We start from the raw sequence: 57,044 nt of genomic DNA, 5'->3' as shown, positions 1-57,044 counted from the left end.
AGGCCGCTGCTGCTGCCCTCGGCAAGGACTGACCGGCAGCGGCATGAACTATCCCGGAACCCTCATCCTGATCATGGCCGTCGCCGTGCTCGCACCGCTCCTCGCGCACGGCGCGGGCCGCTGGGTACGCATCCCCCTGGTCATCTTCGAGATCGTGCTCGGCATCCTCATCGGCCCCGACGTACTCGGCTGGGCGCATCAGGACGAGATCGTCGAGGTGCTCTCGGAGCTCGGCCTCTCCATGCTCATCTTCCTTGCCGGGTACGAGATCGAGTTCGCGGCGATCCGCGGCGACACCCTGCGCCGCTCCGTCTGGGCCTGGGGGTTCTCGCTCGCCCTCGGCCTCGGCATCGCCCTGGCCCTCTCCGGCCTGGACCTCTCCAAGAGCGTGGTCATCGGCACCGCGCTCACCAGCACGGCCCTCGGCACCGTCCTGCCGATCCTGCGCGACAGCGGCGATCTGCGCGGCCGCTTCGGCACCGTGATGATGGCCTTCGGCGCGGTCGGCGAGTTCGGGCCGATCATCGCCATGGCGGTGCTGCTCAGCGGCCGCGACCCGGGAGTGTCCACCGTGGTCCTCGCCGCCTTCGCGCTCATCACGGCGGCGGCGATCTACTGGGCCCTTCGCCCCCACCCGCCGTGGTTCGCCCAGATCATCCGTACGACGCTGCACACCAGCGGCCAGTTCGCCGTCCGCTTCGTGATGCTGCTGCTCGTCGCGATGCTCGCTCTGTCGCACGCGTTCGGCCTCGACGTGCTGCTCGGCGCGTTCGCCGCGGGTCTGCTGACCCGGCTCGTCTTCCAGGGGGCCGCCCCCGAGAGCGGCGATGAGGTACTCGGCAAGGTGGAGGCGATGGGATTCGGCTTCCTGGTCCCGCTGTTCTTCATCGTCACCGGCATCAACTTCGACCTCGCCTCATTGCTCGACGGCGGCCGCGCCCTCCTGCTGCTCCCGGTCTTCCTGCTCCTGTTCCTCGTCGTACGAGGCCTTCCGGCGTACGCACTTGCACCGCGCGACCTGAATCCGGCCGACCGCAGGGCGCTGGCCCTGTACTCCTCGACCTGTCTGCCGCTCGTCGTGGCCATCACCACGATCGGCCTGGACGAGAAGGTCCTGGAGAAGGGCGAGGCGGCCGCCCTGGTGGGCGCCGCCATGGTCTCCGTCCTGGTCTTCCCGCTGCTCGCCCTGCGGGTACGCGCCAAGGAGCGCAAGGCGCCGATGCCGGAGGGGCCTGCTTCGGAGTCGGAGGCGTGGTGAGGCTGTCAGGTCAGGCGAGCAGTTTCTGCTTGGCCGCCTGGAACTCGTCCTCGCTGAGGGCGCCCTTCTCCTTCAGATCGGCGAGCTTGGCCAGCTCGTCGACATGGCTCGCCTTGCCGTCGCCCTCGGCACTGCCGGCCGCCTTGCGGACGTAGTCCTTGAAGGCCGCTTCCGATGCCTTGGCCTGCTCGACGTCTCTGCGGCCCATGCCCTTGCCGCGGGCAATGATGTAGACCAGCACGCCCAGATACGGCAGCACGATGCAGAAGACCAGCCAGAGCGCCTTCCACCAGCCGTTCAGTTCCTGGTCCCGGAAGATGTCGGCGACGACCTTGAACAGCAGGAAGAGCCACATGATCCAGAGGAAGAACCAGAGCATGGTCAGGAACACGTCGAGGAGCGGGTAATCATCCATGTCTAAATTTTCCCGCTGATCACCTGTTTCGTCCTGTTGGTGATACATGTGCGGGCTGGTCTGTGCTTATCCGTGTTTATCAGTGCTTGTACGGGCTTATGCGGGCCGCACGAATGGCGCGCCACCTCACCGTGGCCTTATCTGGATCTGTTGCTTCCGGATCACGGTGAGTGAGGACAGGTGCAGGTGCCATGACCGATGCCGACGCAGATGCCGATGCCGCCGACGACGGCCCGCTGTCCGCCGCCGAACGGGCCGAGCTCGCCGAACTGCGCACCAGGCTCAGCGCGGTGGAGGCCCGTGCCGCACAGCCCAGGAAGCACCACACCCGGTCGTTCTTCGCCGTCGTACTCATCACCGTGGCGGCCGTGCTCGCACCGCTCGGCGTCGTCGCCGTATGGGCGAACGACATCGTCGGGGACACGGACCGCTACGTGGCGACCGTCGCCCCTTTGGCCTCGGACCCCGACGTACAAGCCGGTGTGACCAAACGGGTGACGGACGCGGTGATGGAGCGGGTGGACGTGGAGCTGCTCCTCCAGCAGGTCGCCCCGGCCGACCGCCCCCGCCTCGAAGCCGCGCTCGGCAGGCTCGAAGGTCCCCTCACCAGCGGCCTTCGCGGCCTCGTCGAGTCGGTGACCGCCCGCTTCGTCAGCAGCGACGCCTTCGACACCCTGTGGACGGAACTCAACCGCCGGGTCCACCAGACGGTGGACGAAGCCCTCACCGGCAGCGGCGACGGCGCGGTGCAGCTGAAGGGCGACGAGGTCACCGTCGATCTGGCGCCCGTCGTGGAGCGGGTCAAGGACCGCCTGGTCGACAGCGGACTGACGGTCGCGTCGAAAATCCCCGAGGTGCACACCGACTTCACGGTCATGACCTCCGACCAGATCGGCAGGGCGAAGACCGGCTTCCGCCTCCTGCAGCTCATGGGCGCCTGGCTCCCGGTCATTGCGGTCGTCCTGGCGGCCGGCGGCGTCCTGCTCGCCGTACGCCGCCGCAGAGCACTGATCACCGCGGCCCTGGCCGTCGCCGTCGCGGTCGGCATCCTCGGCATCGGCCTCGCCGTCTTCCGCGCGTTCTACCTGGACGCCGTGCCCGCCTCGATCAGCCGCCCGGCCGCGGGCTCGGTCTACGACGCCCTCACCCGCTTCCTGCGCTACACCGTCCGCGCCGTCGTCACCCTGGGCGCGCTCGTCGCCCTCGGGAGCTGGCTGAGCGGCCCCGGCAAGTGGGCGGTCAAGGCGCGCACCATGTGGCGCTCGGGAATCGGCGCCGTACGCGGGGCGTCCGGCGTATGGACAGGTCCCGTCGGACCGTGGGTCCACGCCCACAAGACCTGGCTGAACTGGGCGGTGGTCCTCCTCACGGCCCTCGCCTTCGCCCTGTGGGACCACCCGACGGGCATGGTCACCTTCTGGCTGGCCCTGGGTCTGCTGGCACTGCTCGCCGTCATCGAGTTCCTCGACCCGGAGGCCGAGGCCCCACTCGCCGCGCCCCCGCACCAGGACAACAAGGAAGCCCCACCCCAACCTGATTCGACCTGATGCGATCTGACTCGATCTGACCACCTACGACCGCCCGCTCCCCCTGCGTCAGGAGCGTGCTGGAGCGGCTGACGAGAATCGAACTCAAACCGTGGTGGGGGCAGCCAGCGTCGGGTCCTGACCGGAGTGGCGCAGCGCCTCGGCGACGAATCCGGACGCCACCAGCTCGGTCACGAGTTCACTGAGGAACTGCGCGGTCTTCGGACGCCGCCCCTTCGTGGTACCCATGGCCTGCCGGATCGTCATGAACGCGGGTTCCAGCAGGCGCAGTTCGGCCCGCCGGGAAACGTGCGCGGTCAGCGGTTGGCGGATGCCGGCCGCCACGTCCAGGCCCTCGGCGTGAAAGACGTCGACCCCCTCGTCGCCGCGCACCACGGTGGCGTGACGCAGGGTGCGGCTCAGGTAGAGGTCGTACGCGGACCCTTTCTTGACGCCGACGCGCACCCCGTCCCGGTCCACGTCATCGGCAGATACAAACGCCGAGTTCACCGGAGCCGCGTACACCCCCTCAATGTGCACGTACGGCGTGGTGAACGCGACGTCCTTCTCACGCTCCGGATCCACGGCGAGGAAACACAGGTCGGCGCGGCCCTCGGCCATCGCGGCGTACGACTTGCGGGCCGCATCGAAGCAGATGAACCGCACCGGCAGAGCCAGCCGCGCGGCAACCTCACGGGCAAGCGCGACCGTGACTCCGGACGGCTCGTCGGGGGTGCCCTGGGCAAGGACCGGGTTGCCGAGATTGATGGAGGCGCGCAGCACTCCGGTGGGCGCCAGGTCGTGCACAAGCTCCGCGTCTATGGGCGTCATGGCCCGAGCCTAGGACAGCAAAGAACCCCCGGGTCCACGACCTGGGGGTTCAAACAAGAGCGGGTGACGAGAATCGAACTCGCACTCTCAGCTTGGGAAGCTGATGTTCTACCACTAAACTACACCCGCGTAGGACGCCGTCCGAGACGGTGTCGTAATGCCGCACACTCTACCTCATGCCGGGCCCCGGGTGTTTTCTCCCCGGGGCTTCCTGGTGTCCGGGGGGCGTTCGGGGCGTGGATGGCGCTGCGGGGCGCGGGAGTTGGGGCGTACCGTGAGGGGTCGGAGTGCCGCCTGGAGGGGCGCCCCTTTCGTCCCGTAATGTGGCCCTTCGTCGTCAGCTCGCGTACGCGCACCGTGCGTGCACTGTGCGAGGAGCTGCGAGCTCAACTACGGCTTTGGGGAAGGGACTCGAGGACTTGATGGAGCGCACCGTCGTCCGTTGTGCCGAAGGGCACGTGTTCAGCACCGCTTCGTTCCCGATGCAGAAGGCCGACCGGCTCGGGCCCGGCCGTCTCATCCGCTGTCCACGATGTGCCCGGCTGCGGCATGCCGTGCCGGTCACGGCGCAGAAGCGGTAGCGGGGCGCGACCGGAGACGGTCGCAGGCGACAGCAGGGCGACAGCAGTGAGGCGCGCGGGAACCGTCCGATTGGGGCGGGCCCGCGCGCTCTGCGTATCCTCGGTGCGTGCTTCTCTCAGACAAGGACATCCGGGCCGAGATCGACGCCGGACGGGTACGGATCGATCCGTACGACGAATCCATGGTGCAGCCCTCGAGCATCGATGTGCGGCTCGACCGCTACTTCCGGGTGTTCGAGAACCACCGCTACCCCCACATCGACCCTTCCGTCGAGCAGGCCGACCTGACGCGGCTCGTGGAGCCCGAGGGTGACGAGCCGTTCATCCTCCACCCCGGGGAGTTCGTGCTCGCCTCGACGTATGAGGTCATCAGCCTGCCCGACGACCTCGCGAGCCGGTTGGAGGGCAAGTCCAGCCTGGGACGCCTCGGGCTCGTCACGCACTCCACCGCCGGGTTCATCGACCCGGGGTTCAGCGGGCACGTGACCCTGGAGCTGTCGAACCTCGCCACGCTGCCGATCAAGCTCTGGCCGGGGATGAAGATCGGGCAGCTGTGCATGTTCCGGCTGACCTCACCCGCCGAGTCGCCCTACGGGTCGGAGCGGTACGGGTCGCGTTATCAGGGGCAGCGCGGGCCGACCGCCTCCCGCTCCTTCCTCAATTTCCATCGGACACAGGTGTGACATCCAGCATGAGTGACGTGCGCGAGAATCTTTCGTACGAGAAGTTCGGCCGTGCTGTGCGGGAGCTCGCGCAGACCATTGCCGACGACGGGTACCAGCCGGATGTCGTGCTCTCCATCGCCCGCGGTGGTGTCTTCGTCGCGGGCGGGCTCGCCTACGCGCTCGACTGCAAGAACATCCACCTGGTGAATGTGGAGTTCTACACAGGGGTCGGAACCACCCTGGAAATGCCCGTCATGCTCGCGCCCGTGCCGAACGCGATCGACTTCACCGACAAGAAGGTCTTGATCGCTGATGATGTCGCCGATACCGGGAAGACGCTGAAGCTCGTCCATGACTTCTGCCTCGATCATGTGGCTGAAGTGCGGTCCGCCGTTGTCTATGAGAAGTCGCACTCGCTCGTGAAGTGCGAGTACGTGTGGAAGCGGACCGATGAGTGGATCAACTTCCCGTGGAGTGTCGAGCCGCCCGTCGTGAAGCGTGCGGGGCAGGTTCTCGACGCCTGAACATGTGAACAGGCGTGAACGGAAGGGCCCCGGTGGACTCTCGTCCACCGGGGCCCTTCCGCGTGCTCGTCCTCGTACTAGAACGTGCCCAGCTTGATGATCGCCAGGATCGCCAGGAGCTGGATCGACGCCGCGCCCAGCGCCTTCGGCCACGGCAGGTCGTGCGACTTGCTCACCATCGTGGTGAGCAGCGCGCCCGCCGCGATCCAGGTCACCCAGCCGAGCAGCTGTACGAAGGGCTGGCCGCCGCCGAGGAACATCGCGACCACCACGCGGGGCGCGTCCGTGATCGACATGATCAGCATGGAGAGGCCGACCGTCGGCTGCCAGGCGCCGTCGCCGCCGAGCTGGCGGGCGAGGGTGTGCGTGACCACGCCCAGGATGAAGGTGCTGATCGTGATCGCGACGCCGGTCGTCAGGACGAACGGGACGGCCGACGAGAGCGTGGCGTTGATCGCGTCCTCGCGGGCCGCGTCGAAGCCGAAGATCGCAAGCAGGCCGTACAGGAACGTCACGATGACGGCCGGGGCCCACATCGCGTAGTCCCGCATCTGCAGGAAGGTCGGGCCCGGGCGCAGCACGATGCCGCGCAGCAGGTCCTTCCAGTGCAGCCGCGGGCCCATCGGCGGGGCGCTCGCCTGGCCCGCGCGGTAGGTGTCGCCCTGGGTGTACGGGTCCTCGCCGATGGAGAAGGCCTGGGTGTGACCCGGGTTGTTCGCGGCGTACGGGTCGTAGCCGCCCTGTCCCCCTGGTCCGCCGTGAGCGGGGTCATCCGGTCCGCCGAAGTACTCCGGCTCCCCGTGATTGCCGCCCGCCTGCGGCCACTGCTGCCCGCCGGGGCCGCCGGGGCCGCCATGCCCGCCCGGCCCCTGGCCGTAGGGCTGACGCCCGTACTGCTGAGGGCCCGGAGGCGCCTGCGGATAGCCGTACGGCGGCTGCTGGCCCTGGGGGGCCTGCTGCCCGTACGGCTCCTGCCGCGGTCGTTGTTGCGGTCGCGCTTGCGGGGCGCGGTTGTCCCGGCCGCGTCCGATCCTGAATCCAGCCACGAATCGAACGTACCTGGTCTGAAGGGGTCGAGTCGTCCCTCCCCAGGAGGAGAGGGGCTTTGCCGCCGACCTGTGACAACCCCTAGGGGGATCCCCGAGGGGTCAGTGGCCGAGCACCGCTCCGTAGGCCGGCGGGTCCGACGAGGCGGGCAGGGAAAGGGACTTCGGGGTGATGACCGGGCCGGGTGAGAAGGAGGGCAGGTGCCAGACGCCGCCCGCCGCGGCGTTCTCGCCGGGCGCGGCGGCGTTCAGGTCCGCGTGGCCGTCGCCGTTGTGGTCGTTGATGGTGAGCGCCGCGCCGAAGGCGTCACCCGTTTCGGCGACGCCCGGTACACCCTCGGAGTTCTGCTGGTAGCCGACCCCCGTCGCCGACCCGGACGCGTCGAGGAGGCCGATCGCGCCGCCCTTGAGGACGGTGAAACTGCCCGCACGGGCCGCGCTGCCGACCGCCTCGCCGGGGGCGCCCGCGATCAGGTCGTCGTGGCCGTCGGCGTCGATGTCCGCCACGGCGAGCGCGTCGCCGAAGCCGTCACCGGTCTCGGCGACGCCGGGCACGCCCGTGGTGTCCTGGTTGAACGTCTGCTGCTCCCAGCCGAAGCTGCCGTTGGCGCCGCCGAACCGGATGTGGATGCCGCCGCCCTTGGTGAGCTGCTCCGGACCGCACGGGTCGTCGATGTTCTCGTCGGCGATCTCGCGGCAGTTGCCGACGGCGAGGTCGTCGTAGCCGTCGCCGTTGAAGTCGCCGGAGGCGAGGGCGTTCGCGGCGCCGTTGGAGTTGTTCCAGAAGTTGCCCATGGAGCTCTCGTCCTTGTTCCAGCCGTAGAGGCGGAGGTGGGACTGGGTGTAGGGCTGGTTCTGCGTGTAGTAGCCGAGGGCGAGGTCGGGAAGTCCGTCGGTGTTGAAGTCGCCGGTCGTCATGACGGGGGCGCGGCCGCCCATCCGGTCGCCCATGACGGTGCTGGTGTTGGCGGTGAGCGGGTTGAAGTTGGCGACGACCTTGTCCTTGCCGCCGATCGCCAGGTCGACGTCCGTGTCGCCGGTGAAGTCGGCGGCGACGACGGCGTTTCCGTACGTGTCGCCCGACGCGGCCCCGCGGGCGGCGGTGCCGGCCTCGGAGAAGCCGTCGCCCGCGCCGTACAGGACGGTGACCGAGCCGGCGTCGGTCTTGGCGTCGATGTCCTCGCCGGGGGCGCCGATGACGAGGTCGGCGTACGGGTCGTCGTCGATGTACGCGGAGGTGACGGCGGCCCCGAAGCGGTCACCGCCCTCCGGGGTGCCGGGCACCTCGACGGTGGCCTGCGTGATCCGCCGTGCGCCGTGCCGGCCGGGACCGTTCTCACCGCCGAAGACGACGCTGACGTAACCGGCCCTGGCCTTCCCGTCGACGCTGCCGCTGGGCACGCCGACGGCGAGGTCGGCGTAGCCGTCGCCGTTGAAGTCGCTCTCCACGGGGGTGGGTTCGGCGGCGACGGAGGTGCCCGCGAAGGGCAGGGCGAGGCCGGTGGCGGCCAGGGCGGTGGCCGTGGCGGCGATGGTGGTGACGCGTGCGCGCAGGGACACAAGGACTCCAACTCGTGTGTGGATACGGGAACTTCGGTACGGGTGATGCACAAGTCCGGGCGAGGGTGCCGTCTCAGTCATTGACCGCCTCACCCAGATGCGAGCCGGCAGCCAGGCCGTAGTCCGCCGGCCTGAGGAGGTCGTGGCCAGGGTGGCGACGGCGGCGATGATGCGTCTGCGCATGAGTCGTGTCCCTCGGTCAGCCCGCGAGGTCCGACCCGAAGGCCGAGTACGCCGTGGAGAGGCCGAGCCCGCTCGGGCCGAAGCTGGTGGATGCCGTCGTGGAGTAGAGGGAGCCCGACGTGCCGGGGAGATGCCATACGGCGCCCGCGTCGTCGTTCTCCTGGGAGGCCGTCGCGGTGAGGTCCTGGCGGCCGTCGGCGCCGATGTCCGAGGAGAGCAGGGTCGCGCCGAAGCCGTCGATGGACTCCGCGCTGCCGGGGACGCCGGGGCTGTCCTGGGTGAGGTTGAGCGCGCCGGTGGTGGTGAGGCCCGATGCGGAGCCGCGCAGGACGGTGACCGCGCCCGCGCCCACGATGAGGTCCGGTTCGGCGCCGAGGCTCTCGCCGGGGGCGCCTGCCGTCAGCTCCGCGTGGCCGTCGCCGTCGAGGTCGCCCACGGCCACCGACGCGCCGAAGTTGTCCCCGTACTCGGAGGCGCCGGGCACGCCCGCGCTGCTCTGCGTCAGGGTCGTACGGCGGGTGGCGCTCGGGCCCGACGAGGTGCCGTAGACGACGCTGACCTCGCCGCCCTTGGAGCCGGACGGCTCGTCGCCGGGCTCGTCGGGGTTGCCGACGGCGATGTCTCCGTAGCCGTCGCCGTCCAGGTCGCCGATGGCCGCCGTGGTGCCCGCGCGCAGGCTCGCGCCCTTGGTCAGGCCCGCCGATGTGCCCTTGTAGTAGACGGCCGCCCCGAGGTGGTCGCTGTCGGTCTTCCTGCCGGTGACCACCAGGTCGGCCTTGGCGTCGCCGTTCACCCGGCCCGCCGTGAGGGCCGGGCCTTCGAGCGGTGCGGCGTACGACGTGATGGTGCCGGTCGATCCTGACTTGGTGAACGGGCCGCGGATCAGGCGGATTTTGAAGGGATTGGTGCCGGTATCGCCCTGTGCGGACACGGCGATGTCCGGCTTCCCGTCTCCGGTGAAGTCGCCTGTGGCCAGGCCGAGCCCGAAGTAACTGCCGTGCAGCGGCTGGGGGTTGTCGACGGTCGTGCCGCCGGACAGGCCGCCCGCCGAGCCCCAGACGATCACCACCGTGCCCGCGTCCGGGTGGCTGCCGACCTTCTCGCGCGAGGACGTGACGACGAGGTCGCTGTATCCGTCGCGGTTCAGGTCGGCCGCCGCGATCCGGTGGCCGAACTCGTCGTCCGTCTCGGCCTCGCCCGGTACTCCGGGCGAGTTCTGGCTGATGACCGTGCGGCGGGCCGGGTCCGGGCTGCCGGAAGCCGATCCGTACGCCACGGCGACATGCCCCGCCCAGGACTTGCCGCCGACCGTGGCGGCCGGGGCGGAGATCGCCAGATCGCGGTGGCCGTCGCCGTTGAAATCTCCGGAGAGTCCGGACGGCGCGGCCGTGGCCGTGCCGGGCAGGGCGGAGAGCAGGGCGGTGACCAGGCCGGTGGTCGTGAGGGACGCGGCCAGGGGGATGGCGCGGAGGCGCACGGGAGCTCCCGGGTGAGAGATCGGGGAAGCCGGGCCCGCACGGGGGGAGCGTGCGGGCCCGGCGGCCTTGGGGAGGGCCTTGGGGGAATGGGGAGGAGTGAAGTAGCTGGTCAGTCCGCGAAGTTGGAGCCCAGGCGCGGGGTGCCCGTGGCGGAGATGCCGACCGTGGACGTGTAGATGCCGGCGCCGGAGGTGAGCGTGCCGTCGGCGTTGGAGTCCAGGACGTAGAAGGCGCCGTTGGCACCGTTCTCGCCCAGTGCGCCGATGGCGACCTCGCCGCGGCCGTCCGCGTTCAGGTCGTCGATGTGGACGTCCGAGCCGAAGTAGTCGTTCGTCTCATGGGAGTTGGGGACGCCCGGGGTGTCCTGGCTGAGCAGGACCGCGCCCTGCGTGGAGAGACCCGAGCCGTCCGCGGCGCCGTAGACGAGGGTCGCCGAGCCCGCGTCCGAGACGCCGTCCAGGTCCTCGCCGGGGGAGCTGACGACGAGGTCGAGGTGGCCGTCGCCGTTGATGTCGCCGAGGTCCAGCTCGGCGCCGAAGTTGTCGCCGTTCTCGCTGCCGCCGGGGATGCCCGGCGAGTCCTGGGTGATGGTCTCGCTGCCGCCGTAGGGGCCGTTGGCGTTGCCCTTCACGACGTACACCGTGCCGCCCTTGTTGGCGCCGTCGATGCCTTCGTCCCAGGTCAGGCCGATGATGACGTCGCCGTAGCCATCGCTGTCCGTGTCGCCCACGTCGGTGATGTAGCCGGCGGGCAGCCGCTGGACGCCGGTCGTGGTGATGCCGTTCGCGCTGCCGGGCAGCCAGAGGTTGGCGTTGTAGCCGTCCGCCGTGGAGTAGCCGTCGACGATCAGGTCGTCGCGGCCGTCGCCGTTGACGTCGCCGGAGTGCAGGTTGAAGGGGCCCGCGCCTTCGCCGCTGTGGATGGGCGGCAGGACCGTGTAGTGGTCGCCGGGGGTGCCGGTGCGGGCGATGCCGCCGTCGAAGAGGTCGATCGTGGCGGCGCCCGAGCTCGCGCCCACGGCGAGGTCGTCCGTGCCGTCGCCGTCGAAGTCGCCCGCCTGGATGGGGCCGCCGAACTTGTCGTGCTTGGTGGGGCGCGGGTCCGCGAGCGTGCTGCCGCCGGACAGGCCGGCCGCCGAGCCCCACAGGATCTGTACGGTGCCGCCGTCCACGTCCGTGCCGACGTCCTCGCCGATCGCGGCCACCGCGAGGTCGTCGTAGCCGTCGCGGTCGAAGTCGCCGTACGCGGTGTCCGCGCCGAAGGCGTCGCCCGCCTCGGCGGTTCCGGGGACGCCCGCGCTGTTCTGGCTGTAGGTGGTGTGCCGCCGCTCGGCGCCGCCGTACGTGACGACGACCTGGCCCGCCTTGTCCTTGCCGCCGACGTTCGCGTGCGTGGCGGAGGTGGCGAGGTCGGCCGCGCCGTCGCCGTTGAAGTCCGCGTCGTCCGGCTGGGTCGCCGCGGGGGCGGCGGTCGCGGTCGTCGTGGTGAGGGTGAGGAGGCCGCCTGTGAGGGCCGCGGCGGCGGCGGTGGCCGCGGCGAGGCGGCCGGGTCTGTGGGTACGGGGGGTGGGGCGCTTGTGCTTGGGCATGTTCTTGGGCTCCTGTTGTTTCGTGGGTTCGCAGGGCTGCGGGGTAATCGGGTGGGTGGGCGGGAAAGATCCGCCGCGAAGCGGCGGGCCTACCGTGCCAGTACGGTGCCGTACTCGCTCGCCCCGGTGAGCCCCAGCTTCCCCGGAGTCACCGAGACCACCGCCGGGTTCGGCCCCTCCTTCGGGGTCGCGGAGTACCAGACGCCGCCGGACCGGCCGTCCTCGCCCGGCGCGCCGACGGCAACGTCGGGGTACGCATCCCCGTTGAAGTCACCGGCGGCGACCCCGGCACCCAGGCGGTCGCCCGCCTCGGCCGTGCCCGCGACGCCCGCGGAGTTCTGACTGAAGGCGGGCCCCACCAGGGGCTGCCCCGTGCCGGCCGATGCGAGGACCCAGTACGTGCCCGCGTTCGCCGCGGTGCCCACCGCCTCCGCGTCGCCGCCTACGACCAACTCGTCGATCCCGTCCCGGTCGAGGTTGGCCACCGCCAGCGATGCGCCGAAGTTGTCCCCGGACTCCGGGCTGCCGCCGACCTCGGGCGTGCTCTGCGTGGTGCACGCGGAGCCGCCGCCGAGCGCGGCGCCCTGCTTGCCGTACACGGTGAGGACCGCGCCGCCGAGCCGGTCCTCGCAATGGGTGCCGTCCGCCTCCGGGTTCGGCGTGACGCCGCCGAGCGCGAGGTCGGCCGTGCCGTCCCCGTCGAAGTCGCCCGCGGCGACCGACGTGCCGTAGTCGCCGGTGCTCCAGAAGTTCCGCCACTCGCCGGACGCCTTGCGGACGACGAAGGTGCCTGAGCTCTCCATGCCCTTGTACGTCACCGCGAGGTCGTCCTTGCCGTCCCCGTCGAAGTCGGCGGAGGCGTAGGCGCGCGGGCCGCCGAACTGGTGGTTCTCGACGAGGGCGGGCCTGGTGTTCGTCGCCGACGTGATGGGCCCGGGGCGCATCATCGTCGCCGTGCCCTCCTCACCGGCGATGGGGAAGACGAGGTCCTGCGTGCCGTCGCCGTCGTAGTCGCCGGTACTGAGCGCCCCGCCGATCCTGGAGTCCTCGGAACCGCCCTTGGCGGCCGTGATGCCACCCTTGGCGAAGCCGCCCGCAGAGCCCCACAGCACGGAGATGGTGCCCACGTCGGGGGTGGTGTCGATGGCCTCGCCGGGCGCCGACGCGATCAGGTCGCTGTAGCCGTCGCCGTTCAGATCGGCGGAGTGGACGGCCGTGCCGAAGCGGTCGTCGGCCTCCACCGTGCCGGGGACGCCGGCCGTGCCCTGGCCGACGTTCGTCGAGCCGTGCTTCCCGAGCCCGGAGGCGCCGCCCCACACCACATTCACGTACCCGGCCTTGGCCTTGCCGCCGACCGTCGCGCCCGGCACGCCGACCGCGAGGTCCACGTACCCGTCGCCGTTGTAGTCCGCCCTGAGCTTCGACGGCTCGGCGGCGGACGCGCCGCCCGCCGTCAGGCCCGCCACACCGAGCGCGGTGGCGGCGCAGAGCGCGCCAGCCGCCAGGATCTTGTTCCGCGCGGGTCGCCGCGGATGGTCAGCCGTAGAGGCCACTGAGAAGTCTCCAACTCACGTATGAACAAAGGGATGTTGAGGCAGAAAGTGCTATCGGATCGTCCGGCCGAAGCCCGCGCCCGCCGTGCCGACCCCGAAGTCCGAGCCGTTGAAGGACGCCGCGTACGACGAGGTCAGGCCCGTCGCCGTGCCGCGCAGCACCCACACCGCGCCGACGTCCCGCGTCGTGCCGATGTCCTCGCCGGTCGCGCCGGTGGCCAGGTCCGCCTTGCCGTTCTTGTTGATGTCCTTGAGGCGTACGGAGGTGCCGAAGTCGTCGCCCGGCTCGCCCGCGCCGGGCACGCCGGCGGTCTCCTGGTGCCAGGACTGCCCCGAAGTGAAGCTGCCCGCAGAGGACTTGAGGAGGGTGACGCTGCCGGTCCCGGCCACCGTGCCGACCGTCTCGCCAGGCGCGCCCACCGCGAGGTCGGGCAGGCCGTCGCCGGTGACGTCGCCCGCCGAGACGGAGGCGCCGAAGCCGTCGCCCGCCTCGTCGGAGCCGGGAACGCCCGCGCTGTCCTGGTCGTACGTCACCGGGGCACCGAACGCACGGTCACCACCGAGCCGGACAGTGACCGAACCACCCTCCCCCGCACGGGAGTTGCCAGTGACGAGATCGTCGTAACCATCGCCGTTGACATCACCGGCGGTGGCCGCGTCGCGCGTCGCCGTCGGGTCGTCACCCTCGCCGAGGACCTCGGCCTGGTAGCCGTAGTCGCCGAAGCCGCCGTTCATGTGTGCGGTGTAGGCACCGCCGTCCGCGCGCTCGCCGTACAGGACGAGGCCGTTGCCGTCCTTGACCTTGAACTTGCCCGCGATCAGGCCGTCGAGGCGGGCGCCGTCGGGGATGAAGTCGACCTCCAGGCCGTGTACGCGGCCGTCCTCGCCCGCGCCGGAGTAGTACCACCAGTTGTCGCCGCTGATCACGCTCAGCTGGGGCGAGCCGTCGCCGTCGAAGTCGGTCCAGACGGTGGCCTCGCCGTAGCGGCCCGTGGTGTCGGCGGGGGAGTTCAGGACGCGGCCGCCGGAGGTGAAGCCGCCCTGGCCGCCCCACAGGATGGTGACGGAGCCGGACGGCTTGCCTTCCACCTTCTCGCCGGGGGCGCCGACGATCAGGTCGGCGAAGCCGTCGCGGTTCACGTCACCGCTGGTGACGTTCTCGCCGAACTCGTCCTCGGGCTCGGTGACTCCGGGGACCTGGGTCGAGTTCTGGCTGAGGGTGACCGCGCGGTTGGCCGCGACACCGGATGCCGAACCGAACGTCACCGTCACGGAGTTGCTGCCGGGAGTGCCGATCGCGAGGTCGCGGTAGCCGTCGCCGTTGTAGTCGTCCTTGAGGGTGGACGCGGCGCTCGCCGTCCCGGCGAGCGGCAGGCTCAGCCCCGCGGCGGCGAGGGCCGCGACGCTCGCGGCGATGGCCAGGTTTCGTACGCGCACGTGGAACTCCCGGGAGTGGGGCGATACTTCCGGGGGTGTGACCTGTGAGACGTACGAATGGTTGTGCGAGAGAGGAGAGAAGGTGACGCCCAGATGAACCCCGGGCCCCAAAGGGGCGCGGGGAACTGCGCGCCCAGCCCCCTCCGGCCTTCAGACGGACTACGAGCCGTCCCCCATGGCAAGGAACTCCTGGGTGGAAAACGTCAATTGAGGCTTACGCGCGACAAGGTCCCCTGTCATTCCGGGATAAACCCCCACAGAGTCCGCCCCATCCCCCCGAGCCGTCCGCAGGACAAGATCACCGAGCCCGTCCCCGTCGAAGTCGGCAACGCCAAGAACCTGAGTGGTGCCCTCCGCAGAGGGATCGACAATCGCCGACGCGCTGGCGTCGAGCCCACCCGCACGGCCCCGGAAGACGCGAACCTCCCCCACACCGCCGCCACTCCCGCTACCGCCCCCACTCATGACCAGCTCACTCAGCCCGTCACCGTCGAGGTCACCGGCATCCAAGGAGACCCGCCGCGCCTCTAGCGCGGAGCGCCCGGCACCCGGAACGTCATAGCGCAGAGCCACGCCCCGCGGCCCCGCGACGGCCGCGTCCGTCGCCGCCTTGCCCTTGCCGAACCGCCCGAACGCGACGTCCGTACCGGAGGGGAAGAGCACCCCGGTCTCGGCGGGACCCTTCGGCCCACCGAGGACGAGCGCGCTGGTGGCGGCGCCCGACGCGTCGGCGGCCTTGCGGACGAGGAGGTCGTCGTAGCCGTCCCGGTCCACATCGGTGGCCTCGCCGGTGACGAGGTCGTTGCCGGGCGCGGCCAGCGGCTTCCCGGCGGCGCGCGCGGCGCCGGTCCGCTTGAACGGGCCGCGCAGGAAGGTCAGCCGGGCGCCGCTCGCGTGCAGCACGAGGTCGCTCGCGCCGTCCCCGTCGAAGTCGCCGCAGACCGGCTGGTCCGACCAGTCGTTGCCGATCCGGGCCTGCGCGGGCACCCGCACCTTCACGGCCTTGCCGGTCAGGCCCTTGGGCGAGCCGAAGAGGATCTGCAGTGGCACGGGCGGCTGGCCGAGGCCGTCGTACGGCGGGTCGGTGGAGACCAGCAGATCGGTGAAGCCGTCCTTGTCGAGGTCGCAGGAGGCCTCCGACTCGAAGGCGGCGGGCAGCTCGCCCTTGGTCCGCGCCCCGTTGGCCCGCGCGCTCAGCAACTGCCGCGCGCCGGGCCGCAGTCCGCTCCGCGATCCGTAGACGACGCCGATGCCCGCGTCGTCGCCGTGGCCGCGGTGCACGAGATCGTCGAGTACGAGATCGGGGGCGCCGTCACCGTTGAAGTCGTCGGCGGTCTTGCTGCCGTCGCCCCGGGGGATGGGCAGCGGCGCGGACGCCTTGCCCTGGTCGGCCATGCCGCCGACCGGGCGGTGCTCGGGGGACGCGTCGCCGTCACCGCCGCTGCCGCAGCCGGCGAGCAGCAGGGCGCAGCCGAGCGTGGCCGCGGTCAGCCGTATCCGGGCGCGGCGTCCACGGCGTACGCGGAAGGCACCACGTACGCCGTCAGGTCTGCCGCTACGTCTGCCGCCGCGTCTGTCGCTCCGTATGCCCACCATCAACCCTGACCTCGACCGCCCCTTGAGACAACAACCAGCACAACAACCTGCACATGATGCTCCCGTTCCGGCAGGACGCAACAGGCCGGTCCCGCCTGCAAGGGCGGAACCGGCCTGAAACGCTGGCAGCGGGAGTTACTTCACCGGCTCGGGCTCCGGCTCGTCCGCGGTCTCCTGCGAACCCGCCGGGTCCACCGGCGTCTTCACGGACTCGAGGAGCAGCTGCGCGACGTCCACGACCGTGATCGACTCCTTGGCCTTGCCGTCGTTCTTCTTGCCGTTGACCGAGTCGGTCAGCATGACGAGGCAGAACGGGCAGGCGGTGGAGACGATGTCCGGGTTGAGCGAGAGCGCCTCATCGACACGCTCGTCGTTGATGCGCTTGCCGATCCGCTCCTCCATCCACATCCGGGCACCACCGGCGCCACAGCAGAAGCCGCGCTCCTTGTGGCGGTGCATCTCCTCGTTGCGCAGGCCCGGAACCTTGCCGATGATCTCGCGCGGAGGCGTGTAGATCTTGTTGTGGCGGCCCAGGTAGCAGGGGTCGTGGTACGTGATGATGCCCTCGACCGGGGTGACCGGGACCAGCTTGCCCTCGTCGACGAGGTGCTGGAGCAGCTGCGTGTGGTGGATGACTTCGTAGTCGCCGCCGAGCTGCGGGTACTCGTTGCCGATGGTGTTGAGGCAGTGCGGGCAGGTCGCGACGATCTTCTTCGCCGTCTTCGGCTTGGCCGACTCGGGCGTGACCTTGCCGTCGTCGTCGAGCTCCTCGCCGAACGCCATGTTCAGCGCCATCACGTTCTCCTGGCCGAGCTGCTGGAACAGCGGCTCGTTGCCCAGGCGGCGTGCGGAGTCACCGGTGCACTTCTCGTCGCCGCCCATGATCGCGAACTTGACGCCCGCGATGTTGAGCAGCTCGGCGAAGGCCTTCGTCGTCTTCTTGGCGCGGTCTTCCAACGCACCCGCGCAACCGACCCAGTAGAGGTACTCGACCTCGGTGAGGTCCTCGATGTCCTTGCCGACGACCGGCACCTCGAAGTCGAGCTCCTTGAGCCACTCCAGGCGCTGCTTCTTCGCCAGGCCCCAGGGGTTGCCCTTCTTCTCCAGGTTCTTGAGCATCGTGCCCGCCTCGGACGGGAACGCGCTCTCGATCATCACCTGGTAGCGGCGCATGTCGACGATGTGGTCGATGTGCTCGATGTCCACCGGGCACTGCTCGACGCAGGCGCCGCAGCTGGTGCAGGACCACAGGACGTCGGGGTCGATGACGCCGTTCTCCTCGGCGGTGCCGATGAGGGGGCGCTCGGCCTCCGCGATGGCGGCGGCGGGAACGTCCTTGAGCTGCTCCTCCGTCGCCTTCTCATTGCCCTCCATGTCCTTGCCGCCGCCGGCGAGCAGGTAGGGGGCCTTGGCGTGCGCGTGGTCGCGCAGCGACATGATCAGGAGCTTCGGGGAGAGCGGCTTGCCGGTGTTCCAGGCGGGGCACTGCGACTGGCAGCGGCCGCACTCGGTGCACGTACTGAAGTCGAGCAGGCCCTTCCAGGAGAACTGCTCGACCTGGCTGACGCCGAACACGGCGTCGTCGGCCGGGTCCTCCCAGTCGATCGGCTTGCCACCGGACGTCATGGGCTGCAGCTCACCGAGGGTGGTGGAGCCGTCGGCCTCGCGCTTGAACCAGATGTTCGGGAAGGCGAGGAAGCGGTGCCAGGCGACACCCATGTTGGTGTTGAGCGCGACGACGATCATCCAGATGAAGGACGTCGCGATCTTCAGCCCCGCGAAGAAGTACGTGAGGTTCTGCAGCGTCGAGACGTCGAGGTTCTGGAACGCCGAGACCACCGGGTACGAGATGAAGAACGACGCCTCGTAGCTGTCGACGTGGTGCTGGGCGCCTTCCAGGGCGTGCAGCGTGAAGATGCAGACGCCGACGATGAGGATGACGGCCTCGACGAAGTACGCCTGGCCCTTCTTGGAGCCCGCGAAGCGGGACTTGCGGCCCGGCTTGTTGTCGGGCTTGCTCAGCTGCCGGATGACGATCAGCGTCGCGATGCCGAGCACCGTCATCGTGCCGAGGAACTCGACGAAGACGTTGTACGGCGCCCACTCGCCGATGATCGGCAGCATCCAGTCGGCCTTGAAGAGCTGGCCGATGGCGTTGACGATCGTCAGGAGCAGCGAGAAGAAGCCCACCGCCACGAACCAGTGCGCGACACCGACGATGCCCCATCGGTTCATCCGGGTGTGGCCGAGGAACTCCCTGGCCACCGTGATGGTGCGCTGCACGGGCTGGTCGGTGCGGGTGCCGGCGGGCACGTTCTGACCGAGCCGCATGAACTGGTAGATCTGCACGATGGCTCGGCCGAACAGCGCGACGCCGACCGCGATTAGGACCAGCGACACGATGATCGCGGCGAGTTGCATTTGGGGGCTCCTCGGGCCTGCGAGGCGAACTATTACTAAGCGGTAACTTATGCAGTCCGTCTGAGACTACCCACTTACTCCGCCGCACTGTAGCCAGCGAGGCGGTGATCTGCGTCGCTCAGGCAACCCTTGCCGCGCCGCGCCCCTTCGGGGCGCCCCGAAGGGGCGCGGGGAACTGCGCGACAAGCCACGACGGACCCGCAGCCGAATGCCTCGCCCCCAGTCCAACGGCGCGTAGTTGCGCGTAAGCACCGGATAAGAGTTGAGCGGCCTCGACTCAGCTCTGTTGACTCCAGCGAAGCGCTCGTGCATTCTTGAGCCAGATCCACTCAAGTAGTACCTCTGGAGGAATCGAAATGGCACGTGCGGTCGGCATCGACCTGGGCACGACTAACTCTGTCGTCAGCGTTCTTGAAGGCGGCGAGCCCACCGTCATCACCAACGCCGAGGGCGCCAGGACCACGCCGTCCGTCGTCGCCTTCGCGAAGAACGGTGAGGTGCTGGTCGGCGAGGTAGCCAAGCGCCAGGCAGTCACCAACGTCGACAGGACCATCCGGTCGGTCAAGCGCCACATGGGCACTGACTGGAAGGTGGACATCGACGACAAGGGGTTCAACCCCCAGCAGATCTCCGCGTTCATCCTGCAGAAGCTGAAGCGCGACGCCGAGTCGTACCTGGGCGAGAAGGTGGCCGACGCGGTCATCACCGTCCCGGCGTACTTCAACGACTCGGAGCGCCAGGCCACCAAGGAGGCCGGCGAGATCGCGGGCCTGAACGTCCTGCGCATCGTCAACGAGCCGACGGCCGCCGCCCTGGCGTACGGCCTCGACAAGGACGACCAGACGATCCTCGTCTTCGACCTCGGTGGCGGCACCTTCGACGTGTCCCTCCTGGAGATCGGCGACGGCGTCGTCGAGGTGAAGGCCACGAACGGCGACAACCACCTCGGTGGTGACGACTGGGACCAGCGCGTCGTCGACTACCTGGTCAAGCAGTTCAACAACGGCCACGGCGTGGACCTCTCCAAGGACAAGATGGCGCTCCAGCGCCTGCGCGAGGCGGCCGAGAAGGCCAAGATCGAGCTGTCCTCCTCCACGGAGACCACGATCAACCTGCCCTATATCACGGCGTCCGCCGAGGGCCCGCTGCACCTGGACGAGAAGCTCACGCGCGCCCAGTTCCAGCAGCTCACGTCCGACCTTCTGGAGCGCTGCAAGACGCCGTTCCACAACGTCATCAAGGACGCGGGCATCCAGCTCTCCGAGATCGACCACGTCGTTCTCGTCGGTGGCTCGACCCGTATGCCCGCCGTCGCGGAGCTCGTCAAGGAGCTGACCGGCGGGCAGGACGCCAACAAGGGCGTGAACCCGGACGAGGTCGTCGCCATCGGCGCCGCCCTCCAGGCCGGTGTCCTCAAGGGCGAGGTCAAGGACGTCCTGCTCCTCGACGTCACCCCGCTGTCCCTCGGTATCGAGACCAAGGGCGGCATCATGACGAAGCTCATCGAGCGCAACACGACCATCCCGACGAAGCGCTCCGAGATCTTCACGACGGCCGAGGACAACCAGCCGTCCGTGCAGATCCAGGTCTACCAGGGCGAGCGCGAGATCGCGGCGTACAACAAGAAGCTCGGAATGTTCGAGCTCACGGGCCTTCCGCCGGCCCCGCGCGGTGTCCCGCAGATCGAGGTCGCCTTCGACATCGACGCCAACGGCATCATGCACGTGACCGCGAAGGACCTGGGCACGGGCAAGGAGCAGAAGATGACCGTCACCGGCGGCTCCTCGCTGCCGAAGGACGAGGTCGACCGGATGCGCCAGGAGGCCGAGCAGTACGCGGACGAGGACCACAAGCGCCGCGAGGCCGCCGAGTCCCGCAACCAGGGCGAGCAGCTCGTCTACCAGACGGAGAAGTTCCTCGCGGACAACGCGGACAAGGTCCCCGGTGACGTGAAGACCGAGGTCGAGTCCGCCGTCGAAGAGCTGAAGGAGAAGCTCAAGGGCGAGGACACGGCGGAGATCCGCACGGCCACCGAGAAGGTCGCGGCCGTCTCCCAGAAGCTGGGCCAGGCCATGTACGCGGACGCTCAGGCCGCCCAGGGTGCCGAGGGCGCTGCCCCCGGTGCCGAGGGTGCCGAGGCCCCGAACATGTCCAAGGACGACGACGTGGTCGACGCCGAGATCGTCGACGACGAGAAGCCCGGTGACGCGAAGGGCGGCGCCGCCTGATGACCGAGGAGACCCCGGGCCTCGGCGGCGAGAACGCCGAGCAGCCCGACGTCCCCTCCGGCGCCACTCCTGATGACGCGGCGCCGAAGGCCGCCGAGCCCTCCATCGCGGAGGGTCCGGCGGCCCCGGCCGGGGACGCAGCGAGCAAGACGTCCGCACAGGACTCGGGTCTGACCGGCCTGACCGCCCAGCTGGACCAGGTGCGCACCGCGCTCAACGAGCGCACGGCGGACCTCCAGCGGCTGCAGGCCGAGTATCAGAACTACCGCCGTCGGGTGGAGCGGGACAAGGTCACCGTCAAGGAGATCGCCGCGGCGAACCTCCTGGGTGAGCTGCTCCCGACCCTCGACGACATCGGCCGCGCCCGTGAGCACGGCGAGCTGGTGGGCGGGTTCAAGTCGGTGGCCGAATCCATGGAGACGGTCGTCGCCAAGCTGGGCCTGCAGCAGTTCGGCAAGGAGGGCGAGCCCTTCGACCCGACGATCCACGAGGCCCTGATGCACTCGTACGCACCGGACGTCACCGAGACGACCTGCGTCGCGATCCTGCAGCCGGGCTACCGGATCGGCGAGCGCACCATCCGCCCCGCGCGGGTGGCCGTCGCCGAGCCGCAGCCGGGCGCGCAGCCGGTCAAGGGGGCCGCAGAGGACGCTGCGGCCGCTGCTTCCGCGGACTCCGCCGACGTGGCGGAGGACAAGGAGACCGGTGGCCCGGACGAGGGCTGACCTGACCGTGTTGGTGAAGCGAGAGGAGGGACGTCGGGGATGAGCACGAAGGACTTCATCGAGAAGGACTACTACAAGGTCCTCGGCGTCCCCAAGGACGCCACCGAGGCCGAGATCAAGAAGGCGTACCGGAAACTCGCCCGCGAGAACCACCCGGACGCCAACAAGGGCAACGCCAAGGCGGAAGAGCGCTTCAAGGAGATCTCCGAGGCGAACGACATCCTCGGGGACCCCAAGAAGCGCAAGGAGTACGACGAAGCGCGTGCTCTCTTCGGCAACGGCGGCTTCAGGGCCGGCCCCGGAGCGGGCGGCGGCGGCTCGTTCAACTTCGACCTGGGCGACCTCTTCGGAGGCGGCGCCCCGGGCGGCGGTGGAGCGGGCGGTGCCGGCGGCGGCTTCGGCGGCGGTCTCGGTGACGTCTTCGGGGGCCTGTTCAACCGGGGCGGTGCGGGTGCCGGGACCGGCACGCGTACGCAGCCCAGGCGCGGCCAGGACATCGAGTCCGAGGTCACGCTGAGCTTCACGGAGGCGGTGGACGGGGCCACGGTCCCGCTCCGCATGTCCTCCCAGGCGCCCTGCAAGGCCTGTTCCGGCACCGGCGACAAGAACGGCACACCGCGCGTGTGCCCGACCTGCGTCGGCACGGGCCAGGTCTCGCGGGGCGGCGGCGGAGGTTTCTCCCTCACCGACCCCTGCGTGGACTGCAAGGGCCGCGGCCTGATCGCCGAGACCCCCTGCGAGGTCTGCAAGGGCTCGGGCAGGGCGAAGTCGTCGCGCACGATGCAGGTGCGCATCCCGGCAGGCGTCAGCGACGGCCAGCGCATTCGCTTGCGCGGCAAGGGCGGCCCCGGTGAACGGGGCGGTCCGGGCGGCGACTTGTACGTCGTCGTCCACGTCGACGCCCACCCGGTCTTCGGCCGCAAGGGCGACAACCTGACGGTGACGGTTCCGGTGACGTATCCGGAGGCGGCACTGGGCGGCGAGGTCAAGGTGCCGACGCTCGGCGGGCCCCCGGTGACGTTGAAGTTGCCGCCGGGGACCCCCAACGGCCGTACGATGCGGGCGCGCGGAAAGGGCGCGGTCCGCAAGGACGGCTCGCGCGGCGACCTGCTCGTGACGGTGGAGGTCTCCGTACCGACATCGTTGAGCGAGTCGGCGAAGGAAGCCCTGGAGTCCTACCGCAAGGCGACTGCGGACGACGATCCGCGGGCAGAACTGTTCCAGGCCGCGAAGGGAGCATGAGATGGACGGCCGTCGTCGAAATCCCTACCAGTTGACCGATGAGACGCCGGTCTACGTCATCTCGGTCGCGGCACAGCTGAGCGGGCTCCACCCGCAGACGCTGCGCCAGTACGACCGCCTCGGCCTGGTCTCGCCCGACCGCACGGCGGGACGGGGCCGGCGCTACTCCGCCCGCGACATCGAACTGCTGCGCACCGTCCAGCAGTTGTCGCAGGAGGAGGGCATCAACCTCGCCGGCATCAAGCGCATCATCGAGCTGGAGAACCAGGTGGCGGCCCTCCAATCCCGTGTCGCGGAGCTCTCCGCGGCCGTGGAGGGAGCCGCCGTCGCCATGCAGCAACGTGAAGCGGCGGTGCACGCCTCGTACCGTCGCGATCTCGTCCCGTACCAGGACGTGCAGCAGGCGAGTGCGCTGGTGGTGTGGCGCCCGAAGCGGTCGCCGGAGCAGTAGTTTTTCTGTGCCGTAACTTGTCGGGGCCGGGAGGTGGAAGAACCTCCCGGCCCCGTCGCGCGTTGCGATGATCGACCAAAATCTGAACATTTGCGGGGAAGTGGTTTTCCATGGCCATGGTGGGGCTGTTCTGGATCGCCGAGGGCGACGTGTACGTGGGCGCGAAGCCGTCGGGTCTGGCTCCCGGCGCGCGGCTGACGCCGGAGGGCGTGATGGCTCTGGGGGACGGGCAGGAGGCCTTCTTCCCCTGGGAGGACGTACACGCGCTGGCGGCGGAGGGCGTCCCGGTGAAGTCCCTGAAGCGGAACGCGGGCGCGGTGGGCCAGACGGTGAAGCGGAACGTGGGCATGCTACTTGACCTGGCGCTTGGGGTGGGCCTGGGTACGGAGGAGGCCCCGACAATGACCTTGCGGGTCACGGACGCCGACGGCGGCGACACGGACCTGACGGTGTACACGGCGGCGGCGATCGGCTACTCCCAGGCGGAGCACGACCTCTCTCTGGAACTCCTCACCCGCCTGACGGAGGGCGCGGGCACCCTGCACACGACGCTGGCGGCGATGGCGGACTGGGGCCGCGCCAACGGGGGCAGCACGCCGCGCGCATCGGACCGCGAGGCGCTGCTCCGCACCTGGACGGAGTCCTGATGCCGGCGCCGCCGGAGCTGTCCGACACGGACCTACGACACCTGCGCCGCTGCGTGCGGCGGCGCATGGCTGGGTGGGCCTGGGCCGGATCGTGTACGCGGCGTCGTCGGCACAACTGGTGACGTGGCTGACGGAGTTCTCGGCCCCGCCGGGGCCGGTGGCAGCGCTGCCGATCCAGGAGGTGGTGCCGGGGGCGGTGGTGTCGGGGCCTGCGCCGGAACTCTCCGATGAGATCAGGGAGTTGCATCGGGGTTGCACGCGGGGGGCTGAGTTTGCACGGAGGGGGCTGAGCCTAGGGGGCCGGTGGCGGGCTCAACCCTGGGGCGGGGCCTGGTGCTTGAGGTGGCGGTCGGCAGTGGTGAACGAGAGCCGGTCGTGACCCAGCCCAGGATGACCCCGCTTCGGAGCCGTCATGACGGCGCGCCACCGTGACACCACAAGCCCGTCGCCTCGCCCCGGACTTCTCGTCCGGGGCGAGGCGACGGGAACAGGCACTCAGGCGTGGTTGTCGTTCATGTCGCCGACCGAAAAGTCCACGGCCCCGTTGCTGTTGTCATCACCGATAGGTGCCAGCTTGGTCTGGCTGGCTGCGGGCGTGGCGGCCGCCGCAGTGGCGGTGGCCGCCGAGCCCAGCAGGGCGAGTGCGGCCAGGCCGAGAGCGGTGACAGAAAGACGGATACGCATTTTTCCTCCAGTTGGGAGTGCGGTTGATCTCCTTAAGCACGATTGCCGGGCGTCCCGTTCGCCGCAACGCGTACAGATCCATTCGGGTGGCGGGGCGCGGTGTCGGCCCGCAGTTCCTTGACATCGGGCCTGGAGACCACTCTTGAGCCGGGGTGGCTGAGCTCCTCGGCATGCGCCTCAGCCCAATGCCGTTGAGTTAGGGCGGAAGGAGGGGTGTGGCGGTAGTGGGGGCTCGGGTGGGCTGTGGCCAGGGTGTTCGGTGGGGCGGGAGTAACGCGGCCGGCAGCTCGGCTCGGAAGTAGCTCCAGGCCTGGTGAAGGGGTCGCGTTGCCCATGCCCAGATCGTCAAGGTCCACGGTCGCAGGACGTGGATCCCGGACTGCCTCGTAGCCCCCAGAGACCTGGAGGACACGATCCCCGAAGGGCCGGCGAAAGGGTTCACGATCGGTGAGGCGATCACGGGGGCGCGGCGGGGTTAACGGCTCCGAATCGCTCAGTTGGGTAAACCGCAGACGGGGCCTCATCGGTTTCGGTTGAGGATTCCTGACTGGCCGATGAGATAGCCGAGTTGAGCTCGGCTCTCGCTGCCGAGCAGTGCGGCGAGTTTGGCGATGTGGACGCGCGCCGTGCGGACGTTCATGCCGAGGCGGGTGGCGATTTCGGTGTCCGTCAGGCCCTCGATCAACAGGCCGGCTATGGCTCGCTGGCGGGTGGTGATGCCGTCTTCGGAGGGCTGGGGTGCGGACTGGGGCCACATGGGGGTGGCCAGTTGCCACAGTCGCCAGAAGGCGGTGGCGAAATACTCGACGAGGGACGGGTGCCGGATTTCGAGGGCGAGGCTGCGGTCCTTGCTCGCGGGGATGAAGGCCACTGTCCGGTCGAAGACGAAGAGGCGCTCGGTGACCTCGTCGAGGGAGCGAGCCTCGGCGTCGCCTTCCAATCGTTCGAAGTAGGCAAGTACGGGCAGGGAATGGCGCGTTGTGTGCTGATAGAGCGTCCGCATCCGGCAGCCTCGGCTGAGGATCGCCTGATCCCGGGGGAAGGCCTCGGCCAAGGTCTCTGGCGGGCGCGCGCCGCCGGGCTGGACGGCGAGAAATTCTTCGGTGACGTCGACCATGGCTCGGTCGATGGCCGCGTTGATGCGTTCGAGTCCGTCGAGGACGGTGATGGCGGGAATCTCTCCGGCGGAGGCGAGTTCCGCATCGAGAGCGATGAACGGTTCGAACGTCGCCATGAGTCGGCTTTCGCGCTGCCGCCGGCTCTCGATGCGCTCCTGGGAGCTACGGAGCAGGCGGGGGAGAGCGGTGGCGGGGGCAGTGGGGCGCAGCCAGCGCATGTCGTCGAGGTCTGGATGGAGCAGGCCGAAGTCGACCAGGCAGGGGGTCTGTTCGACGTCGGCGGAACGGATACGGCCGTCGCGCAGCGCCTGGGCGTATACGGCGACGCCTGCCTCGCAAAGCTCTTCGACCGTGTGCGGCACGTGCTCCTGGGTCATATGCGCCCCTCTCGCTTCGTTGAAGCGCGGTGATTCTATGCAGGGTGCATACGGTCGGCGATGAGGGCTGCGGTTGAGGCGTCTAATCCTGGTGGTTCGGATTCGCCTGATCCTGGTCGAGGATTCCTGACTGGCCGATGAGGTAGCCGAGTTGGGCGCGGCTCTCGCTGCCGAGCAGTGCGGCGAGTTTGGCGATGTGGACGCGGGCGGTGCGGACGTTCATGCCGAGGCGGGTGGCTATCTCGGTGTCGGTCAGGCCTTCGGTGAGGAGTGTGGCGATGGCGCGCTGGCGGGCCGTGACGCCGTTCTGCGTGGGCAGGGGTGCCGGATTCGGGAACATCGGTGTCGCCAGGCGCCACATGCGGTGGAAGGCCGTGACCAGGAACTCGATGACGGCGGGATGACGCAGTTCGAGGGCTGCGGAGCGATCGGTGCTTACGGGAATGAACGCAACGGTGCGGTCGAACACGAGCAGCCGGTCCGTCACCTCGTCGAGGGTGCGGACTTCGACATCGCCGTCGAGTTGCTCGAAGTGGGCGAGAGCCGCCAGGGAATGGCACGTCGTGTGCTGATAGAGGGTCCGCATCCGGGCGCCTCGGCTGAGCATCGACTGCTCGGGCGGGGCGGCGGGCGGCAGCAGGTCTTCCGGGCGGGCCCCACCGGGCTGGATCGTGAGGACCTCTTGCGAAGTCGCGTCTACGGCCCGGTCAATGGCGGCGTTGATCCGGTCGAGTCCCCGCAACACGGTGACGGCAGCCGTGCCGGCGTCGAAGGCCGAGCTCGCGTCAAGCGCCAGGAGCGGCTCGAACGCTGAGGCCAGTACTGCCTGCTGGTGGCGTTTTTCCGCGATCTCGCCGCCGGTGGTCTCGAGGAACCGCGTGAGAGCGACAGAGGGGGCCGTCGGCCTGAAGCGCTGTGGGTCGGCCTCATCTGGGTGGAGGAGGCCGAAGTCGAGGAGACAGGGAGCCGGTTCGGCGTCCTCTCGTGCGACCCGCTTCTCCCTCAGAGCCCGCGCGTACAGCTCTGCTCCCGCCTCGCACAGTGCGTCAGGACCGTGCGAGGGGTGAACGGTGGTCATCTTGGGCGGTCCGGATCGAGAATTCCGGACTGGGCGATCAAATAACCGAGTTGAGCGCGGCTTCCGCTGCCCAGGGCGGCGGCGATCTTGGCGATGTGCGCGCGGCAGGTGCGGACGTTCATGCCCAGGCGGCGGGCGATTGCCTCGTCCACGTAGCCGTCCACCAGCAGCTTGGCGATGGTGCGTTGGACTCCGGTGATGCCGTCGGTGGAGGGAGGGTACGGGACCTCGTCGATCAGCGGCGTCGCGCGGCTCCATTGCTGTTCGAAGACCTTGGCGAGGTACTCGACCAGGCCGGGGTGCCGCAGTTCCAGGGCGACTTGCTGATCGGCGCGCGCGGGTATGAGGGCGACGGTGCGATCGAAGATCATCAGCCGGTCGATCACCTCTTCCAAGGTCCGTATCTCTACGTTCCCTTGAGCCATGTGTGCCGCGTAGGCGAGTGTCCCCTGGCTGTGTCTGACGGTGTGTTGGTAGAGGGTGCGCATGGTGATGCCGCGGTCCAGAACGGTCTGCCCGCGTTGCAACGCCACCGTCAGCGTGTTCTCGCTGCGGCCGCCTCCCGGCTGGACGGTGAGCACTTCGGTACGGCACTCCGCCGTGGCGCGCTCAATGGCCGCATGGATGCGGGCGTCTCCCTCGAGCACGGTGATCGCGTGAGTCGCCGGCTCGGCCCGTGCGGTGATCGCCATGAATGGCTCAAAGGCATCGGCGAGCTGTACGGCAAGTCTCCGCCGATCCTGGATTTCCCGTTCGATGGGGTGGAGACGCTGGGCCAGTGCCGTGGACGGGGGAACCGGCCGTAGCCAGTCCGCGTCATCCGGGTCCGGGTGCAGCAGAGCGGATTCCAGTAGGCAGGGTGCGTTCTCAGCCTCGGCGCGTGCCAGGCGACCGTTGCCCAGAGCTGTCGCATAGAGGCGCGAACCCTCGGCACAAAGTGGGGTCGAGGGGTGAGGATGTGTCGGTTTTATGTCGCTTGTAAGTAAATCTCCACCCCCCAGGGTCCTGAACGTGCAGGAACATGATGCATCGACCCTGTGGCTTTGACGTGCTCGATTGAGACATCGTCTTGAGGAGCCGGGGGAGAGGAACCTACCAAGTGAGGACGAAGCCGACCATGTTTAAGCGCATGCTTCGCTCGGTGCTTGTCACCACCTTCTCCGCAGGGCTGGTCTTGGGCACGGTGAGCACTCTCGATCTCGGCTGGGCCAGTGAGCCGGCGCGTGCGAGTGCAGATTCCGCTGCCCCGCCGGATCTTGGCTGGACCTTGGGCCCGAAGGGTGCAGAGGCATGAGTACACCCCCCGACGACCGCACCTTCCGCCGAGAAATGGCCACCGCCTACCGCTCCGGCTGGCACTTCATCGATCTCGCCACCGCGATACCCCACGCAGGCGACTCGTTGATGGTCACTCTTCTCGGCGAGCCCATCGTCGTCACCCGGGACGAGGAAGAGGAGATCCGGGCCTACCGGTGTCTCCGGAGGCCGCGCGGTGCGCCGCAGCCCGTGCGGTGTGCCATTCGGTACGGGATGGTCTTCGTCAATCTCGATCGGCGTGACCATCAGCTGGTCGGCGAGCCGGAACAGCCGGGTCAGCGGAAGCAGCAGCAACAGCAGAGTTCCAACAGCGCCACCAGTTCCACCAGCTCGACCCGTTCCACCAGCTCGACCCGTTCCACCACTACAAGAGCCATTACAGCCACCCCCCGCAGCGCCTGACGCGATCCCCCGTCGTTGTACATCGCGCAGGTGCTTCCCCCAGCAGCGGCGCCACCGTGGACCTGAACACGGTGGCGCCGCTGTGGTGTGTGCGGACCCGGAGCGGCCGTTATGCCTTGCCCATCGCCCGCGTCAGCGTGATCTCTATCAGCACCCGGTCCGGGTTGGGGCGCGGCACCCTGCCGTAGCGCTCCTCGTAGCGCCGCATCGCCTCCGAGATCGCCGCCTCCTCCGTACGCACCGTCGCCACCCCCTCCAGCGTCGCCCAGCGCCGCCCCTCCACCTGGCAGACCGCCACCCGCGCCCCTGGCCCGTCCACGCCCGTCGCCGCGAGGACGTGGCCCACCTTCGCGCTCGACTTGTTGGCCAGGACGCGGGCCACCCCTGCCTCCGGGTCGTACGTCACGCCGACCGGGACCACGTGCGGGGTGCCGTCCGGGCGCGGGGTCGTCAGGGTGCAGAGGTGCCGTTCGCGCCAGAAGCTGAGGTACGCGGCAGTCGGGTTCAGGGGGTCCATGGCCATGGGGTGGAACCTAGCCGCCGGGCGACCGGGGCCCCGCCCCACCCCCGGCATCTCCCTTGAGTGGGATCGACTCAACTTTATGTACACTTACAAAGTCACAGTCGGAAAAGGACCGCCAGTACGCACCCAAGGCAGTACGCAAGGAGGAGAAGACGCACGTGGACGCCGAGCTGACGAACCGGAGCCGGGACGCGATCAACGCGGCCACCAGCCGGGCCGTGTCCGAGGGGAACCCGGACCTGACCCCCGCCCACCTGCTCCTCGCGCTGCTTGAGGGGCAGGACAACGAGAACATCACCGACCTGCTCGCCGCGGTCGATGCCGATCAGGTCGCCGTCCGCGGCGACGCCGAGCGGGCGCTGAGCGGCCTGCCCCGCGTCACGGGCTCCACCGTCGCGCCGCCGCAGCCCAACCGCGAGCTCCTCGCCGTCGTCGCCGACGCCGCGCAGCGGGCGAAGGAGCTGGGCGATGATTACCTGTCCACCGAGCACCTGCTGATCGGCACCGCCGCCAAGGGCGGCACCGCCGGTGAGGTCCTGGGCAAGCACGGGGCCACCGCGAAGAAACTGCTCGACGCGTTCGAGAAGGCAAGGGGAGGACGCCGGGTGACCACACCCGACCCGGAGGGTCAGTACAAGGCCCTGGAGAAGTTCGGGACCGATTTCACCGCCGCCGCGCGAGAAGGAAAGCTCGACCCCGTCATCGGGCGGGATCAGGAGATCCGGCGGGTCGTCCAGGTGCTTTCCCGGCGTACGAAGAACAATCCCGTGCTCATCGGCGAACCCGGCGTCGGCAAGACCGCCGTCGTCGAAGGGCTCGCCCAGCGGATCGTGAAGGGCGACGTGCCCGAGTCGCTCAAGAACAAGCGGCTGGTCTCCCTCGATCTCGGTGCGATGGTCGCCGGCGCGAAGTACCGCGGTGAGTTCGAGGAGCGGCTCAAGACCGTCCTCTCCGAGATCAAGGAGAGCGACGGGCAGATCATTACGTTCATTGATGAGCTGCACACCGTTGTGGGCGCCGGTGCCGGTGGCGATTCCGCCATGGATGCCGGGAACATGCTCAAGCCCATGCTCGCCCGCGGTGAGCTGCGGATGGTCGGGGCCACCACCCTCGACGAGTATCGGGAGCGGATCGAGAAGGATCCCGCCCTGGAGCGGCGCTTCCAGCAGGTGCTCGTCGCCGAGCCGTCCGTCGAGGACTCCATCGCCATTCTTCGTGGGCTCAAGGGGCGGTACGAAGCCCATCACAAGGTTCAGATCGCCGACAGCGCACTCGTCGCCGCCGCCGCGCTCTCCGACCGGTACATCACGTCGCGCTTCCTGCCCGACAAGGCCATCGACCTTGTCGACGAGGCCGCCTCCCGGCTGCGTATGGAGATCGACTCCTCCCCCGTCGAGATCGACGAACTCCAGCGCGCCGTCGACCGGTTGAAGATGGAGGAGCTCGCCCTCAGCAAGGAGACCGACCCCGCCAGCAAGCAGCGGCTCGAAAAGCTGCGGCGCGATCTCGCCGACAAGGAGGAGGAGCTGCGCGGGCTCAACGCCCGCTGGGAGAAGGAGAAGCAGTCCCTCAACCGCGTCGGCGAGCTGAAGGAGAAACTCGACGAACTGCGCGGCCAGGCCGAACGCGCCCAGCGCGACGGGGACTTCGACACCGCGAGCAAGTTGCTCTACGGCGAGATCCCGACCCTGGAGCGCGACCTGGAGGTCGCGTCCGAGGCCGAGGAAGAGGTGTCGAAGGACAAGGACACCATGGTCAAGGAGGAGGTCGGGCCCGACGACATCGCCGACGTCGTGGGCTCCTGGACCGGCATCCCCGCCGGGCGGCTCCTCGAAGGCGAGACGCAGAAGCTGCTCCGCATGGAGGACGAGCTCGGCAAGCGGCTCATCGGGCAGACCGAGGCCGTGCGGGCCGTGTCGGACGCCGTGCGGCGCACGCGGGCCGGGATCGCCGATCCCGACCGGCCCACCGGGTCCTTCCTCTTCCTCGGGCCCACCGGCGTCGGCAAGACCGAGCTGGCCAAGGCGCTCGCCGACTTCCTCTTCGACGACGAGCGGGCCATGGTCCGCATCGACATGAGCGAGTACGGCGAGAAGCACAGCGTGGCCAGGCTGGTCGGTGCCCCTCCCGGGTACGTCGGGTACGAGGAGGGCGGCCAGCTCACCGAGGCGGTGCGCCGCCGGCCGTACAGCGTCGTACTCCTCGACGAGGTCGAGAAGGCGCACCCGGAGGTCTTCGACATCCTGCTCCAGGTCCTCGACGACGGGCGGCTCACCGACGGGCAGGGGCGGACGGTCGACTTCCGCAACACCATCCTGATCCTCACCTCCAACCTCGGCAGTCAGTACCTCGTAGAGCCGCTCACGTCCGAGGAAGAGAAGAAGCAGCAGGTCCTGGAAGTGGTCAGGGCCTCTTTCAAGCCGGAGTTCCTCAACCGGCTCGACGACCTCGTCGTCTTCTCCGCGCTCGGCAAGGACGAGCTCGCGCACATCGCCGAGCTGCAGATCGGCCGGCTCGCCAAGCGGCTCGCCGAGCGGCGGCTCACCCTGGACGTCACCCCCGATGCCCTTGCCTGGCTGGCCGACAAGGGCAACGATCCGGCCTACGGCGCACGTCCGCTGCGGCGTCTGATCCAGACGTCCATCGGCGACCGGCTCGCGAAGGAGATCCTCGCGGGCGAGGTCAAGGACGGCGACACGGTCCGCGTGGACACGTTCGGGGACGGTCTGATCGTCGGACCCGCGACACCGGATTCAGCCGCGGCGTCCACCGGAAAGACGCTGTAAGCGGACAGAACCCGGACACATGCGGGGCGGGGGTTGCGGGCCCCCGCCCGACATGGGGGAGGATGGCGGAATCCGTACGAAGGGACTAAGCACGTGAGCATCGACCCGTCCTCGATTCCGAATTTCGGGGGACAGCCCGAACCGCAGCAGGGCGATGGACCGGCGGGCCCCGTTGTCCCCGACCAGGACCTGGTCAAGCAGCTTCTGGACCAGATGGAGCTCAAGCACGTCGTCGACGAAGAGGGTGACCTCGCGGCGCCGTGGGAGGAGTTCCGCACGTACTTCATGTTCCGCGGCGAGGGCGACCAGCAGGTCTTCTCCGTCCGGACGTTCTACGACCGCGCGCACAAGATCGAGGAGAAGCCGCAGCTCCTCGAGTCGATCGACGACTGGAACCGCCGCACGCTGTGGCCGAAGGTCTACACCCACACCCACGACGACGGCACCGTCCGCCTCATCGGCGAGGCGCAGATGCTGATCGGCACCGGCGTCGCGCTCGAGCACTTCGTCTCGTCGACGGTCAGCTGGGTGCGGGCCGCGATCGAGTTCGACCGCTGGCTGGTCGAGCAGCTCGGCCTGGAGGCCGACGTCGACTCCGCCGACGGCGACGAGAAGCCCGGCGACGACGAGGCCTGAGCCTGCACGCTTCACATACGTACGCGAGAGCCCGGCCGGGGTGCATCCCCTCGGCCGGGCTCTCGTGCGTGACGGGACCGGTCGGCGGCTACAGCGACTTCAGGCGGGAGACCGCCTCGGCCAGAACCTCGTCCTTCTTGCAGAAGGCGAACCGTACGAACGGGGCGCCCGCGTCCCGGTGGTCGTAGAAGACCGCGTTCGGGATGGCCACCACTCCGATGCGCTCCGGCAGAGAGCGGCAGAAGGCGAAGCCGTCTGACTCGCCCAGGGCGCGGATGTCCGTGGTGATGAAGTACGTGCCCGCCGGGCGGTAGACGTCGAAGCCCGCCGCGGTCAGGCCCGCGCCGAGCAGGTCGCGCTTGGCCCGCATGTCCTCGCGGAAGGCGGAGAAGTACGTGTCGGGCAGGGCAAGCGCCTCGGCGATCGCGTACTGGAAGGGGCCCGAGGCGACGTACGTCAGGAACTGCTTGGCCGAGCGGACCGCCGTGACAAGCTCCGGCGTCGACGTCACCCAGCCGACCTTCCAGCCGGTGAACGAGAACGACTTGCCCGCGGAGCCGATCGTCACCGTGCGCTCGCGCATGCCGGGGAAGGAGGCGAGCGGGATGTGCGTCGTGCCGTCGCCGTCGTCGAAGACGAGGTGCTCGTACACCTCGTCCGTGATGACGAGGAGGTCGCGTTCGACGGCGAGCGCCGCGATCTGCGTCAGCTCCTCGCGCGTGAGGACCGTGCCGGTCGGGTTGTGCGGGGTGTTGAGGAGGAGCAGCCGGGTGCGGGGCGTGATCGCGTCGCGCAGCTCGTCCAGGTCGAGGCGGAAGCGGCCTTCCGCCGCGTCCGGGCGCAGGGTCACGGGGACGCGCTTGCCGCCCGCGAGCGCGATCGACGCGGCGTACGAGTCGTAGTACGGCTCCAGGGCGATCACCTCGTCGCCCGGTTCCACCAGGGCGAGCAGCGACGCCGCGATCGCCTCCGTGGCGCCCGCCGTGACCAGGACCTCGCGGTCGGGGTCGTACGAGAGCGCGTACCGGCGCTGCTGGTGCTCGGAGATCGCGGTGCGCAGCTCGGGGATGCCGGGGCCCGGCGGGTACTGGTTGCCTCGGCCGTCGCGCAGCGCGCGGACCGCGGCCTCGCGGATCTCCTCGGGACCGTCCGTGTCGGGGAAGCCCTGGCCGAGGTTGATCGCGCCCGTTTTCACCGCGAGCGCGGACATCTCGGCGAAAATCGTCGTACCGAACTCGGCGAGGCGGCGGTTGAGCAGCGGGCGGCCGTTCCCGGAAGTGGAGGTCATGGCCGCCATCCTGCGCCGAACCTCTGGACTTCCTCAACTCTGCTTTGGGCCGCCTTGGCCCGGGGCATTCCCCCTTCACGCAAGAACGGCACGCAAGACCAGCGTGCAAGAACAGCACACAACAACGACACACAACAACGGCACACAACAACGTCTTAAAGAACGCGGACCCAACGGGGGGCCTGCTTCGGGGGAACAGAAAGGGCGTGAAGGTCATGGTCTTCGTCTTCGTGTTTGTCGCGGTGGTTCTGGTGGTCGTCGCACTCGCTGTGGCGGCCGGAAGTGGACGGGGCGGGGGGTCGCGCTCGGGGGCGTCCGGCGGTGCGGCGTCCGGCGGCGGCTGGTGGGCCGGCGGTGGCGACAGCGGCGGAAGTTCCTGTGGCGGCGGCTCCTCCTGCGGCGGCGGTTCCTCGTGCGGCGGGGGCGGCGGGGGCGGCTGTGGGGGTGGCGGAGGCAGCTGACACGGGGCAGCTGGTCCGTCGATCCGTTGAAGTGCCCGGCAGGGGACAACTCCTGCCGGGCACTTTGTCGTTGACTGGTGAAGAAGTCATTGAACAGTTGAGCTGTGGAGCCCCCGAGGGGATGGAAACCCTACGAAGTTGGGTAAAAACGCTGTGGCAGTGCAGCAGTCCATGATTCCCTCTTAACCGTCAGCGCCGCCCTCGGACGGACGACTTGGACAACAAGGACGTTCTCGTGGGCACGAGCCGGCATTCCGGCCTCCCGGTGACCGACCGGGTGCGCCGGCACCACCTCCATTGCGTGTTAGCGGAGCCGACCCATGCTCACGACCCTGAAGACTGTCTATACCGACACGTGCGCCGCGGACCTCGCCTGGACTCTGGGGCGCGAGCCGCTGCCCGCGCTCGCCACACTCGAACTCGAACTCGACGGCGCGAAGATGGAGTTGAGGCTCCTGGGTGCCTCCCATCAGGTGCTGCTCGAGGAGGAGCAGGGCAGCTGCTCCGAGACCGTCGCGTGCATTCCCGGCAGCAGTACGCCGCTGCCCCTCGGTGTCTCCAAGCGTCTCGGCGAGTGGGAGTACGAATTCGCGGCGCGGGTCGAGACGCTCTCCCGGGGGCAGTTCGCGGGCCGGGCCCAGGAGTTGCTCGCACTGGTGTCGGAGCATCCGTACGGTCTCGCCGGGGTGTTCCCCGGCAGTCCGCACGCCTTCACGGCGATGCTGGCGCAGCGGCACGAGGGCGCTGTGCAGTGGCGTACGTGGCACGCGTATCCGCAGGACGGCCAGTTGGTGGCCACGCGGACCCGGGTGGGGGTGCGGATCCATGCGGGGATCTGAGGGATCCCAGGGGTTCGCGAGGGGCACGGTGTGGCGCAGATGCACCCTTGTGGGGGACCCGGTGTGAGCATGCGGTGACGTAGCGTTCCCAGCGTGAGAGAGCCGTCAACGCGTCTGCCCGTCACGCCCCGGACGGGGCGGTTCCTCGTCCTCGCGGGCGTCTTCGTCTGCGCGGCCTGCGGCCTGGTGTACGAACTCGAACTCGTCGCCCTCGCCTCGTACTTGATCGGCGACTCGGTCACCCAGGCCTCGGTGGTCCTGTCCGTGATGGTCTTCGCCATGGGCATCGGCTCGCTGCTCGCCAAGCGGCTGCGGTACCGAGCGGCCGCCGGGTTCGGTCTGGTCGAGGCGGCGCTCGCGCTGGTCGGCGGTCTCAGCGCGATGGCTCTGTACGCGGCGTTCGCCTGGACCGGCGACCGGGGCGAGGTGTGGGCGAGCGGTTCGCGGTATCTGCTCGTCGCGTTCTCGCTCGCCATCGGGCTGCTCATCGGCGCCGAAGTGCCGCTGCTCATGGTCCTGATCCAGCGGATCCGGCGGCAGGACGCGAGCGGCGCGGTCTCGGACCTGTTCGCCGCCGACTACGTGGGCGCGCTGGTCGGCGGGCTCGCCTTCCCCTTCCTGCTGCTCCCGCTCCTCGGGCAGCTGACCGGCGCCCTGATGACCGGGGCGATCAACGCGATCGCGGGCGGCGCCCTCGTATTCGGACTCTTCCGGCGGGACTTGAGCACCCGGGCGCGCTGGGTCCTGATCGTCGCGAACATCACCGTGCTCGGGCTTCTCGCGTCGGCCGCCGTGCTCGTCGGCGACTTCGAGGCGGCGGCGCGGCGTGCGGTGTACGGGAAGGACGTGCGGGTCGCGGTGCAGACCGACGTACAGGAAGTGGTGCTCACCGGCGGGCCGCGCCGCTCGCTCGACCTCTACCTCGACGGGCGGCTGCGGGTCAGCGGACGCGACGAGCACCGCTACCACCGGGCGCTCGTCCACCCCTCGATGAACGGACCCCACGCGCGCGTGCTGATCCTCGGCGGCGGCGACGGGCTTGCGGCGCGCGAGGTGCTTCGGCATCCGGGGGTCGAGCGGGTGGACGTGGTGGAGCTCGACGCGGGGGTGGTGCAGCTGGCGCGGCGCGATCCCGCGCTGAGCGAGATGAACGGGCAGGTGTACCGGGACCGCCGGGTGCGGGTGGTGAACGCCGATGCGTTCCGCTGGCTGCGCTCGCCGCCGCGTACGTACGACGTCGTCATCTCCGATCTGCCGGACCCCGGCATCACGGCGAGCACCAAGCTCTACTCCCAGGAGTTCTATGGCCTCGCCTCCCGCGCGCTGGCGCCCGGCGGGCGGCTCGTCGTGCACGCGGGGCCCGTCTCCTCGCGGCCGCGGGTCTTCTGGACGGTGGAGACGACGCTGCGGGCGGCCGGGCTGCGGACCGCGCCGTACCGCGCGGGCGGCAGGGTCTCCGGGTTCGCGGCCGGGCCCGACCGGACGGCGGACGGTGGTGCGGCGCCGCGCGACTGGGGTTTCGTGCTCGCCGCGCGGACCGTTCCCGTCCTTGCGGCATCCCGGACGGCGGGGCTGTGGCAGACGGGAGTGGAGCCCGCCGAATCCGCCGAACGGACGCGGCCGCGGGGGCTCACCCCCTCCACACTGGTGCATCCGCGGTACGCGAACTGAGGAGGAACCGGCGAACTGACGTACATGGTGCGTGGCCCGTGGGTAGGCTCGGCTGCCATGGAGCATGAGGTGTTCGTTCCGGTTCCCGCAGACCGCCTCCGGCATGTGCTCGGCGACCCCGAGAAGGTCGCAGGGGCGGTGCCCGGGCTTCAGCGCGACGCGGACGAGGCGGCCGCGCCGCTCTCCGGCCGCCTCAAGGTGCGGGTCGGGGGGCACACGATCACGTACCGGGGCGCGGCGCGGGTCGCTGCGCGGGGCGATGACGGTTACGTGGTGGAGGGCGAGGGTACGGAGGTGCGCGGCAGCGGCTCCGTGAAGATCTCGCTGACGGTGCGGGTCGTTCCGGCGGACGGTGGGGCGCGGGTGCTGTTCGGGGGGACGGCTTCGGCCGACGGGCGGGTCGCGGAGAGTTCTCCACAGGCTGTGGAGGGGGCGGTGCGGAGGCTGCTCGAGCGGTTCGCCGCGGCGCTTGCTCCTCCGGAGGAGGCGGCTGCTGCGGCTGAGCCCGCGGCTTCCCCTGAGGCCGAACCCGAGCCGGTGGCTCCCGAGGTGTCCGTCTTCGAGACGGAGGTGCCGCCGTCGTCGTTCGACGCGGTGGACGAGGACGATGACGACGACGTCGTCGCGCCGCCTGCGGAGGCTGCGCATGCTCGGCGGACGATGATCGGGCGCAGCGCGGAGGAGGTCGATCATGCGCCGCCCCGGGGGCGGTATGCGCCGGCGCCGGCGGCGGAGGCGATGTCGACGAGCGCGACGTTGCGCTGGGCCGCGCCGGCCGCGGCGGTGGTCGTCGCCTCGGCCATCGTGTTGGGCCGGGCGTTGCGGAAGCGGCGGTAGGTCCCTGGGCCCCGCTCAAGACCGCCGCTTCGCGCCGGATTCTTTCCCGCCCACCCACCCGATTGCCCGGCAGTTGCCCGCCCACCCTTCCAGCCCGTCCGGCTAGGGGCGGGGTTGGGGAAAGGAACCCGTAGGGTCGACGGTGTGACGAGTGATGATGTGACGCTGGCCGCGGGTGACGCGGAAGTGACCGTGCAGGCGGGGAACGGCTGCCGGGTGGGGAGTCTGCGGGTCGGCGGCAAGGAGTTGCTCCGGCAAGGGGAGCGTTATGGGTGCTTCCCCATGGTTCCGTGGTGTGGGCGGATCCGGGAGGGGCGGTTCCGTAACGGGGGGACCCTGCACCAGATGCCGGTCAACTCGGCGCCGCACGCCATCCACGGCTTCGCCCGCGACGCCCGGTGGAAGACCGCCCGAGCCACCGCCACCGAGGCCGCGTTCACCTACGACCTCGCCGAGCCCTGGCCCTACCAAGGCCGCGTCACCCAGCTCGTCGCCCTCACAGAGGACTCCCTCACCCTCACCCTCGGCATCGAGACCTACGGCGACTCCTTCCCCGCCCAGGCGGGCTGGCATCCCTGGTTCAACCGCAACCTGGGCGAAGAAGACGTGCGCGTCGACTTCAGTGCTGCCTGGCAGGAGGAGCGTGGGGATGACCACCTGCCCACCGGCCGCCGCATCGACCCCACCCCCGGCCCCTGGGACGACTGCTTCGGCATGCCCGACGGCGTCGACGTCACCCTCACCTGGCCCGAGCAGCTTCAGCTCCAGGTGAAGAGCCGTGAGCCATGGGTCGTCGTGTACGACGAGCAGGACGCCGCCGTCTGCGTCGAGCCGCAGACCGGCCCGCCGGACGGGCTCAACACCCTGCCCCGCCTCGTCACCCCGATCGAGCCCCTGGAGACGGCGACGACCTGGACCTGGACGCGGCTTTAGCGGCTTTAAGCTGGCAGGCATGACTGACGACGTACGTGGCGCCCTGCTGCAGCAGATCAAGGACAAGGCCGTGGTGCACGGCAAGGTGACCCTCTCCTCGGGGATGGAAGCCGACTACTACATCGACCTGCGCCGCATCACCCTCGACGGCGAGGCCGCCCCGCTGGTCGGGCAGGTGCTTCTCGACCTCACGGCGGAGCTGGACTTCGACGCCGTCGGTGGGCTCACCATGGGGGCCGACCCCGTCGCCGGCGCGATGCTGCACGCCGCCGCCGCGCGGGGCGAGAAGCTCGACGCCTTCGTCGTGCGCAAGGCCGCCAAGGCGCACGGCATGCAGCGCAGGGTCGAAGGGCCCGACATCAAGGGCCGCCGCGTACTCGTCGTCGAGGACACCTCCACCACCGGCGGCTCGCCGCTCACCGCCGTCGAGGCCGTGCGCGAGGCCGGTGCCGAGGTGGTCGGCGTCGCGACCATCGTCGACCGCGCCACCGGGGCGGGCGAGAAGATCACCGATGGCGCCGGGGTGCCGTACCTCTTCGCGTACTCGAAGGACGATCTCGGACTGGACTAGGGACCGAAGGCTCCTAGGGCTGGAGCCGTCCGGCGAGTCTGGAAAGATGGGGGCGACGATGACGTCGCCCCCTTAGGTCAGGGCCACCAAGCACACACCCGCACATCACAAGGAGCGGACACATGCCCATCGCAACCCCCGAGGTCTACGCCGAGATGCTGGACCGGGCGAAGGCAGGCAAGTTCGCCTACCCGGCCATCAACGTGACCTCCTCGCAGACCCTGAACGCGGCCCTGCGCGGTTTCGCGGAGGCCGAGAGCGACGGCATCATCCAGATCTCCACCGGTGGTGCGGAGTTCCTGGGCGGCCAGTACAACAAGGACATGGTGACGGGCGCCGTCGCCCTCGCCGAGTACGCGCACATCATCGCCGCGAAGTACGACGTCACGGTCGCGCTGCACACCGACCACTGCCCCAAGGACAAGCTGGACGGCTATGTCCGCCCGCTGCTCGACGTCTCCGCCGAGCGCGTCAAGGCCGGCCGCGACCCGCTGTTCCAGTCGCACATGTGGGACGGCTCCGCCGAGACCCTCGCCGACAACCTGGCCATCGGCCAGGAGCTGCTCGCGAAGGCCGCCGCCGCGAAGATCATCCTCGAGGTCGAGATCACCCCGACCGGTGGCGAGGAGGACGGCGTCTCGCACGAGATCAACGACGAGCTGTACACGACGGTCGACGACGCGCTGCGTACGGCGGAGGCCCTCGGCCTCGGCGACAAGGGCCGCTACCTCCTCGCCGCGTCCTTCGGCAATGTGCACGGCGTCTACAAGCCGGGCAACGTCGTCCTGCGCCCGGAGCTCCTCAAGGACCTCCAGGAGGGCGTCGGCGCCAAGTACGGCAAGACCGCCCCGTTCGACTTCGTCTTCCACGGCGGCTCCGGATCGACGGCCGAGGAGATCGCGACCGCCCTTGAGAACGGCGTCGTGAAGATGAACCTCGACACCGACACCCAGTACGCCTTCACGCGCCCCGTCGCGGACCACATGTTCCGCAACTACGACGGCGTCCTGAAGGTCGACGGCGAGGTCGGCTCGAAGAAGCAGTACGACCCGCGCACCTGGGGCAAGCTCGCCGAGGCGGGCATGGCCGGGCGCGTCAGCGAGGCCTGCGCGAACCTGCGCTCCACGGGTACGAAGCTGAAGTAACCGGCACCTGCCGAGGCCACGGGCCCGGCATCCCGCCTTTCAGGACGGGGTGCCGGGCCCGTCGCGTGGCGTCATGGCGCAGACTGGAACCCATGGCCATTCACAAGGATCTGCTCGGGGGACCGCCCCCGACCCACCTGCCCGACGACCCCGAGCCGCGCGAGCTGCTCGCGAACGGCGCGGCGCCCGCCGACGTCGCCGCCAAGTACCCCACCTCCTCCCTCGCCTGGGCGCAGCTCGCCGACGAGGCGTTCGAGCGGGGCAGCGTCGTCGAGTCGTACGCGTACGCCCGTACCGGCTACCACCGCGGCCTCGACTCGCTGCGCCGCAGCGGCTGGAAGGGCCACGGCCCGGTGCCGTGGGAGCACGAGCCGAACCGCGGCTTCCTGCGCGCCCTGCACGCGCTGGCCCGCGCCGCGCAGTCGATCGGCGAGCAGGAGGAGTACGAGCGCTGCGCCGGCTTCCTGAGGGACTCGTCCCAGACGGCGGCGGACACGCTGGGCTAGCCTCTGACCACGTGCGAGACCTGCCTGGACGCCGCTGTGACCAGGCAGGTCTTGCCGTTTCGTGGGATGTTGCGGAGGATGCCGGTGGGGACCGGGGCCCCCGTGTCGGTAACGGCAGGGGCGGACCGCTACCCGTAGTACGTATTCAAGGAGACCGCGATGTCCGCGATGTCCCACGAGGCGGAGACCCCGAACCTCGATTTCGCCGGCACCACCCCTTACGAGGATTACGTCCAGGCGGACGTCCTCACCCACCTCCAGCACCCCCGGTCCGAAGATCCCGGAGAGATGGTCTTCCTGGTCACCACCCAGGTGATGGAGCTGTGGTTCACCGTCATCGTCCACGAGTGGGAGACCGCGTCGCACGCCCTGCGCCGCGACGACATCCCCGTCGCGGTGGCGGCACTCAAGCGCAGCATCCGCGAGCTGGAGGCCCTGAACGCCTCCTGGCGCCCGCTGGCCCAGCTGACGCCCGGGCAGTTCAACTCCTACCGCGCCGCGCTCGGCGAGGGGTCCGGATTCCAGTCCGCGATGTACCGCCGCATGGAGTTTCTGCTCGGCGAGAAGTCCGCGTCCATGCTGGTGCCGCACCGGGGCGCGCCGCGCGTCCACCAGGAGCTGGAGAAGGCGCTCCAGGAGCCGAGCCTGTACGACGAGGTCCTGGCGCTGCTCGCCCGGCGCGGGCACGCCGTGCCGGACGCCGTGCTGCAGCGCGACCTGACGCAGAAGTACGAGCCGTCGCCCGAGGTCGAGAAGGTGTGGACGGACCTCTACTCCGGTGACGAGAGCGATGAACTGGCCCGCCTCGGCGAGACGTTGACGGACGTCGGCGAGCTGGTGTGGCGATGGCGCAACGACCATCTGGTGGCGACGCGCCGCGCGATGGGCTCCAAGACCGGCACGGGCGGCTCCGCCGGGGTGGCCTGGCTGGAGAAGCGCGCCGTGAAGAACGTGTTCCCCGAGCTGTGGACTGCGAGGAGCCATGTCTGAGGGTTCGCTTGGTTTTGGGCAGGCGTCCCGCAGGGCGGGACGGGTGGGCAAAACCCACGACGGCGCGGAGGCTGACATGAAAGCGCGAGCCGCAAAGCTGGACGCGGAGGACGAACTCCGCGCGAAGCGCAAGGAGTTCGTCCTCGACGACACGGTCTACCTGGACGGCAACTCGCTGGGTGCGCTGCCGGTGGCCGTGCAGGACCGCGTCGCCGACGTCATCTCCCGGCAGTGGGGCCAACTCCGCATCCGCTCCTGGGACGAAAGCGGCTGGTGGACCGCCCCCGAGCGGATCGGCGACCGGATAGCCCCCCTGGTGGGCGCCGCCCCCGGCCAGATCGTGGTCGGCGACTCCACCAGCGTGAACGTCTTCAAGGCGCTGGTCGCCGCCGTACGCATGGCGGGTGACCCGGCAGGGGGGCGCGACGAGATCGTCGTTGACGCGACGACGTTTCCCACGGACGGGTACATCGCCGAGTCCGCGGCGCGGCTCACCGGCTGCCGTGTCGTGGCGGTCGCGCCCGGTGAGGTGCGGGGCGTCCTTGGCCCGCGTACCGCGGCGGTCCTCCTGAACCACGCCGACTACCGCACCGGCCGCCTGCACGATCTGCCGTCCCTGACGGCCGCCGTGCACGAGGCGGGCGCGCTCGTCGTCTGGGACCTGTGCCATACGGCCGGTGCGCTGCCGGTCGGGCTCGACGAGCACGGCGTCGACCTCGCGGTCGGCTGCACGTACAAGTACCTGAACGGAGGGCCCGGTTCGCCCGCGTACATCTACGTACGGGCGGATCTGCAGGGGCGGTTCGACTCGCCGCTGCCCGGCTGGAACTCGCATGTGGAGCCCTTCGGGATGCGGGCGGAGTTCGAGGCGGCCCAGGGGGCGGTGAGGGGGCGTGTCGGTACGCCCGACATCCTCTCGATGCTGGCGCTCGAAGCGGCGCTCGACGTCTGGGACGGCGTCTCGATCGAGGCCGTGCGGGCCAAGTCCCTCGCGCTGACGGACTTCTTCCTGGAGTGCGTGGCGGCTTACGTCCCCGCGGGCCGGGTGGAGCCGATCACGCCGGCGGCGCATGCCGAGCGGGGCAGTCAGGTGGCTCTGCGGTGCGAGGACGCCGGGGATGTCATGCGGCGGCTGATCGAGGCGGGCGTGGTGGGCGACTTCCGCGCCCCGGACGTCCTGCGCTTCGGCTTCACACCGCTGTACGTGGGCTTCGCCGATGCGGAGCGGGCGGCGGGGGTGCTGGCCGGGGTGCTGGCGGCTGAGGGCTAGCCCGCGGCAGATCACCGGCTTCGCCGAGTTCGTCCTCAAACGCCGGACAGGCTGAAAGACCTGCGGGGGAATCGGGTGGGCGGGCTTGAGCGGGGTCTGGGGGCGCAGCCCCCGGGCGTCCACCATCCGAGCCGTCACCACCCGCGGGGCGACCGGTATCGGGAAGGGGCGGGGTAGGGGAAGATCGCAAGAATCAGTCCCCCCCCGCCCCGCAGTCCCCCCACCCGCAGAGAGGTTGTCGCAATGCCGGACGACGCCGCCGTGGCCCGCGATGCCGCCGAGGCCGACGCCGCCTTCTCGCACCCCGCGGTGCCGCCGGACGTCACCGCCGCGTACGGCGAACACCCCGACCAGGTCGTCGACTTCTACGAACCCCGCATCCGTACGGAGACCCCCGCCCCGCTCGTCGTCGTCCTGCACGGCGGCGCCTGGCGCGCCCCGTACGACCGGCAGCACATCACCCCCTTCGCGGACTTCCTCGCCAGACGCGGTTTCGCCGTCGCCAACGTGGAGTACCGGCGGGGGAGTCCGATCCCGGTGCAGGGGGAGGGGCCCGTCGCCGGGCGCTGGCCCGAGACGTTCGACGACGTCGCCGCCGCCTTCGACGCACTGCCGGGCCTCGTCCGGGAGTTCCTGCCGTCCGCCGATCCGCGCCGCACCGTCGTGACGGGGCACTCCGCGGGCGGACATCTCGCCCTGTGGGCCGCCGCACGCCATGTGCTGCCCGTCGGCTCGCCCTGGCGCACCGAACGGCCCGCGCCGCTGCGCGGTGTCGTCGCCCTCGCCCCGATCGCCGACTTCCGGGTCGCGCAGGAGCTGGGGGTCTGCACGGACGCCGCACTCCAACTCCTGGGCGGGGAAGGGAAGTTCGAAGAAAGGCTCCCGCACGCCGATCCGGCGGCCCTGCTGCCGACCGGGATTGCCACCGCCGTGGTGCAGGGACGTACCGACATCGTCGTGCCGCACGCCGTCTCCGAGTCGTACGCCGACGCCGCCGCGAAGGCGGGCGAGGTCGTCGGGGTCACGCTGCTCGAAGACGTGGGGCACTTCCCGCTGATCGATCCGGCGGCGGACGCCTGCGCCGTGGTCGTGGAGGAGATCGCGCAACTGGCCTACTAGGGACGGGGGTAGGGGGGCCAGGGGGTCGCCCATGGGCTACCCGTCATACCTGAGAGCTACGGCGCAAGTGAGTTCCCTGGTGTGATGCCGACTACCAGGCCTGATCCATAACTTCCTTTCCAGAGACGCGCATCGCGTACGACGCGTCTCGTACGGAAGGGGAGGAACTCCATGAAGCTCCGGGTCGGGCGGCTGCGCCGCACCCTGCTCGCCGCGCTGGTGGCAGGCGCCGTCGTCGTGCCGGTTTCGGCCGCGGCGCGCCCGCAGGTCCCGGCCCCCGCCCCGGCGGACATCCCGTCGCTCACCGCGGCCACGCTGGACACCGCGTACGACGCGAACCGTGCCAACGCCGCCGAGGCCGCGGGGATGGCCGAGCGGTACGGCGACCGGGACAGGGCGGCGCGGCTGCGGGCCATGGCCGGTCAGGAACGGAACTTCCTCTCCTTCGACGGGCGCGGCGCGGGCCGCACCGCCGAGGTGCTCGGCGATCTGGCGGCGGCGGAACGGGTCGCCGTCCTGGTGCCGGGCTCGGACACCGGCATCGACACCTACGGGAGATTCCGTGCGGGAGCCGTCGCCCTGCACGAGCGGCTCGGCCCGCGCACGGCGGTCGTCGCCTGGCTCGGCTATGAGACGCCGGGCACGGTAAGCCCCGCCGTCCTGACGACGGACCGCGCCGAGGAGGCCGCGCCCGAACTCATGTCATTCGTGGGTGAGTTGAATGCCGTCAATCCGGGGGCGCGTGTCTCGTTGCTCTGCCATTCGTACGGGTCGGTCGTGTGCGGCCGGGCGGCGGTGCAGGGGCCACAGGGCCTGGATGTCGCCGACATCGCCCTCTACGGCAGCCCGGGTGTCGGCGTCGACCGGGCCGCCGATCTCAAGTCCCGTAACCACACCAGGATTTGGGCGGGACGCGGCGCCGGCGACTGGATCTCCGACGTGCCGCACAGCAGCGTCGGCCTGTTCGGGACCACCGTCGGCTTCGGGACGGACCCGGTGTCGCCCGGCTTCGGCGCGCGCGTCTTCCCTACGGGCGACGGCGGCCACAGCGACTACCTGAAGCCGGGGTCCGTCGCGCTGGAGAGCCTCGCGCGGATCGTGCGCGGCCAGAGCCCGGAAGGGGCCTCGGATGCGTGACCTACGTGCCCTCGTCCGCCGTGTCGACGCCGCGACCCCGCCCGACCGCGACCGTACCGTCGACGCCCTGCGCGCCCTCGCCATCCTCGGCGTCGTCCTCGGGCACTGGCTGGTCACCGCGATCGTGCCGGACAGCGGCGGGCTCCACGCGGCCAGCCCCTTGCGGCACATGCCGTGGCTCGCGCCGATCTCCTGGGTGTTCCAGACGCTCGCCGTGTTCTTCCTGGTGGGAGGGCACGTGGCCGCCAAGAGCCATGCGTCGGCGCGGGCGCGCGGCACGGGCTACCGGGCGTGGCTGACGGTCCGGCTCGCGCGGCTCTTCCGGCCGGTCGCCGCCGTGCTCGTGCTGTGGACCGTCGCGGCGGGGTGCATGCTCGCGTCGGGCGCCGGCCTCGAGACCGTCCACACGCTGGTCAAGCTGGCGCTCTCGCCGCTCTGGTTCCTGCTGGTCTTCGCGGCGCTGACGGCGGCGACTCCGCTGGTGGCGCGGATCAACCCGCTGTGGCCGCTGGCCGTCGTACTGCACGTGGATCTCGTTCGCTTCGGGCTCGGCGGACCTTCCTGGCTCGGCTGGACCAACGTGGCGGCGGGCTGGCTCGTGCCGTACACGCTGGGCGCCGCGTGGACGCGCGGCGAGCTGAGCCGGCGTTCCGGCTGGGTGCTGCTCACGGGCGGCGCGGCGGCGACCGCCGGGCTGGTCCTGTGGGCCGGCTACCCGGCGTCGATGGTGGGCGTCCCGGGCGCCACGGTCTCGAACCTGGACCCGCCGACCCTGGCGGCCGTCGCCTTCGGCCTCGCCCAGTGCGGGCTCGCCCTCCTCGTGCGGGAGCCGCTCGGCCGGTGGCTGCGGCGGCCCGCGGCCTGGGCGGCGGTGGCGCTGGTGAACCTCTCCGCGATGACGGTGTTCCTGTGGCACCAGACCGCGCTCATGGCGGTCACCGCGCTCGGCCTGCTCGCCGGCGCCCCGCTGCCGGGGCTGCACACGGTGCCGGACGGGCTCGGCTGGGTGCCCGCCAGGATCGCGTGGCTCCCGGTGTTCGCGGCCGGGCTCGCGGTGTGCTGGGCGGCGTTCCGTACGTACGAGCAAGGGGGCGGCGGGAGCGGCAGGGGCGGGCCGCGGGTGGTGCGGGTGCACCGGCCCGCACCGAAGTCGGTGCGGCGTGCTTAAGGTTGATCTTGTGGCGGGGGACAGCAGGACCGACGGGACCGGGGACGGCAAGCGGGGCAGAGAGGGCTTCGGCGGCTTCGTGCTGTCCGCACTGCGGGTGCCGCGCGATCAGTTGTGGACCTTCGCGGCGATGCCGCTGCCGCCGCTGTCCCGGCCGCGCCTGCTGCGCTGGGCGCCGCACTTCGTCGTCGTATGGATCACCATCGGCACGTTCATCGGCAACCTCGAACAACTGGTGCAGCGCTACCAACTCGGCTACTCCCTCGGCCTTTCGCTGGCGCTCGCGCAGGGCATCGCGCTGGTGCTCGCGCTGTGGCGGCCGGTCCCCGCATGGTGGCTCTCGCTGGTGGCGTCCGCGGTCGCCGCGCTCTGCTCGACGGGGCGCCTGGAGGACGAGCCGTGGCCGTGGGGCGCGACCTCGCTCGTCGCGCACACCCTGATCCTGCTGCTGCTCGCGCTGCGGGTGCCGACCACGGGCGCCGTGGCGGCGTTCCTGCTCAGCGTCGGTCTGCTGCCGGTGCTCCAGCAGGTCCGCTCCCCGGACATCTACGACAACACGACGCCGCTCGCCGGGTATGTCTTCGGTGTCGTCACGCTGATCGGCATCGTCCTGCGCGGCCGCCGCGATGCGCGTACGCGGCTCGTCGAGCAGGAGGCACTGACGGCGGAGGAGCGGGCCCGGCGCACACTCCTCGAAGAGCGCGGGCGCATCGCACGCGAACTGCACGACGTGGTCGCGCACCACATGTCGGTGATCTCCATCCAGGCGCAGGTCGCCCCGCACCTGGTCAAGGACCCGCCCGACGAGCTGAAGGAGAACCTGGAGGGCATCCGGCAGAACGCCCTCGAAGCGCTGACGGAGCTGCGCCGCGTCCTCGGCGTGCTGCGCTCGGAGAACCAGGACGACCCCGAAGCGGCCCCGCAGGCCCCGCTGCCCACCCTCGACCGGCTGACCGGCCTGGTGGAGAACGCCCGTGCCGCGGGCCTCACCGTCGACTGCGCCACCACCGGCGAGCGGCGCCCGCTGCCGCCGGGCGTGGACCTCTCCGCGTACCGGATCGTGCAGGAGGCGCTGAGCAACGCGATCCGCCACGCACCGGGCTCCACCGTGTACATAGCACTCACCCACACCAGACCCGGCCTGCGCGTCCGCATCACCAACACAGCGCCACGCACGGCGATTTCACCGTCGCCCGGCGCCGGACACGGCCTCCTGGGAATGCGCGAGCGCACGGCGATGCTGGGCGGGGAACTGGCCACGGGCCCGACATCCGACGGCGGCTACGAGGTGTCCGCCTTCCTGCCGACCAACGGAGAGAACGCATGAGCACCATCCGCGTACTGATAGCCGACGACCAGATCATGGTCCGCCAGGGCTTCACGGTGCTCCTCAACGCGGAGCCGGACATCGAGGTGATCGGCCAGGCGGTCGACGGGGCCGACGCGGTGGCGCGGGTCGCCGAACTCACCCCGGACGTCGTCCTGATGGACATCCGGATGCCGGAACTGAGCGGTATCGAGGCCACCCGCCGCATCACGTCCGCGCTGCCGGACGTCCGCGTGCTCGTCCTGACCACCTTCGATCTCGACGAGTACGTGTACGAGGCGCTGCGCGCGGGCGCGTCCGGCTTCCTCCTCAAGGACGCGTCGGCGGACCAACTCGCGGAGGCGGTAAGGGTGGTGGCCGCCGGCGACGCGCTCCTCGCCCCCGGCATCACCCGCCGTCTGATCGCCGAGTTCTCCCGCATCGGCCAGGGCCCGCGCGCCCCGCTGAAGCCGAGGGTCGGGGAGCTGACGACACGCGAGACGGAGGTGCTCACACTCATCGCACAGGGCCTGTCCAACGCGGAAATCGCGACGAAGCTGGTCGTGGCCGAGCAGACGGTCAAGACCCACGTGGGCCGCATCCTGGTGAAACTGGGCCTGCGGGACCGCACGCAGGCGGCGGTGTTCGCGTGGGAGACGGGGTTGGTGCGGCCTGCGGGTAGAAATTAGAGCCGTCCGGCGATTGAGGACCGGGGTCTGGGGCAGAGCCCCAGGAGACGGCGGGGAACGGCCGATCAGACCTCGACCACCAACTCGCGGAGCCCGCGGATCACGAAATTCGGCTTCCGCTCCGGCTCCGCCGCGAGGCGCATCCTCGGGGCCAGGCGGAGCAACGCACTGAGGGAAGCGCTCAGTTCCGCCCTCGCCAGCGCAGCGCCGATGCAGTAGTGGATGCCCGAGCTGAAGGAGATGTGGGGGTTTTCGGTGCGGGTCAGGTTCAGCTCGGCGGGGGCGGTGAAGACCGTCGGGTCGTGGTTGGCGGAGCCGAAGAGGAGCGCGATCTCGCTGCCGCGTGGGATCACCGTGCCGTCGATCTCGATGTCGTCGAGGACCCAGCGTTCGAAGAGCTGGAGCGGGGTGTCGTAGCGCATCAGCTCCTCCACCGCGGTGGGGACGATCCGGGCGGGATCGCGCCGCAGGGCGGCCAGTTGCTCCGGGTGGCGGAAGAGTGCGTACCAGCCGTTGACGGTGGCGTTGACCGTCGCTTCGTGGCCCGCGTTCAGGAGCAGGACGCAGGTGGAGATCATCTCCTGCTCGCTGAGCGAATCGCCCTCGTCGTGCGCGGCGATGAGCCCCGAGATCAGGTCGTCGCCCGGCTTCTCGCGGCGTGCGGCGATGAGTTCGCGCAGATACGCCGAGAATTCGAGGGAGGCGCGCACCGCCCGCGCCGCGGTCTCCTCGGAAGGGTTCAGTTCGTACATTCCGCAGATGTCGGCGGACCAGGGCCGCAGCTGGTCCCTGTCGCTCTCCGGGATGCCCAGCATCTGCGCGATGACGGCCACCGGCAGGGGTTCGGCGACTCGGGTGGCGAGATCGCCGCCGCCCTCCGCCACCAGGGCCCGCACCAGTCGGTCCGCCAACTCCTCTACATACGGCTTGAGTTGCTCGACCGTGCGCGGGGTGAACGCCTTCGACACCAGGCGGCGGATGCGGGTGTGGGTCGGCGCCTCCAGGTCGAGCATGCCGTTGTCGTTCAGTACGTGGAACGGCTCGTGCGCGGCCGGCGGCGCCTGCCGCCCGAACTCCTCGTGCGTGAACCGGTGCAGATAGGTGCGCCCGAGCCGCCGGTCGCGCAGCAGCGCCGACACATCGGCGTGGTGCGGGATCAGCCACTGGTCGGTGGGCTCGAAGTAGTGCACGCGTCCGGCTGCCCGCAGGCGCGCGTAGGCGGGGTAGGGGTCGGCGAGGAACTCCGGTGACCAGGGGGAGAAGTCCGTGGTGGGGGCGTTCATGGGGGGACGCTATGTGCTGTGGGCCCGGCCGGGAAGGGGGCCGCACCGCTCGGCGGACGGAGTCCGGCGCAGCACCCCGCGGCCGGGGAGGCGCCCCGGCGCCGAGCAGTGCGAGGGGCGCGTCGAAAATCGAGCCGGTAGCCGGGTCAGCCCGGGGTGACCAGTCTTGCCTCGTACGCGAAGACCGCCGCCTGGGTGCGGTCGCGCAGGCCCAGTTTCACCAGGATGCGGCTCACATGCGTCTTGATCGTGGACTCCGCCACCACCAGGCGCGAGGCGATTTCCGAGTTGGACAGGCCCTGCGCGATCAGGACGAGGACCTCCGTCTCGCGTTCGGTCAGTTCGCCGTACTGCTGGGCCTGGACCGCCGCCGAGAGACGCGGGGTCTCGCCGAGCCGGGAGAACTCGTTGATCAGGCGGCGTGTCACGGTGGGCGCGAGGAGGGCTTCTCCCGCTGCCACCACCCTGACGCCGTCGGCGAGCTGGCGTGCCGACGCGTCCTTGAGCAGGAAGCCGGACGCGCCCGCGCGCAGCGCCTCGTACACATACTCGTCGAGATCGAAGGTGGTGAGCACCAGGACCTTGGAGTCGCCGTCCGACGCGATGATCTCGCGGGTCGCCTCCATGCCGTTGAGCACCGGCATGCGGATGTCCATCAGGACGACGTCGGGGGCGAGTTCGCGGACGCGGTCGACCGCCTCGCGGCCGTTGACCGCCTCGCCGACCACCTCGATGTCCGGCATCGCGTTCAGGAGTACGGAGAAGCCTTCGCGGACCATCATCTGGTCGTCGGCGATCAGTACGCGGATCGTCATTCCTTGCCTCCGGTGGGCTCCGACGCGGAGGCCACCGGCAGGAACACCGTGACCTCGTAGCCGCCGTCCTCGGTCTCCTCCGCCGTCATCTCGCCGTTCAGCATCGTGACGCGCTCGCGCATGCCGGTGATGCCGTGGCCCGCTCCGGGGGATGGCTTGACAAGGCCTGTGGCCGGGCCGTTGACGATGCGCAGGCCGAGGCCGCCCAGGACGTAGCCGACCTCGACGCGGGCCGTGGCGCCGGGTGCGTGCCGCAGGGTGTTGCTGAGGGCTTCCTGCACGATGCGGTACGCCGAAAGCTCGACGCCCTGCGGGAGTTCGCGGACCGCGCCGGTGACGATCTTCTCGACGCTCAGGCCCGTCTCGTCGACGTTCGCGATGAGCCGGTCGAGGTCGGCGAGGGTGGGCTGCGGGGCGTCCGGCGCCTCGTAGTCCTCCGCGCGTACGACACCGAGGACGCGGCGCAGCTCCGTCAGCGCGGCCACGGCGTTCTCGCGGATCGTGACGAACGCCTGCTCCAGCTCGGGCGGCGGGTTCTCCACGCGGTAGGGCGCGGCCTCCGCCTGGATGGCGACCACCGACATGTGGTGGGCGACCACGTCGTGCAGCTCGCGCGCGATCGTCGTCCGCTCCTCCAGGAGCGTGCGCTTGTCGCGCTCGATGGCGGTGACCGTCCGCTGGACGCTTACCTCGCGCTTGGCCTCGCGGCGGATGTGCACGAGGGACGCGGCGAGCAGGGCGAGCGCGGAGAAGAAGAGCATCTCCGGGAGGTTCGTGGTGTACCCCGGGCTGAGGAAGACCTCGGCGGCGATGCCGTACGCCGCCGTGCCCGTCCACATCCACGCGGCGGTGCGCGGACGGGTCCGCAGGGTGATCACCGTCATCACGGTGAGGTGCGCGAGGAAGACGCTCGCGGGCCACGGGTAGCCGTCCCAGTGGCCGCCGAGAGCGCCGGCGAAGGGCGTGCTCGCGATCATGACCCACCAGGCGCCGACGGGCCTGACCAGGGTCATGACGACGGCGACGGCCGGGATGAGGCCGGTGATCACGTAGTCGAGGCCGAGGGAGTCCTGCGCGTACGCCAGCATGAACGTGAAGAAGGCGGCCGTGCAGACCGCCGCGTGCGGGGTCCAGCCGGCGTACCGGCGTATCCGGGCCGGAAGCCGCCGGGTCACCGGCCCGTCCGTACGCATCTCTTGCAGCGGCCGGTAGGCGAAGGCGTCCCGGAAGAGGTCCTGGCGGAGCCCCCCGAGAGCGTCCATGGCCAGGCGGAACTCCGGGCTGCGGTTGCTGCCGGGGGCGGTCTTGGTCGCGTCAGTCACGCTTACGAAGGTACGGGGCCCCCAGTCCGTGGTCGTCCCCACCGGGAGGGGTCCCTGGGGGTCCGTCGCAGGTACTACGCGCCGGCCTGCGGCCTCGGGCCCCGCCGCCATCCCGGTCCCGTCCGACTGTCCCGCCGAGCAGCTCTCTGTCCCGCCGAGCAGCTCTCTGTCCCGCCGCTTCGCGGCGGATCTTCCCCGCCCACCCACCCGATCACCCCGCAGCCCGGCCCCCCCTGCCCGGCAGCCTGGCGGCTTCTGTCCCGCCGCTTCGCGGCCGATCCTCCCGCCCACCCACCCGTTTACCCCGCAGGGCAATCGGGTGGGTGGGCGGGAAAGGCCTGTTCGGGCAGTGGCGCCGCGGGGCAGTGCGACGCCCCGGGTTCCGCTACAGCCCCGGGGCGCCGCACGTCTCGGACGCCGACGTCAGCTGATCATGTCCCTGCGCCGCAGCCCCGCAAGACCCGCGGCCACCAGCCCCGCCGCCAGCACCAGCAGAACCAGCACCGGGCCCCAGCCCATCTCCCCGCCCGGCAGCTTCGGAAGGTGGCCGAAGGGGGAGAGGTCAAGCACCGCCCCCGGAAGGTCAAGCGCGGGGCCGATCCAGCCGATCGCCAGACACACCCCGGCCACGCCCCACGCCCCCACCGCCGCCTTCGGGAACGCCCCGACGAGCAGTACCGCAAGGCCGCCGAGCACCCAGATCGCCGGCACCTGCACCAGGCACGCACCCAGCACGGGGCCGAAGTCCTGCCCGTACCCGAGCGCCAGGCCGAGACCGCCGACCAGCATCAGGGCAGCCGCGCCGCCGAAGGCGATGACCAGGTGACCCCCGGCCCACCGCAGCCGCCCCACCGCGCCCGCGAGCACCGGCTCGGCCCGCTGCGACGTCTCCTCGCCGTGCAGCCGCAGCACGGAAGCGACGACGTACAAGGAAGCGATCATGCCAAGCATGCCGACCATCGTGGCGAGGAACGCGTCCGTGAGGCCCGCCTGGCCGCCCATCCGCTCGATGATGTCGCGGGTGTTCCGGTTGTCGCCGACGATGTCCGCGGCCCCGTCCACCATGCCGCCGAAGACGACACCGGCCGCGAGGAAGCCGAGCGTCCAGCCGAGCACGCCGCCCCGCTGCAGCCGCCAGGCGAGCGCCCCCGCCGTGCCGAGCCGGCCCGTCGCGGGCCCCGGCCGGGTCGGCAGGAAGCTCATCCCGACGTCACGCCGCCCCGCGAGGTCGTACGCCACGGCGCCCTGCGCCACGATCGCCGCGGCGATGAGCAGCAGCACCCACCACCGCTCACCGGCGTACGCGCGGATGTTCTCCAGCCAGCCGAGCGGCGAGACCCAGGTCAGCGCGGACGAGCCGCCCTGCGTGCCCGCGTCGCCCGCGGCCTTGAGCACGAACGCCGCCCCGAGCACCGCCGACGTGAGCCCCTTGGCTAGCCGCGCGCTCTCCGTGAGCTGGGCGACGATCGCCGCCATGGTGGCGAACAGCATGCCGGTGCCCGCGACCCCGAGCCCAAGCGCGAGCGCGCCGCCCGCGCCCTGCCCGGCCATCCCGGCGGTGATCAGGAGCGCCACCGCCGCGTTCGCCACGAACGCGGCGAGCAGCGCGGCGGTCAGCGGCGCCCGCCGGCCCACCATCGCGGCGGAGACCATCTCCTGGCGTCCGGTCTCCTCCTCCTCGCGGGTGTGCCGTACGACGATGATCAGGCTCATCACCGCGGCGAGCACCCCCGCGTAGACGCCGATGCGCCAGGCGGAGAGCGCGCCGATGGAGTCCCCGAAGACCGGTCCGTACATGGCCCGCATCGAGGAGTTGGCGTTCATCGACTCCATGGCGTCGGCGCGCTCGGCCGCGGTGCCGTACACCGACTCCAGGGAGCCCGGCATGGACAGGACCATGACCGCGACGACGAACACCCAGACCGGCATCATGACCCGGTCGCGGCGCAGCGCGAGCCTCAACAGGGCTCCCGTGCCCGCGAGTTGACGCGACCCGCCGTGCCGGGTCTTGAACGCCGAAGCGTCGGCAAGGGCGGTCATCGCGCGACCGCCTCTTCGGCGCCGGCGGTGCGTACGTCGTCCTGGTAATGGCGCAGGAAGAGCTCCTCCAGCGTGGGCGGCGTCGAGGTGAGCGAGCGGATCCCGGAGTCGGTGAGCGAGCGCAGGACCGCGTCCAGCTTGTCGGTGTCGACCTGGAGCTTGACCCGGTGCCCCGTCACGTCGACGTCGTGCACGCCGGGTAGTTGCGCAAGACCGTTGGGCGGACCCGCGAGCTCGGCGGTGACGCTGGTGCGGGTCAGATGCCGCAGGTCGGCAAGCGAACCCGTCTCGACGGTCTGGCCCTTCCTGATGATGCTGACGCGGTCGCAGAGCGTCTCCACCTCGCTGAGGATGTGCGAGGAGAGCAGGATCGTCCGCCCCCGGTCGCGCTCCTGTTCGACGCAGCTCTGGAAGACCTCCTCCATCAGCGGGTCGAGCCCGGAGGTCGGCTCGTCGAGGATCAGCAGGTCGACGTCGGACGCGAAGGCGGCGACGAGGGCGACCTTCTGCCGGTTGCCCTTGGAGTACGTACGCCCCTTCTTGGTCGGGTCGAGTTCGAACCGCTCGACGAGATCGGCGCGCCGGGCCTTGTCGAGGCCTCCCCGCAGCTTCCCGTACAGATCGATGACCTCGCCGCCGGACAGGTTCCGCCACAGGGTGACGTCGCCCGGCACGTACGCCACGCGCCGGTGCAGCTCGACCGCGTCGCTCCACGGGTCCTTGCCGAGGAGCTGGGCGGCGCCGGAGTCCGCGCGGAGCAGGCCGAGCAGGACCCGGATGGTCGTGGACTTCCCGGCGCCGTTGGGGCCGAGGAAGCCGTGGACCTCGCCGGTCTCGACGTCGAGGTCCAGACCGTCGAGCGCGTGCGTCCGTCCGAACGACTTGTGCAGCCCGGATACTTCAAGGGCGCGGTTTGCCTTCGTCATGTTTCAGAACGTACGCTACTTTCACAAAGTTGTGAAGTTAAGGAAGCGTATAAACTCAGCAGTGCTCGCACGTACGGGGGGATGACAGGGGAGATGATCGGCACATGCCCAACGAGCCCGCACCGGGGGAGCCCGCCCGCGACGCGGAGGTCCGCTCGCGTTTCGTCGAGAAGTTCGCCGCCCAGCTGGTCGAGGCCGGAATGCCGAGGATGCCGTCGAGGATCTTCGCGGCGCTCCTCGCATCGGACTCGGGCGCGCTGACCTCGGCGGAGCTCGGCGAGCAGCTGCGGATCAGCCCCGCCGCGGTGTCGGGCGGGGTGCGCTATCTCTCCCAGCAGCACATGGTCGCCCGCGAGCGTGAGCCCGGCTCGCGGCGCGACATCTTCAGGGTGCACAGCAACCAGTGGTACGAGGCGCTCGGCAACCGGGACGTGGTGCTCAAGCGCTGGGAGGACGCCCTGCGCGACGGCGTCTCAAGCCTCGGAGCCGACACCCCCGCGGGGCGCCGGCTCGCCGAGACGCTGGCCTTCTTCGAGTTCGTCCAGTCGGAACTTGAGGGAATGATGGAGCGCTGGCGCGTGCACCGGCAGTCCCTCTTCGGGGCGTGACCCCTCTCCGGGGGGCCTACTTCGGGTCGCGGTTGAAGGTCGCCTTCGACCAGAAGTAGCCGAGCACGGTCAGGGCCAGGCACCAGCCGATCGCGAGCCAGCCGTTGTGGCCGATCTCGGTGCCGAGGAGCAGTCCGCGCAGCGTCTCGATGGCCGGTGTGAACGGCTGGTACTCGGCGATCGGCTGGAACCAGCCCGGCATCGCGTCGACCGGCACGAAGGTGCTGGAGACGAGCGGCAGGAAGATCAGCGGCAGCGCGTTGTTGCTGGCCGCCTCGGCGTTCGGGCTGATCAGGCCCATCCCGACCGCGATCCAGGTGAACGCGAGGGAGAACAGCACGAGCAGCCCGAGCGCCGCGACCCACTCCAGGGCGGTGGCGTCCACGGAGCGGAAGCCGATGGCGAGGCCGACGGCCCCGACGACGAGCACGCTGAGCACGCACTGCAGCACGCTGCCGACGACGTGCCCGATGAGGATCGACCCGCGGTGGATCCGCATGGTGCGGAAGCGGGCGATGATGCCCTCGTTCATGTCCGTGGCGACGGACACCGCGCTGCCGATCGTGGTGCCGCCGATGGTCATCAGCAGGATGCCCGGGACGAGATACGCGATGTAGTCGGACCGGTCCGCGGCGCCGTTCCCGAGGCCGGCGCTCATCACGTCGCCGAAGATGTAGACGAAGAGCAGCAGCATCATGACCGGCGTGAGCAGCAGGTTCAGCGTGAGGGACGGATAGCGCCGCGCGTGCAGGAGGTTGCGCCGCAGCATCGTGGTCGAGTCACGCACGGCGAGTGTCATGGGGGTCATCGGACGGCCTCCTTGGCCTGGTTGCTCTTCTCGGTGCTGCCGGTCAGGGCGAAGAAGACGTCGTCGAGGTCGGGGGTGTGCACGGTCAGCTCGTCGGCCTCGATGCCGGCGGCGTCCAGCCAGTCGAGGATGGCGCGCAGCTCGCGCTGACTGCCGTCGCTGGGCAGCTGCAAGGACAGTGCCTCGTCGTCACAGGTGGCCTCGTGCAGGGCGTCCGCGGCGGACCGGTAGACGGCGGGGTCGGTGAAGCGGAGGCGGATGTGTCCGCCGGGGATGAGCCGCTTCAGCTCATCGGCGCTGCCCTCGGCAGCGATCTTCCCGTCGTTCAACACCGCGATGCGGTCGGCGAGTTCGTCGGCCTCTTCGAGGTACTGGGTGGTGAGGAAGACGGTGACGCCGTCGGAGACCAGCTCGCGGATGATGCCCCACATGTTGT

Annotated in this window: 50 protein-coding genes, 1 tRNA gene and 1 pseudogene (1 of these 52 running past the window's edge); 28 read left to right on the top strand and 24 right to left on the bottom strand. The window is 70.3% G+C overall.

The features are described 5' to 3' along the window. Together AB0G47_RS27695 and AB0G47_RS27690 are read left to right on the top strand one after the other, a co-directional pair. On the top strand, positions 1-32 hold the 3' end of the coding sequence (locus AB0G47_RS27695; RefSeq protein WP_360775284.1) for a hypothetical protein. The gene continues 118 nt to the left of window position 1, outside the view; 32 of the gene's 150 nt are visible here — the last part of the coding sequence; its start codon lies beyond the left edge, outside the window; it ends in the stop codon at positions 30-32. Positions 33-43: 11 nt separating this feature from the next. After that, on the top strand, positions 44-1,258 hold the full coding sequence (locus tag AB0G47_RS27690) for a cation:proton antiporter (protein ID WP_360775281.1): 1,215 nt from the start codon (positions 44-46) through the stop codon (positions 1,256-1,258). Positions 1,259-1,268: 10 nt separating this feature from the next. Here AB0G47_RS27690 and AB0G47_RS27685 read toward each other — a convergent pair whose 3' ends face one another. Then, a complete protein-coding gene (locus AB0G47_RS27685; RefSeq protein ID WP_360775278.1) occupies positions 1,269-1,673 on the bottom strand; it encodes an SHOCT domain-containing protein in 405 nt (134 codons plus the stop codon). 191 nt (positions 1,674-1,864) lie between these two features. Between AB0G47_RS27685 and AB0G47_RS27680 the strand changes: the two genes are divergently transcribed. Further along, entirely contained in the window at positions 1,865-3,220 is a 1,356-nt protein-coding gene (locus AB0G47_RS27680; RefSeq protein WP_360775275.1) for a hypothetical protein, read from the top strand. 84 nt (positions 3,221-3,304) lie between these two features. Here AB0G47_RS27680 and AB0G47_RS27675 read toward each other — a convergent pair whose 3' ends face one another. Both AB0G47_RS27675 and AB0G47_RS27670 read right to left on the bottom strand, forming a co-directional pair. Then, a complete protein-coding gene (locus AB0G47_RS27675; RefSeq protein WP_360775272.1) occupies positions 3,305-4,030 on the bottom strand; it encodes a transporter substrate-binding domain-containing protein in 726 nt (241 codons plus the stop codon). A 58-nt stretch (positions 4,031-4,088) separates the two neighbouring features. Then, a tRNA-Gly gene (locus tag AB0G47_RS27670) sits at positions 4,089-4,159 on the bottom strand. 559 nt (positions 4,160-4,718) lie between these two features. Between AB0G47_RS27670 and dcd the strand changes: the two genes are divergently transcribed. Both dcd and AB0G47_RS27660 read left to right on the top strand, forming a co-directional pair. Further along, the gene (dcd, locus tag AB0G47_RS27665; RefSeq protein WP_121787742.1) at positions 4,719-5,294 is read left to right on the top strand and encodes a dCTP deaminase; all 576 of its coding nucleotides are present in this window, start codon (positions 4,719-4,721) and stop codon (positions 5,292-5,294) included. Positions 5,295-5,302: 8 nt separating this feature from the next. Further along, a complete protein-coding gene (locus AB0G47_RS27660) occupies positions 5,303-5,800 on the top strand; it encodes a phosphoribosyltransferase (protein ID WP_360775268.1) in 498 nt (165 codons plus the stop codon). Between the two features lie 77 nt (positions 5,801-5,877). Here the strand turns inward: AB0G47_RS27660 and AB0G47_RS27655 are convergent, their stop codons facing one another. The 8 genes from AB0G47_RS27655 to AB0G47_RS27620 form a co-directional block, all read right to left on the bottom strand. Then, positions 5,878-6,846, bottom strand: a complete 969-nt coding sequence (locus AB0G47_RS27655; RefSeq protein ID WP_360775265.1) for a Yip1 family protein — start codon at positions 6,844-6,846, stop codon at positions 5,878-5,880. 102 nt (positions 6,847-6,948) lie between these two features. Further along, positions 6,949-8,406 carry an FG-GAP-like repeat-containing protein gene (locus AB0G47_RS27650; protein WP_360775263.1) on the bottom strand — a complete coding sequence of 486 codons (1,458 nt, stop codon included), beginning with the start codon at positions 8,404-8,406 and terminating at the stop codon, positions 6,949-6,951. A gap of 199 nt (positions 8,407-8,605) precedes the next feature. After that, positions 8,606-10,066 (bottom strand): FG-GAP and VCBS repeat-containing protein, encoded by a 1,461-nt coding sequence (locus tag AB0G47_RS27645; RefSeq protein WP_360775260.1) that lies wholly within the window; start codon positions 10,064-10,066, stop codon positions 8,606-8,608. A gap of 110 nt (positions 10,067-10,176) precedes the next feature. Continuing rightward, on the bottom strand, positions 10,177-11,655 hold the full coding sequence (locus AB0G47_RS27640) for an FG-GAP repeat protein (protein ID WP_360775257.1): 1,479 nt from the start codon (positions 11,653-11,655) through the stop codon (positions 10,177-10,179). Positions 11,656-11,744: 89 nt separating this feature from the next. Then, complete coding sequence (locus AB0G47_RS27635; RefSeq protein ID WP_360775254.1) at positions 11,745-13,208, bottom strand: FG-GAP-like repeat-containing protein; 1,464 nt, start codon at positions 13,206-13,208, stop codon at positions 11,745-11,747. Between the two features lie 51 nt (positions 13,209-13,259). Beyond that, entirely contained in the window at positions 13,260-14,645 is a 1,386-nt protein-coding gene (locus AB0G47_RS27630; protein ID WP_360775251.1) for an FG-GAP repeat protein, read from the bottom strand. A gap of 159 nt (positions 14,646-14,804) precedes the next feature. Beyond that, positions 14,805-16,241 carry a VCBS repeat-containing protein gene (locus AB0G47_RS27625; RefSeq protein WP_360775248.1) on the bottom strand — a complete coding sequence of 479 codons (1,437 nt, stop codon included), beginning with the start codon at positions 16,239-16,241 and terminating at the stop codon, positions 14,805-14,807. Between the two features lie 135 nt (positions 16,242-16,376). Beyond that, positions 16,377-18,662 carry a (Fe-S)-binding protein gene (locus tag AB0G47_RS27620; protein WP_360775245.1) on the bottom strand — a complete coding sequence of 762 codons (2,286 nt, stop codon included), beginning with the start codon at positions 18,660-18,662 and terminating at the stop codon, positions 16,377-16,379. Between the two features lie 356 nt (positions 18,663-19,018). Here AB0G47_RS27620 and dnaK point away from each other — a divergent pair, with 356 nt between their 5' ends. The 5 genes from dnaK (at position 19,019) to AB0G47_RS27595 (ending at position 23,955) form a co-directional block, all read left to right on the top strand. Then, positions 19,019-20,890: a molecular chaperone DnaK gene (dnaK, locus tag AB0G47_RS27615; protein ID WP_360775243.1), complete on the top strand. Its 1,872-nt coding sequence runs from the start codon at positions 19,019-19,021 to the stop codon at positions 20,888-20,890. After that, complete coding sequence (grpE, locus tag AB0G47_RS27610) at positions 20,890-21,615, top strand: nucleotide exchange factor GrpE (RefSeq protein WP_360775240.1); 726 nt, start codon at positions 20,890-20,892, stop codon at positions 21,613-21,615. Before dnaK ends, grpE begins: the two co-directional genes overlap by 1 nt. Positions 21,616-21,654: 39 nt before the next feature. Further along, entirely contained in the window at positions 21,655-22,857 is a 1,203-nt protein-coding gene (gene dnaJ / locus AB0G47_RS27605; RefSeq protein WP_360775237.1) for a molecular chaperone DnaJ, read from the top strand. 1 nt (position 22,858) lies between these two features. Continuing rightward, positions 22,859-23,308 carry a helix-turn-helix domain-containing protein gene (locus AB0G47_RS27600; RefSeq protein WP_135334684.1) on the top strand — a complete coding sequence of 150 codons (450 nt, stop codon included), beginning with the start codon at positions 22,859-22,861 and terminating at the stop codon, positions 23,306-23,308. 110 nt (positions 23,309-23,418) lie between these two features. Then, positions 23,419-23,955: a hypothetical protein gene (locus AB0G47_RS27595; protein WP_360775235.1), complete on the top strand. Its 537-nt coding sequence runs from the start codon at positions 23,419-23,421 to the stop codon at positions 23,953-23,955. Between the two features lie 495 nt (positions 23,956-24,450). Here the strand turns inward: AB0G47_RS27595 and AB0G47_RS27590 are convergent, their stop codons facing one another. The 4 genes from AB0G47_RS27590 to AB0G47_RS27575 form a co-directional block, all read right to left on the bottom strand. Then, positions 24,451-24,639 carry a hypothetical protein gene (locus tag AB0G47_RS27590; RefSeq protein ID WP_360775232.1) on the bottom strand — a complete coding sequence of 63 codons (189 nt, stop codon included), beginning with the start codon at positions 24,637-24,639 and terminating at the stop codon, positions 24,451-24,453. 520 nt (positions 24,640-25,159) lie between these two features. Continuing rightward, on the bottom strand, positions 25,160-26,134 hold the full coding sequence (locus AB0G47_RS27585) for a LuxR C-terminal-related transcriptional regulator (RefSeq protein WP_360775229.1): 975 nt from the start codon (positions 26,132-26,134) through the stop codon (positions 25,160-25,162). A gap of 82 nt (positions 26,135-26,216) precedes the next feature. Continuing rightward, positions 26,217-27,212 carry a helix-turn-helix transcriptional regulator gene (locus tag AB0G47_RS27580; protein WP_360775226.1) on the bottom strand — a complete coding sequence of 332 codons (996 nt, stop codon included), beginning with the start codon at positions 27,210-27,212 and terminating at the stop codon, positions 26,217-26,219. Continuing rightward, entirely contained in the window at positions 27,209-28,183 is a 975-nt protein-coding gene (locus tag AB0G47_RS27575) for a helix-turn-helix transcriptional regulator (protein ID WP_360775716.1), read from the bottom strand. The genes AB0G47_RS27580 and AB0G47_RS27575 overlap by 4 nt, the downstream gene beginning before the upstream one ends. A gap of 319 nt (positions 28,184-28,502) precedes the next feature. On the opposite strand from AB0G47_RS27575, the gene AB0G47_RS27570 reads away from it, so the two are divergent. Continuing rightward, positions 28,503-28,931, top strand: coding sequence for a hypothetical protein (locus AB0G47_RS27570; protein WP_360775223.1), 429 nt, complete (start codon positions 28,503-28,505; stop codon positions 28,929-28,931). Between the two features lie 109 nt (positions 28,932-29,040). Here AB0G47_RS27570 and AB0G47_RS27565 read toward each other — a convergent pair whose 3' ends face one another. Continuing rightward, entirely contained in the window at positions 29,041-29,454 is a 414-nt protein-coding gene (locus AB0G47_RS27565; RefSeq protein ID WP_360775220.1) for a pyridoxamine 5'-phosphate oxidase family protein, read from the bottom strand. Between the two features lie 158 nt (positions 29,455-29,612). Here AB0G47_RS27565 and clpB point away from each other — a divergent pair, with 158 nt between their 5' ends. Both clpB and AB0G47_RS27555 read left to right on the top strand, forming a co-directional pair. Next, entirely contained in the window at positions 29,613-32,240 is a 2,628-nt protein-coding gene (gene clpB / locus AB0G47_RS27560) for an ATP-dependent chaperone ClpB (protein WP_360775218.1), read from the top strand. A 93-nt stretch (positions 32,241-32,333) separates the two neighbouring features. Beyond that, positions 32,334-32,876, top strand: a complete 543-nt coding sequence (locus AB0G47_RS27555; protein ID WP_360775215.1) for a YbjN domain-containing protein — start codon at positions 32,334-32,336, stop codon at positions 32,874-32,876. An 88-nt stretch (positions 32,877-32,964) separates the two neighbouring features. Here the strand turns inward: AB0G47_RS27555 and AB0G47_RS27550 are convergent, their stop codons facing one another. Continuing rightward, positions 32,965-34,164, bottom strand: a complete 1,200-nt coding sequence (locus AB0G47_RS27550) for a pyridoxal phosphate-dependent aminotransferase (RefSeq protein ID WP_360775212.1) — start codon at positions 34,162-34,164, stop codon at positions 32,965-32,967. A 781-nt stretch (positions 34,165-34,945) separates the two neighbouring features. Here AB0G47_RS27550 and AB0G47_RS27545 point away from each other — a divergent pair. The 14 genes from AB0G47_RS27545 to AB0G47_RS27480 all read left to right on the top strand — a co-directional run bounded on the left by AB0G47_RS27545 (position 34,946) and on the right by AB0G47_RS27480 (position 48,806). After that, a complete protein-coding gene (locus AB0G47_RS27545) occupies positions 34,946-35,464 on the top strand; it encodes a DUF2617 family protein (protein WP_360775209.1) in 519 nt (172 codons plus the stop codon). A gap of 93 nt (positions 35,465-35,557) precedes the next feature. After that, positions 35,558-37,135: a polyamine aminopropyltransferase gene (locus AB0G47_RS27540; RefSeq protein ID WP_360775207.1), complete on the top strand. Its 1,578-nt coding sequence runs from the start codon at positions 35,558-35,560 to the stop codon at positions 37,133-37,135. Positions 37,136-37,192: 57 nt separating this feature from the next. Next, on the top strand, positions 37,193-37,972 hold the full coding sequence (locus AB0G47_RS27535; protein WP_360775204.1) for an SRPBCC domain-containing protein: 780 nt from the start codon (positions 37,193-37,195) through the stop codon (positions 37,970-37,972). Between the two features lie 144 nt (positions 37,973-38,116). Further along, positions 38,117-38,905, top strand: a complete 789-nt coding sequence (locus AB0G47_RS27530; RefSeq protein ID WP_360775201.1) for an aldose 1-epimerase — start codon at positions 38,117-38,119, stop codon at positions 38,903-38,905. Between the two features lie 19 nt (positions 38,906-38,924). Beyond that, positions 38,925-39,476 (top strand): orotate phosphoribosyltransferase, encoded by a 552-nt coding sequence (gene pyrE, locus AB0G47_RS27525; RefSeq protein WP_360775199.1) that lies wholly within the window; start codon positions 38,925-38,927, stop codon positions 39,474-39,476. Between the two features lie 122 nt (positions 39,477-39,598). Further along, entirely contained in the window at positions 39,599-40,621 is a 1,023-nt protein-coding gene (fbaA, locus tag AB0G47_RS27520; RefSeq protein ID WP_360775196.1) for a class II fructose-bisphosphate aldolase, read from the top strand. Positions 40,622-40,713: 92 nt separating this feature from the next. Continuing rightward, a complete protein-coding gene (locus AB0G47_RS27515; RefSeq protein ID WP_266864068.1) occupies positions 40,714-41,127 on the top strand; it encodes a DUF3151 domain-containing protein in 414 nt (137 codons plus the stop codon). Between the two features lie 159 nt (positions 41,128-41,286). After that, a complete protein-coding gene (locus AB0G47_RS27510; RefSeq protein ID WP_135336349.1) occupies positions 41,287-42,117 on the top strand; it encodes a tryptophan 2,3-dioxygenase family protein in 831 nt (276 codons plus the stop codon). A gap of 76 nt (positions 42,118-42,193) precedes the next feature. Next, positions 42,194-43,387, top strand: coding sequence for a kynureninase (kynU, locus tag AB0G47_RS27505; RefSeq protein ID WP_360775192.1), 1,194 nt, complete (start codon positions 42,194-42,196; stop codon positions 43,385-43,387). 243 nt (positions 43,388-43,630) lie between these two features. Next, positions 43,631-44,506 carry an alpha/beta hydrolase gene (locus tag AB0G47_RS27500; RefSeq protein ID WP_360775189.1) on the top strand — a complete coding sequence of 292 codons (876 nt, stop codon included), beginning with the start codon at positions 43,631-43,633 and terminating at the stop codon, positions 44,504-44,506. Between the two features lie 171 nt (positions 44,507-44,677). Further along, a complete protein-coding gene (locus AB0G47_RS27495; protein WP_360775186.1) occupies positions 44,678-45,643 on the top strand; it encodes an alpha/beta hydrolase in 966 nt (321 codons plus the stop codon). Further along, entirely contained in the window at positions 45,636-46,811 is a 1,176-nt protein-coding gene (locus tag AB0G47_RS27490) for an acyltransferase (RefSeq protein ID WP_360775183.1), read from the top strand. The genes AB0G47_RS27495 and AB0G47_RS27490 overlap by 8 nt, the downstream gene beginning before the upstream one ends. A gap of 10 nt (positions 46,812-46,821) precedes the next feature. Further along, a complete protein-coding gene (locus AB0G47_RS27485; RefSeq protein ID WP_360775179.1) occupies positions 46,822-48,138 on the top strand; it encodes a sensor histidine kinase in 1,317 nt (438 codons plus the stop codon). After that, entirely contained in the window at positions 48,135-48,806 is a 672-nt protein-coding gene (locus tag AB0G47_RS27480) for a response regulator transcription factor (protein ID WP_360775176.1), read from the top strand. Before AB0G47_RS27485 ends, AB0G47_RS27480 begins: the two co-directional genes overlap by 4 nt. Positions 48,807-48,871: 65 nt before the next feature. On the opposite strand, the gene AB0G47_RS27475 is transcribed toward AB0G47_RS27480, so the two are convergent. The 5 genes from AB0G47_RS27475 to AB0G47_RS27455 all read right to left on the bottom strand — a co-directional run bounded on the left by AB0G47_RS27475 (position 48,872) and on the right by AB0G47_RS27455 (position 55,192). Beyond that, entirely contained in the window at positions 48,872-50,089 is a 1,218-nt protein-coding gene (locus AB0G47_RS27475; RefSeq protein ID WP_360775174.1) for a cytochrome P450, read from the bottom strand. Between the two features lie 146 nt (positions 50,090-50,235). Then, complete coding sequence (locus AB0G47_RS27470; protein WP_266864053.1) at positions 50,236-50,904, bottom strand: response regulator transcription factor; 669 nt, start codon at positions 50,902-50,904, stop codon at positions 50,236-50,238. After that, the gene (locus AB0G47_RS27465; RefSeq protein ID WP_360775713.1) at positions 50,901-52,166 is read right to left on the bottom strand and encodes a histidine kinase; all 1,266 of its coding nucleotides are present in this window, start codon (positions 52,164-52,166) and stop codon (positions 50,901-50,903) included. Before AB0G47_RS27465 ends, AB0G47_RS27470 begins: the two co-directional genes overlap by 4 nt. A 483-nt stretch (positions 52,167-52,649) precedes the next feature. Continuing rightward, complete coding sequence (locus tag AB0G47_RS27460) at positions 52,650-54,266, bottom strand: ABC transporter permease (protein ID WP_360775170.1); 1,617 nt, start codon at positions 54,264-54,266, stop codon at positions 52,650-52,652. Beyond that, a complete protein-coding gene (locus tag AB0G47_RS27455; protein WP_360775167.1) occupies positions 54,263-55,192 on the bottom strand; it encodes an ABC transporter ATP-binding protein in 930 nt (309 codons plus the stop codon). Before AB0G47_RS27455 ends, AB0G47_RS27460 begins: the two co-directional genes overlap by 4 nt. A 104-nt stretch (positions 55,193-55,296) precedes the next feature. Here AB0G47_RS27455 and AB0G47_RS27450 point away from each other — a divergent pair, with 104 nt between their 5' ends. Then, positions 55,297-55,800: a MarR family transcriptional regulator gene (locus AB0G47_RS27450; protein ID WP_360775164.1), complete on the top strand. Its 504-nt coding sequence runs from the start codon at positions 55,297-55,299 to the stop codon at positions 55,798-55,800. Positions 55,801-55,816: 16 nt separating this feature from the next. On the opposite strand, the gene AB0G47_RS27445 is transcribed toward AB0G47_RS27450, so the two are convergent. After that, entirely contained in the window at positions 55,817-56,608 is a 792-nt protein-coding gene (locus tag AB0G47_RS27445; protein ID WP_360775161.1) for an ABC transporter permease, read from the bottom strand. Continuing rightward, positions 56,605-57,044 (bottom strand): annotated as a pseudogene (locus tag AB0G47_RS27440) (ABC transporter); the annotation flags it as partial. The gene AB0G47_RS27445 and the pseudogene AB0G47_RS27440, both read right to left, overlap by 4 nt.

It is taken from the genome of Streptomyces sp. NPDC021622 (assembly GCF_040640795.1).
Lineage (GTDB): Bacteria > Actinomycetota > Actinomycetes > Streptomycetales > Streptomycetaceae > Streptomyces.
Note: the sequence above shows the minus strand (reverse complement) of the source record. Positions and strands in the feature narration are given on the sequence as shown.

Coding starts and splice junctions, on each gene's coding strand:
- AB0G47_RS27690 (WP_360775281.1), top strand. CDS start 44: ATGAACTATCCCGGAACCCTCATCCTGATCATGGCCGTCGCCGTGCTC.
- AB0G47_RS27685 (WP_360775278.1), bottom strand. CDS start 1,673: ATGGATGATTACCCGCTCCTCGACGTGTTCCTGACCATGCTCTGGTTC.
- AB0G47_RS27680 (WP_360775275.1), top strand. CDS start 1,865: ATGACCGATGCCGACGCAGATGCCGATGCCGCCGACGACGGCCCGCTG.
- AB0G47_RS27675 (WP_360775272.1), bottom strand. CDS start 4,030: ATGACGCCCATAGACGCGGAGCTTGTGCACGACCTGGCGCCCACCGGA.
- AB0G47_RS27660 (WP_360775268.1), top strand. CDS start 5,303: ATGAGTGACGTGCGCGAGAATCTTTCGTACGAGAAGTTCGGCCGTGCT.
- AB0G47_RS27640 (WP_360775257.1), bottom strand. CDS start 11,655: ATGCCCAAGCACAAGCGCCCCACCCCCCGTACCCACAGACCCGGCCGC.
- AB0G47_RS27625 (WP_360775248.1), bottom strand. CDS start 16,241: ATGGTGGGCATACGGAGCGACAGACGCGGCGGCAGACGTAGCGGCAGA.
- AB0G47_RS27620 (WP_360775245.1), bottom strand. CDS start 18,662: ATGCAACTCGCCGCGATCATCGTGTCGCTGGTCCTAATCGCGGTCGGC.
- dnaK (WP_360775243.1), top strand. CDS start 19,019: ATGGCACGTGCGGTCGGCATCGACCTGGGCACGACTAACTCTGTCGTC.
- grpE (WP_360775240.1), top strand. CDS start 20,890: ATGACCGAGGAGACCCCGGGCCTCGGCGGCGAGAACGCCGAGCAGCCC.
- dnaJ (WP_360775237.1), top strand. CDS start 21,655: ATGAGCACGAAGGACTTCATCGAGAAGGACTACTACAAGGTCCTCGGC.
- AB0G47_RS27600 (WP_135334684.1), top strand. CDS start 22,859: ATGGACGGCCGTCGTCGAAATCCCTACCAGTTGACCGATGAGACGCCG.
- AB0G47_RS27595 (WP_360775235.1), top strand. CDS start 23,419: ATGGCCATGGTGGGGCTGTTCTGGATCGCCGAGGGCGACGTGTACGTG.
- AB0G47_RS27590 (WP_360775232.1), bottom strand. CDS start 24,639: ATGCGTATCCGTCTTTCTGTCACCGCTCTCGGCCTGGCCGCACTCGCC.
- AB0G47_RS27585 (WP_360775229.1), bottom strand. CDS start 26,134: ATGACCCAGGAGCACGTGCCGCACACGGTCGAAGAGCTTTGCGAGGCA.
- AB0G47_RS27580 (WP_360775226.1), bottom strand. CDS start 27,212: ATGACCACCGTTCACCCCTCGCACGGTCCTGACGCACTGTGCGAGGCG.
- AB0G47_RS27570 (WP_360775223.1), top strand. CDS start 28,503: ATGAGTACACCCCCCGACGACCGCACCTTCCGCCGAGAAATGGCCACC.
- AB0G47_RS27565 (WP_360775220.1), bottom strand. CDS start 29,454: ATGGCCATGGACCCCCTGAACCCGACTGCCGCGTACCTCAGCTTCTGG.
- AB0G47_RS27550 (WP_360775212.1), bottom strand. CDS start 34,164: ATGACCTCCACTTCCGGGAACGGCCGCCCGCTGCTCAACCGCCGCCTC.
- AB0G47_RS27545 (WP_360775209.1), top strand. CDS start 34,946: ATGCTCACGACCCTGAAGACTGTCTATACCGACACGTGCGCCGCGGAC.
- AB0G47_RS27535 (WP_360775204.1), top strand. CDS start 37,193: ATGGAGCATGAGGTGTTCGTTCCGGTTCCCGCAGACCGCCTCCGGCAT.
- pyrE (WP_360775199.1), top strand. CDS start 38,925: ATGACTGACGACGTACGTGGCGCCCTGCTGCAGCAGATCAAGGACAAG.
- fbaA (WP_360775196.1), top strand. CDS start 39,599: ATGCCCATCGCAACCCCCGAGGTCTACGCCGAGATGCTGGACCGGGCG.
- AB0G47_RS27515 (WP_266864068.1), top strand. CDS start 40,714: ATGGCCATTCACAAGGATCTGCTCGGGGGACCGCCCCCGACCCACCTG.
- AB0G47_RS27510 (WP_135336349.1), top strand. CDS start 41,287: ATGTCCGCGATGTCCCACGAGGCGGAGACCCCGAACCTCGATTTCGCC.
- kynU (WP_360775192.1), top strand. CDS start 42,194: ATGAAAGCGCGAGCCGCAAAGCTGGACGCGGAGGACGAACTCCGCGCG.
- AB0G47_RS27500 (WP_360775189.1), top strand. CDS start 43,631: ATGCCGGACGACGCCGCCGTGGCCCGCGATGCCGCCGAGGCCGACGCC.
- AB0G47_RS27495 (WP_360775186.1), top strand. CDS start 44,678: ATGAAGCTCCGGGTCGGGCGGCTGCGCCGCACCCTGCTCGCCGCGCTG.
- AB0G47_RS27490 (WP_360775183.1), top strand. CDS start 45,636: ATGCGTGACCTACGTGCCCTCGTCCGCCGTGTCGACGCCGCGACCCCG.
- AB0G47_RS27480 (WP_360775176.1), top strand. CDS start 48,135: ATGAGCACCATCCGCGTACTGATAGCCGACGACCAGATCATGGTCCGC.
- AB0G47_RS27475 (WP_360775174.1), bottom strand. CDS start 50,089: ATGAACGCCCCCACCACGGACTTCTCCCCCTGGTCACCGGAGTTCCTC.
- AB0G47_RS27470 (WP_266864053.1), bottom strand. CDS start 50,904: ATGACGATCCGCGTACTGATCGCCGACGACCAGATGATGGTCCGCGAA.
- AB0G47_RS27465 (WP_360775713.1), bottom strand. CDS start 52,166: ATGGACGCTCTCGGGGGGCTCCGCCAGGACCTCTTCCGGGACGCCTTC.
- AB0G47_RS27460 (WP_360775170.1), bottom strand. CDS start 54,266: ATGACCGCCCTTGCCGACGCTTCGGCGTTCAAGACCCGGCACGGCGGG.
- AB0G47_RS27455 (WP_360775167.1), bottom strand. CDS start 55,192: ATGACGAAGGCAAACCGCGCCCTTGAAGTATCCGGGCTGCACAAGTCG.
- AB0G47_RS27450 (WP_360775164.1), top strand. CDS start 55,297: ATGCCCAACGAGCCCGCACCGGGGGAGCCCGCCCGCGACGCGGAGGTC.
- AB0G47_RS27445 (WP_360775161.1), bottom strand. CDS start 56,608: ATGACCCCCATGACACTCGCCGTGCGTGACTCGACCACGATGCTGCGG.